Below are 54,748 nucleotides of genomic sequence, written 5' to 3'. Positions count from 1 at the left end.
CTGACCACCAAGGCTCCCTATGAATGCGCGGCAATTTCTCGAACGCATCCTACCGTCCACGGGCGTGATCTTCACGGCCACGCCGGTGACGCATGGGTGGAACAACATGAGCCACGCGTCGATCGACGCGGCCGTGGCGCGCATCAACGACCTGACGTTCCGCCAGGAAGCCGCGTACTTCGCTGTCGCGACCTACGCCAAGGACAAATACTGGGACGAGCATTTCAAGAACCCCGACGGCTCGTTCGGCAAGTGGCGCACCCGCACCCAGTCGAACGCTCAGTTCGTGAAGTCGTTCTTCCTCGACCTGGACGTCGACGCCGCGGACCCGCTCAAGTTCGCCTCCAAGGATCAGGCGCTCGCCGAGCTGCGCGCGTTCGTGCTGCAGGTCGGCCTGCCCCAGCCGATGGTCATCGACAGCGGCGGCGGGATTCATGCGTACTGGCCGCTCGCGCGCGAGGTGGCCACGGCGGACTGGCGGCCGGTCGCTGACCAGTTCAAGAACATCTGCGTGCGCGAGAAGTTCCGCGTGGACCGCTCGGTTCCGGCCGACCAGGCGCGCGTGCTGCGCGCGTTCGGCAGCTTCAACGTGCGCCGCGGCGCGGCCGTCAAGATGCTGTCCGATGCGCCGGCCGTCGCCTTCGACGACTTCGCACGCAGCGTGGCCCAGTACAGCGCTCAGCACGGCGTGAGCGCGCCGGCGCATGCGCCGATCGCCGGAGACGGCAGCGGCAACGGGATGTGGGACGGGGCGGACAACCTCGGCGCGACGAACGACCCGCTGCACTTCGACCGCATCGTGTTCCACTGCGCGCAGCTGCAGGCGCAGGTCGCCGCGCGCGGCCGCGACGTCGGCGAACAGCTCTGGCGCGCGGCGCTGGGCATCGTCAAATTCTGCGAGCCGGCCGAGCCGGCTTGGCGCGCTGTGTCGGACGGCCACCCCGAGTTCAGTGTGCAGGCGACGCGGCACAAGCTGGACAACTGGCGCGCCGGGCCGACGGCCTGTGCGCACTTCCACCAGCACAACCCCAGCGTGTGCGAGAGCTGCCCGCACTGGGAAAAGATCACGTCGCCCGCGCAGCTCGGCCGCATGGTGGTCGAGGCGCCCGCCCCCGTCGTGACCGTAGTCCCCGACGTCGGCGCGGCGCCGGTGCAGATCAAGCTGCCCGACCCGCCCGCACCTTACAAACGGCGCTCGACCGGTGCGATCGTGTTCGAGACGGAGAACCAGGATGGCGCGCCGACATTCACCGAAGTCTCGCCGTACGACCTGTACCCACTGTCGATCGGCCGGCAGAACGGCCTGGACAACGAGGTGGATGAAACGAGCCGCTGGCGTGCACACCTGCCGCTGGAGCCCGGCAAGCCGGCCACGGCTTGCGATTTCTCGGTGCCGAGCGGGCTCTTTGCTGACTCGCGCGCTCTGGCGAGGCTGCTGTTTTCTCAGGGGATTATCTTGAAGGACGATCAACCGAAGCTGACCCAACGGTACATGAGCGCGTACCTGCAGAAGCTCGCCGGTGAGCAGGGACGCGAGCGCATCTACGAACGCCTAGGCTGGCACGGTGACCGCAGTACGTTCGTGCTCGGGCAGCGTGCAGTTCACGCAGACGGATCGACGACTCAGCATGACGTGGGTGCCAATATTACGCAGGTGACAAAGGGCGGGCTGAATCAGGCCGGCACGCTCGATGGCTGGAAACATGCGATGCAGTTCTACGCGCGCGCCGGCTATGAGGCACACCGGTTCTTCATCTACTGCGCGCTGGGCGCCCCACTGCTCCACATGAGCGGGCATAAGGGTGTCGTTATCTCGGCGGTCGGCGAATCGGGCCGCGGCAAGACGACCTGCCTGCAAGCCTGCAGTTCTATCTGGGGAGCGCCTGATGCGCTCGTCGTGAACGGAAACGCCAGCGGGTCAACGATTAACGGACTGTACGGCCAACTCGGCACGATCAATTCTATGCCGTTCCTCTGGGACGATATCACCGAGCGCGACCCGGACGAGGTTCGCAAATTCCTCCTGAACCTACCGCAAGGCGAAGGAAAGCAGCGGTTGCGGCAGGACGGCACAATGTCCAAAGTCAAAGACCGTTGGGAAACGATCGTGCTGGCGTCGACCAACATCGACGAGGTTTCTCGTTTGACCGCTACCGGCAAGGACTCCGATCCGCACCTGATGCGCCACCTTGGTGTCGAGTTCACGCTGCCGGACGCGGGCACTCAGGCCAAGACCGAGGCTGACAATTTCATCCGTGCGCTCGCCGAGCATCACGGCCATGTCGGCGGCACGTACATGCAGGCGGTGTGCCAGCGTTACGCCAGCATCCATAAAGGATGCGCCGCCAACACGCAGAAGATCGACCAGATGCTCAGTTCGACGAATGCCGCCGCCGAACGCTACTGGACGGCGGCCGTTGCGTCCGCCTATACCGGCGCACAGATTGCTTGGGCGCTGCAGCTCATCCCGTTCGATCCGACCGCCGATTTGCCGTGGATGATCGACCTGATCAGGAAGCAGCGCGACGCGATCCAGGGCACCCGATTGACACCGGTCGAGCAGCTTGTGGAGTTCCTGAACGCCAACTTGCGCGGCACGATCGCTGTATCGTCACCGCATGCGTCAAACCTTGCCAACGTGGTGATGACCCCATACGACAAGCTGATCATCCACCGCGACTTGGACACAAAGGTCATTTACGTAGCAGCGCGCGCCGCCGACGAATACTTCGCGGCCCGCAACCTGTCGGCGCGGGCGCTGAAGTCGAAACTGAAAGCGGCCGGCATCATCTTGCCCGGCGATCGATTCTGCCTCGGCGCAGGCACGACGCATTCCATCGGCCAGTCTCAATGCTGGAAAATCGACGCCGCGAAACTCGATGGTCTAGCGGCTCCGCAGATGGCGCCCGCGCCGGCGGCAAGCAACGTTGTACCCATCACTGGGGGAAAGGCCGCATGAGCCGCTCCTACAACGTCCGCTGCAGCCGGGAGAAGTGCAAGCTGCGCTATGTGTTCGCCAAGCACCCGGACGACTACAAGGTGCCGCGCAAGTGCGTCGGGTGCGAAGGCACGCGGTTCCGCATCATCCCCAACATGGCGGCCGACCGGGGCAAGCACACGCTCTGCACGTGCGGCGGCTACCAGTGGGGCGACGACCGCACGGCGAGCCGGCCACCGCACCGCATGGGCTCGCCTGCCTGCTGGTACCGCGCATCGGGTGAACTGCGCGAGCCCGGCGACGCCGATTTTTCCGACCCAAATTATCAGGATTCCGAAGTATTGGAGACGGCATCATGAACAAGCCAAGTGCAATCCTCGCGGCCTTCGCCGCCAAGCTGCGCGAGCTGCGCAAGGAAAAGGGCTGGACGATCGAGCAGTTCGCCGAGCGCGTGGGGTCGACCGCCAGTCAGATCTCGCGGTACGAGCGTGGCGAGATGACCCCCAACTTCCTGACGATCGTGCGGCTCGCCGACAGCCTCGACGTGACGCTGGACGAGATGTGCTGCATGGAACTCGCGCGGGGCGAATCATGATCCAGCTCTCGTTTTCCGGATGGCACCCTCGCCCGCGCAATCCGTTCGGTGCGCGAGCATGCCGCGCGAAGCGTGCGCTCATCCTGAGCGGCAACCTTGACGCTCTACCGGCCAGTTGGCGCGGTCGAAACTGGATCATCCAGCGCATCGTAGCAACCCCGCCGTGGGCCAATATGCGCGAGATTCGTGCCGTCTACGACGAGGCCGCGCGCCTCACGTTCGAAACCGGTATCGAGCACAACGTTGACCACATCGTGCCACTCAATCACCCGCGCGTCTGCGGGCTGCACGTCGCCGCCAACCTGCGCGCCATTCCAGCCGTGCCGAACTTTGCGAAGGGCAATGACTTCTGTCCGGACCAGCTCGAACTTTTCTAACGTCCTCGGGGAACCCACATGCGCCCGCTTCAACAATCCATCGTCAAGATGATGACCGCCACGCCTGATCGCCACTTCACGATCGAGGACATCCGTCACCAGATCGGGCACTCGCGCGTGAAGATCCGATGCGCACTGACGTCGCTGATGCACGACGGGCACGTCAAGCCCGGCACGCCGATCGGCTACAATCGACTAAACAAGACGTACTGTCTCGCGGGGGCAGCATGAAACCCATATACCTCGACCTGCCCGGCGTGGCCGCGGCACTCTCCCTGTCGGAATCGACGGTCAAGAAACTTGTTCGCGAGAATAAGTTACCGCCGCCGCGCGAGCTGTCCGGCAGGCGCGTGGCGTGGCTCGTGCGCGAGCTGGAGGAATGGGCTGAGGGGCGGCCCGTGTCGGCGATGCTGCCGCCCCCGTCGGGGGCTTAGGCTTTACCGTCCCGCGGGATCGGTTCGAGCGTCACGCTCATGAACTTCTCGATTTCCGGCTGGCCGGCCGCGATCAAATTCAGCATCGCGGCGCCAAGGCGCCGCGCGAACTCGTCGTCAATCTGGTAATCGAATTCTTCCAGCATGATCGGCATTTCGAGCACGTCCTTCAGCTGCGGGGCGAGCTTGTTCGGATCGGCAGCCTTGACGCTGAGGCGCTGTTGTCCCTCGTCGTACTGGACCACTACGGCATACGGCGAATGTACCGTCATACAACCACCCTACAGCGATTCGGGCGGATCAACGGGTGTCCAGTCCATCGGCTCCTTGGTGGTGATCTGCAGGCGCGGGCGAAGTTCCGGATAACCTGACGCGAGGATCAGGAACGTCATTCCGCCTAGCAACCGCGCATGCTCGTCAGTGATCGGCGCCTCCGGATCTTCCGGCTCGATCTCATGCTGGAGAGCCCGGTCAACTGCGCCTTGTATCCTGTCCCGCAACACCACGCACGTCTTGAAGGTTTGGGTGTCTTCGTCGTAATACGTAACCACCGCTCGATCTTTTATGCTCATTTATCAGTACCCTCGGCAAGTTTGATAGTTCGCGAACGCATCTGCAGCACACTTTGAGTAGTAGGCCGAGCTTTTCCCCAGCATCGCGCTTTTCACGGCACACATTTCCATATCCATCATGTACTGCGCGTGGCACTCGCCTTCCATCTCTTCACTGACACGCCCGGCGAGATCCATCGCGTCACCCAGCGGCGAGCCATCGAGCGAGAACGGCGCCGCATCACCGAGCGGCGTGCTGTCGACAAGGCTGGATGCAGCGCCTGCGACGCTACTGCCCGCGCCGCCGACCACGCTTTCCAGATAGCTTATCAGTTCGCCGGCAGACACATCGCTCGGCGTGGCCCAGCTCGGGAGCGCCTTCTCGGCCGGCGGCGCCGCCACACCGGGCACACTGGCCATGCGGCTTGCGAGTGGGAACGGCCGCGCCGATGGCTGGCCGCCGGCGCTTCCACCGCCACCACTGGCTTTGCGCTCGATCGCGACCGTCACGCGGCCGTCCTCGATCGCAGAGCGCATCGCGTCGAGCGCTGCACCCGGCAACGCGGACAAACCCAGCTGCCGGAGATACGTCGAGGCGTTCGAAGTCAGCCCTTCGTACTTTGGCCAGTGCAGCAACAGCTCCGACACGTCGCTGCGTTGCGCGGCCGACAGGCTCGCGGTGGACCCGCTCGCGCGAGTCAGCGTCGCGCGTTTCCCAGATCCCAATTCAATAGTCACTGAAGCCATCGGTATCGCTCCCGTCGGCAGCCCACGTGCCAATGTTCTTATGAAAGCGATACTCTACCGCACCAGTGACTCCAGGTGATCAGCAAGCCGTGTGAGCCACACGCGCTTCTCGGCGTCGTAAGTATGGCGGTTGTAAATCCCTTCGACGCCCGGCAGCAGATGCCCCACGATCGCCTCACCCACCTCTCTGGGGCATCCCAGCGCCGCCAGTTGCGTGCGCGCCGTGCGGCGTAGGTCGTGCGGTGCCCAGTGCGTGACAGGGAGCTGTTCGGTTGCCGGCTTACGGTTTGCATATGGCTGGCGCTCCCACACCGCCTGCTGAACATCCCGTTGTTCGACGTGTGGCAGTTCAGCCTCCGGGTCTAAATTAGGGAACAGGTGGCCATCGCCATACAATTTCTTGCGGGCACGAACAATTGCCTCTGCTCTGCCGATCAGTGGTACCCGATGATCAGTAGCGCCGGATCGGCGCCGATTCTTTGTTTTCTCCTTCGGGATCGTCCACCACAACCCGTCTGCCTCTTCCGTGACCGCTCGTCCTTCGATGGCGACCAGCTCCGCACCGCGCAGGGCCGTCCACAGGTACAGTACGAGAACATCACGAATGGCTGCATCGAAGTTCGATACCCAGCCCAACAAGATCGGTATCTCGGTGTTGCTGAGCACCCGCTTGGCGACGACGCGCTTGCCGGCTACGGTACGCCCGACACTCTGAAGTTTCCCCTTCATTACCATCCGCCACCAGTTCGGCGTCGTATCCGGAAGCCGACCAGCGTCCAAGGCGTAATCCCATGCAGCGCCCAGATCGGCGCGCAGCGCGGCAGCATTGCGCGGCGCGTTGGCGCTTTCTTGCAGCAGATCGAATACCTGCTTGCGCGTAATCGACGCGGCTGGAAGATCGGCGATCGCGGCCGTCTTGCCCAGCAACCGCCTGGATATGGAAGCCGCGTTCTTTGCTGCTCGCCTAGGCTCCACATAGCCGCCGATGTAATCCATGCACAATTGCTTGACCGTATATGCGGCTGGAGCCGCGGTCTTTTGCCTGCTAGCTCGCTTGGTCAGTTGGTGGTCGAAGCCGGTGCCGCGCTGCGTACGAGCTGATTCCCACGCAGCGATTGCGGCCGCGTACGACATGGTCGGCCAGCTGCCAAGTTTGACCTGGCGCATCAGCCCATCTACCGGCGACTTGTAACGGTAGATCCAAGACCGGCGACTAGCTGTCGCCTTCAACCTAAGCCCAGGAAACTCATCGAATGTCAGGTGGGCACCCGGTGACATCTGCTTTACAGCGCGAGCGTCGAATCGCATACCACCTCCCGGCGTAACTCTGAAATAAAGCTACGCCTGTGAGGCGACTTTGCCAATAGCTAGATGACCGTCAATACCATTCGCATTCCTAACTATTATTCCTAAAAACCTTGCCAGTAAAGGCGCGCAGCGACATCACTATATTTTTCGGGGGTTTGCGGGCTGCTGGCGTAGAATTATGCGTAATTTCGTCCACGCAACACACGATGGAAAACGCATTCAACGAACGTGGCGTCATGGTCACGCGCAACGGCCTGTCGGCCGCCGGGCAGGTATTCGCCCTGCGTGACATCCGCCGCGTCGACGTCGTCAAGATTCCGAAGAACCGTCTCGTGCCGTCGCTGATCTCGCTGATCGGCGCGGCCATCGCCGTCGCCGGCGGCATCGGCGCATCGAGCGCCGCGCTGGTGGTCGGCGTGATGCTCGCCGTCGTCGGCTATCTCGCCTGGGCCACGCAGGACATCACGTATCGCCTGATGGTCGAGATGCCCGACGGCAAGCGCGAAGCGCTGTCGAGCGTCGACGCCGAGTTCGTCGAACGCGTCGCGCAGGTCGTGCGCGACGCGCAGGCCATCACCGCCGGCGGCTGATTTCGCCTGCATCCGTGCCCGTGGCGTTTCGCGCGGGCTGCAAGAGCGCGGCGCGTGTCGGCTCGTGAAGCCTTCGCGTCGAATCACGGCCGCCCGCCGTCACGCACGCACCTCGCCTCCATTGCGCACGCCGACCGCCTAGTATGGAAAGAGCGGCCCGCCGCCGCATCGTCCGAGGAGGTCGGCATGAACGTCCAATCGCTGTCCGGCATGCTTCGCGCGCAGGAACTGCTGCTCGTGTCGATGATCCGCGCGCTTCCCCTTGACGAGCGCCGTGCGCTCGTCGACCTCTACACCGAACAGATCGCGTTCGCCGAACAGGCCGGTATCGAAAGCCACAGCGATCGCGCGACACACGATGCGTTCATCGCGCATGCGCGCAATCTGCTGATTCGCATCGAAGCGCTGGCGTAGGCCCCGTTTCTCCCGAATTTCCGCCCCCGGCTCGCGCAAGCCGTGCATGCGAGCGCTTACTCGCATGGGCCGCTTTGCGCCCTTGTATTGATAATAATTCTCATTTACACTGGTAAAGTTGTCAGTTGCCTTTCACATCGCCGTTTGCCGCATGCCGCGCGCAAACGGGCCAGCCAGGTGAACGCGTCACCCAGCCAGCCTTCGGGCTCGTTATCGTCAATGGGAGACCACCTGTGCATTGCTATACGCTGGCGCGGCGGCCGATCTGTGCCGCGCTGTTCGGCGCGTTCGGCCTGTCCGTCGCCACGGCTCACGCCGAATCGTCGCCGCAAGGCGCCACCCCGCCTGCTGCCGTCCTGACCGCCGCGTCCACGCGCGGCGATGCGGCGCTGCTCGACCCCGTCACCGTCACGGCCACTCGCACCGCCACCGCGGCGAGCCGCACGGCGGCGTCCGTGTCGGTGATCACCGACGACGATCTCGAGGAGCAGCAGGCCACCAACATCAAGGACGCGCTGCGCTACGAGCCCGGCATCACGGTGCGCCGCACCGCGTACCGGCCCGGCACCGCCGCGCTCGGCGGCGGCCGCGACGGCGATTCGAGCATCAACATCCGCGGCCTCGAAGGCAATCGCGTGCTGCTGATGGAAGACGGCATCCGCCTGCCGAACGCGTTCTCGTTCGGGCCGCTCGAAGCGGGTCGCGGCGACTACGCCGATCTCGACACGCTCAAGCGCATCGAGATCCTGCGCGGGCCGGCGTCGGCGCTCTATGGAAGCGACGGCCTGACCGGCGCGGTGAACTTCATCACGAAGGATCCGCGCGACCTGCTGTCGATCTACGACAAACCCCATTACTTCTCGTTCCGGCCGAGCTACGACTCGGCCGACCGCAGCATCGGCGCGACCGTGTCGGCCGCGGGCGGCAACGATCGCATCCAGGGGATGATCATCGCCGACGGACGGCGCGGCCACGAGGTCGACACGCGCGGCGGCAACAACTCGGCGAGCACGCTGCGCACGACGTCGAACCCGCAGGACGTCTATTCGGAATCGCTGCTCGGCAAGCTCGTGCTGACGCCGACCACGCGCGACACGATCAAGCTCACCGCGGAAACGGTGCAGCGGCGCGTGAGCACCGACGTGCTCTCCGCGATCAATCCGCCGACGACGCTCGGCCTCACGACGAACGACCGGCTCGAGCGCAACCGCTTCAGCGCCGACTACGACTTCCGCGACGACACGTTCCGCTGGTTCCAGACCGCGCACGTGCAGTTCTACTACCAGGACGCGAAGCAGGACCAGTACGCGTTCGAGACACGCGGCGCGCCGCTGAAATCGCGCTCGCGCGACAACCAGTACAAGGAACGCACGTTCGGCGGCGCCGCGTTCGCCGAAAGCGGCTTCGCGACCGGCCCGCTCGCGCACAAGCTGCTGTACGGCGTGGACGGCAGCCTGTCGCGCGTGACGAACATGCGCGACGGCACGGTGCCGGGCGTCGGCGAAGCGTTCCCGAACAAGGCCTTCCCCGACACCGACTACACGCTGTTCGGCGCATTCGTGCAGGACCAGATCGGCTACGGCCGCCTGCTCGTCACGCCGGGCCTGCGCTTCGACACGTACCGGCTGAGCCCGACCGGAAACGATCCGCTGTTCACCGGCAAGGCCGTGTCGACGAGCGCGAACGAACTGTCGCCGCGCGTCGCCGTGCTCTACGAGATCACGCCCGCGCTCATTCCGTACGTGCAGTACGCGCACGGCTTCCGCGCGCCGACTCCCGACCAGGTGAACAGCAGCTTCTCGAATCCGGTGTACGGCTACACGTCGATCGGCAATCCGGACCTGAAGCCCGAAACCAGCGACACGTTCGAAGCCGGCCTGCGCGGCAAGGCCGGCACCGGCTACGGCGTCGTGCGCTACAGCGCCGCTGCGTTCACCGGCCGCTACCGCAACTTCATCTCGCGCACGACGATCGCCGGCAGCGGCCGGCCGGTCGACCCGTTCGTGTTCCAGTACGTGAACTTCGCCGACGCGCGCATCCACGGCCTCGAAGGCCGCGCCGAATGGGTGATGCCGAACGGCATCACGCTGAAGACGGCGATGGCGTTCACGAAAGGTTCGACGCAGAACGACGGCGCGGCCAGCCAGCCGCTCGACACCGTGAACCCGTTCTCGGCCGTGTTCGGCGTGCGGTACGAGCCGAGCGAGCGCTGGTTCGTGCAGACCGACCTGCTGTTCCAGGCCGCCAAACGCGACAAGGACATCGACAAGTCCGACTGTTCGAACAAGGCGTGCTTCACGCCGCCGTCGTCGTTCGTCGTCGACCTGCGCGGCGGCTACCGCTTCAACAAGCACGTGAGCGCGACGATCGGCATCCGCAACCTGTTCGACCGCAAATACTGGAACTGGTCGGACGTGCGCGGCATCGCGGCCGATTCGCAGGTGCTCGACGCGTATTCGTCGCCCGGCCGCACGGTCGCCGTCAGCATGAAAGTGGATTTCTGATGCGCGTTGCCCGCGCTGCCACCCCAACCGTTACTTGAAGGAGTCCGACATGATGCAATCCGCCCTTCCCGGTCAATCGGCCACGCCGGCCCGCGCGGCCGCCGCACTGCGCGACGCGTTCATCAAGCTCAAGACGGAGCGGCAGCTGCGCAACCGCGACGTCGCGCAGGCGCTCGGCGTCAGCGAAGGCGAGGCGCTCGCCGCGTTCGTCGGCGAGCACGTCGTGCGGCTCGAAGCGCGCTTTCCGGCGATGTTCGAGGAAATGCCGCGCCTCGGCTGCGTGATGGCGCTGACGCGCAACGACACGGCCGTCCACGAAAAAGACGGCGAGTACGCGCAGATGAGCCACGATGGCCCCGTCGGCCTCGCGCTCGGCGACATCGACCTGCGCATCTTCTATCGTCACTGGGTGTCGGCGTTCGCGGTGCGCGACGAGACCGCGCACGGCCCGCTGAAGAGCCTGCAGTTCTTCGATGCACAAGGCCATGCGATCCACAAGGTCTACCTGCGCGCGCACAGCGATCACGCCGCATACGACGCGTTCGTCGAACGCTGGCGCGCGCCGTCGCAGGAAGCCGGCCTCGACGTCGCGCCCGCCGCGCCGAAAACGCCCGAGCGCGCGGACAGCGAGATCGACGTCGCGGGCTTTCGCGCCGCGTGGGACGCGATGACCGACACGCACCAGTTCTTCGGCATCACGCAGCGCTTCGGCGTAAGCCGCATGCAGGCGCTGCGCCTCGCCGACCCGCAATACGCGTATCCGGTCGAAACCGCGCATGCGTTGCGCCATGTGCTCGAACGGGCAGCCCAAAGCGGCCAGCCGATCATGGTGTTCGTCGGCAACGCGGGGATGATCCAGATCCATACGGGGCCCGTCGCGAACGTGCGCGAGGTCGGCGCGTGGATCAACGTCCTCGATCCGGGCTTCAACCTGCACGTGCGCGAAGACCTGCTCGCCGCCGCATGGGTCGTGAAGAAGCCGACGAGCGACGGCATCGTCACGTCGCTCGAACTGTTCGACCGGCAGGGCGACCACGTCGCGCTGCTGTTCGGCGAGCGCAAGCCGGGAAAGGTCGAACGCGACGACTGGCGCGCGCTCGTCGCGACGCTGCCGCCGGCCGCACGCGGGGACGCGCGGTGAGCGCGCGGCCATTCGATCCGCGCCGCCGCGCGGTGCTGGCGAGCGCGGCGGCCGGCGCGCTCGCGGGCGCGCTGCCCGGTAGCGTGCTCGCACAAGTTGCGCCGGCCGCACCGAAGCGCGTGATCGTGATCGGCGGCGCGCTCGCGGAGACCGCATTCGCGCTCGGCGGCGCCGAGACGCCGCGTTACCGGCTCGTCGGCGCCGACACGACCTGCACGTATCCCGACGCCGCGAAGCGCCTGCCGAAGGTCGGCTACCAGCGCGCGCTGTCGGCCGAAGGGCTGCTGTCGCTGCGGCCCGATCTCGTGCTGGCATCGGCGGAAGCCGGTCCGCCGACGGCGATCGCGCAGGTGAAAGGCGCCGGCGTCCCGGTCAGGACGTTCGACGAGCGCCACGACGTCGAATCGGTGCGCGCGAAGATCACCGGCGTCGCGCAGGCGCTCAACGTGCGCGATGCGGGCGCCGCGCTGCTGCGGCGTTTCGATCGCGACTGGCAGGCTGCACGCGACGCAGTCGCCGCGCGCGTACCCGGCGGCGCGCAGCCGCCGCGCGTGCTGTTCGTGCTGAACCATACCGGCACCCAGGCGCTCGTCGCCGGCCAGCGCACGGCCGCCGACGCGATGATCCGCTATGCGGGCGCGCGCAACGCGATGCAAGGCTTCGATCACTACAAGCCGCTGACGACCGAGGCGCTCGCGGCCGCCGCCCCCGACGTCGTGCTGATCTCCGACGAAGGGCTGGCGGCCGTCGGCGGTCACGCCGCGCTGCTCGCGACACCCGGCTTCGGCGCGACGCCGGCCGGCCGCGCGCGGCGCGTCGTATCGCTCGACGCGCTGTTCCTGCTCGGCTTCGGCCCGCGCCTGCCGCTCGCCGTCACGACCCTGCATCGACGTCTGTCGGATGCGCTCGCCTGATCCCGGATCGACACGATGCCCGCTCACGCTTCGCCCTTCGACGCGCCATCGCCCGCCTCGCGCACCGGCGCCGGCGCCGCGCGCGTCGGCACGTCGCGCCGCTTCGCGCCGTTCGTCCTGGCCGCGCTCGCCGTTCTGGTGGGCGCGATGTCCGTCGTCGCGCTGTGCGTCGGCGCGTACCGCATTCCGCTGGCGGAAGCCTGGGCCGCGCTGAGCGGCGACCCGGCCGCGCAACAGGCGCGCGCCGTGCTGCTCGACATCCGCGCACCGCGCGTCGCGCTCGCGCTGCTGGTCGGCGGCGGCTTCGGCGCGACCGGCGCCGCGATGCAGGCGCTGTTCCGCAATCCGCTCGCCGATCCGGGCCTCGTCGGCGTGTCGAGCGGCGCCGCGCTCGGCGCGACCACGCTGATCGTGCTCGGCCCCGCGCTCTTCGCCGCACACGCGAGCGCAGCCGCGCTGCCGGGCGCCGCGTTCGCGGGCGGCCTCGCGGTCGCGATGCTCGTCTACCGGCTCGCCGCATCGCGCGGCCGGCTTGCGCTGCCGCTGCTGCTGCTCGCGGGAATCGCGATCAATGCGCTGGCCGGCTCAGCGATCGGGCTGCTCACGTTCGTGGCCGACGACGCGCAGCTGCGTTCGCTGACCTTCTGGAGCCTCGGCAGCCTCGGCGGCGCGCAATGGTCGACGCTGGCGGCCGTCGCGCCGTGCGTCGCGATCGGCTGCGTGCTGCTCGTGCGTGAACGCGATGCACTGAACGCGCTGCAGCTCGGCGAAACCGAAGCGCTGCATCTCGGCGTGCCCGTGCAGCAACTGAAGCGACGCGTGCTCGTCGCGGTCGCGCTCGCGATCGGCGCGCTCGTGTCGTGCGCGGGCATCATCGGTTTCATCGGGCTCGTCGCGCCCCATTGCGTGCGCCTCGCGTGCGGCCCCGACCAGCGCATCGTGCTGCCCGGCGCCGCATTGCTCGGCGCGTTGCTGACGCTCGCGGCCGATCTGGCCGCGCGCACGGTCGCCGCGCCCGCCGATATTCCGCTCGGCGTGCTGACCGCGCTGCTCGGCGCGCCGTTCTTCCTCGCGCTGCTGTGGAAAAACCGCGGCGCGCTCGGCGGGTAATCCCTTTTTCACGACGACCATGCTGACTGCCCACCACCTCGACGTCGCCCGCCGGCACGACACGATCCTGCACGACCTGTCGCTGTCGATCGAACCCGGCCGCGTGACCGCGCTGCTCGGCCGCAACGGCGCGGGCAAGAGCACGCTGCTGAAGACTTTCGCCGGCGAACTGACCGGCAACGTCGCGCCGAACGGCGTGCGCGTGACGGGCGACGTCACGCTGAACGGCGAACCGCTCGCGCGCATCGACGCACCGCGGCTCGCATGCCTGCGCGCGGTGCTGCCGCAGGCCGCGCAGCCAGCCTTCCCGTTCAGCGTCGACGAAATCGTGCTGCTCGGCCGCTATCCGCATGCGCGGCGCAGCGGCGCCACGTCGCACCGCGATCGCGACATCGCCTGGCGCGCGCTCGAACGTGCGGGCGCCGAAGCGCTCGTCGGCCGCGACGTCACGACGCTGTCGGGCGGCGAGCTCGCGCGCGTGCAGTTCGCCCGCGTCCTCGCGCAGCTGTGGCCGGACCACGACGCAGCGGAATCCGGCCCACGTTACTTGCTGCTCGACGAGCCGACCGCCGCGCTCGATCTCGCGCACCAGCACCGGCTGCTCGATACCGTTCGCGCCGTCGCGCGCGAATGGCAGCTCGGCGTGCTCGCGATCGTCCACGATCCGAACCTCGCCGCGCGGCATGCGGATACGATCGCGATGCTCGCCGACGGCACGATCGTCGCGCATGGCGCCCCGCGCGACGTGATGACGCCTGCCCATATCGCGCGGTGCTATGGCTTCGCGGTGAAGATGGTGGAAACCGGCGACGGGACGCCGCCGGTGATGGTGCCCGCGTAGCGCAGGTGTGTATTGCAAGATCGTCGTGCCGCTCGATGTCGCGTGCTGCCCTCGTTGGCGGCCTTCACGAACGCCCGCCGTACTCAATGCTCGACATCCGCCGCGCCGAAGCTCCGCATCTTCCAGCCCAGCCGCACGGCGAGCATCCGCATCGCGAAGCCGACCGCCAGCGCGATCGCCGTCGCAAAGCCCGCGTCGATGCCGAGATGCTGCATCCCGACATACAGCGCGCCCGTGACGAACGCGACGCTCGCATACAGTTCCTCGCGCAGGATCAGCGGCATCTCGTTGCAAAGCAAATCGCGCAGCATCCCGCCGCACACGCCCGTGATCGCGCCGGCCAGCACGACGATGATCGGCGCCGTGCCGGTCGACGCGCCGATGTCGCAGCCGATGATCGTGAACGCCGCGAGGCCGATCGCATCGACGGTGACGAACAGCGTCTTCATCCGCACGACGTGCCGCGCCGCCCACGATGCGACGGTCGCCGCGACGAGCGTGATCACCAGGTATTCGGGATGCGCGATCCAGCCGAGCGGATAGTGGCCGAGCAGCACGTCGCGCACGGTGCCGCCGCCGAGCGCCGTCACCGCGCCGACGAGCGCGAGGCCGAAGCGGTCCATCCCGCGGCGCATGCCCATCAGCGCCCCCGACATCGCTTCCGCGACGATCGCGATCAGATAGAGCGTATGCATGGCGCGCGTCAGTCGTCGGTCCGGAACAGGTCGAGCACGCGTTCGCGCTCGGCCGCATCGACGGCGGCGGGCATCGGCTCGCCGGGCCTGCCGTTGTCGGCAGGCGCGTCCGACGCGTCCCGCACCGCCGCGCCGCCGCATGCAAAGCGGCTGCGGATATACGGCGGCACGTCGGCCGTACACGTGCCGCGCGTGTATTCGGCGTACACGAAATCGCCGTCGACGAGCGCGACGTCCTGCGGCGGCGTCGCATCGACCGGCGTGCGCCCGTCGACGGCCGTCTTCATGTAGTCGAGCCAGACCGGCAACGCCAGCGTCGCGCCGGTCGCGCGCCCCATCGGGCGCGGCGTGTCGTAGCCGAGCCACGCGACCGCGACGATGCCCGACGAGTAGCCGGCGAACCACACGTCCTTCGACCCGTTCGACGTGCCCGTCTTGCCCGCCGCGTCGTCACGCCGCAGCGCGAGCGCCCCGCGTGCGGTGCCGGCCCGCACGACGTCGCGCAGCATGCTGTCCATCACGAACGCATTGCGCGCCGACACGACCCGCTCGCCCGCCGGCACGGTCGCCTCGTACATCGCGCCGCCGTGACGCTGCTTCACCGACAGGATCAGGCGCGGCTCCATCCGCGTCCCGCCGTTCGCGAACACGCTGTATGCGCTCGCGAGTTCGAGCGGCGTCACCGCGCCCGCGCCGAGCGCGAGCGGCAGCGATGCCGGATTGCGCTGCGCGTCGAAGCCGAAATGCACCGCGTGCTGCTGCACGTAGCGCGCATCGGTGGCCTGCATCAGGCTGACCGCGACCAGATTCTTCGAGCGCACGAGCCCGCGCCGCACCGGGATGAAGCCTTCATAGCGATTGCCGAAATTACGCGGACGCCACGGCCGTGCGCCGGTTTCCGCGTGCGTGAGCGTGCGCTGCGTATCGTCGACGAGCACGCCGGGGAAGTAGCCCTTCTCCAGCGCCGCCGAATAGACGAACGGCTTGAAGCTCGACCCCGGCTGGCGATACGCCTGCAGCGCGTGGTCGAACACGTTGCGATTGAAATCCGCGCCGCCGACCAGCGCGAGCATGTCGCCGGTGGCCGCATCGAGCGACACGAGCGCGCCTTCGAGCCCGTTGCGCGCGTCGCGCTTCGCGCGCGGCTGCCGGCTCAGCGTGCGCTCGAGCGCGGCTTCGGCCGCGCGCTGGTCGCGCATCGAGATCGTCGTCGTCACGTCTAGGCCGAGCGTGTACGCGTCGTCATGAAACCGCTCGACCATCATTCGGCGCGCACGCTCGGCGACGTACGGCGCCGCGACGATCCCGGGCGGCGGCGTGGTCGCCAGCGCGACCGGCGCGTCGACGGCCGCGCGATACGTCGCCTCATCGATCTGACCGAGCGCGTGCATCCGGCCGAGCACGTAATTGCGCCGCGCGGTCGCGCGCGCCGGATTGACGACCGGGTTGAACGCGGACGGCGCCTTCGGCAACCCGGCGAGCACGGCCGCCTCGCCCGCGCTCAGCGCGTCGAGCGGCTTGCCGAAGTACACGTGCGCGGCGGCCGCGAAGCCGTACGCGCGTTCGCCCAGATAGATCTCGTTCATGTACAACTCGAGCAGCTTGTCCTTGCTGTATTCGCGTTCGAGCTTGGCCGCCATCAGGATCTCGGCGAGCTTGCGGCTCAGCACCTTGTCGCGCGTCAGGTAGAAGTTGCGCGCGACCTGCATCGTGATCGTGCTGCCGCCCTGCCCCGGCTGCCCGGTGACGACGTTCGCGAACGTCGCGCGCGCGAGGCCGCCGACATCGACCGGGCCGTGTTCGTAGAACTTCGCGTCCTCGGCCGCAAGCAGCGCGTGCCGCATCAGTGGCGGGATGCGTTCGAGCGGCACGAACTCGCGCCGCTCGACGCCGTATTCGGCCAGCAGGTCGCCGTCGCGCGAGAAGATCCGCAGCGGCAGCGCGGGACGATAGACAGCCAGGTGCTCGACGGACGGCAACTGCGTCCAGATGCGATCGATCGTCCATGCGCCGATGCCCGCGCATGCGAGCGTCAGGCCGAGCAGCGCGCCCGCGAGCGTGCGCCATACACGGCGGCGGCGCGGTGGTGCGGATGGCGGCGTGGACGGCGGCGGCGGCGGATTGGCGGTGTGGTCGGTCATGTCGGGCTCCTTCGTCAGTGCCGCGACGGCCGGCGCGCGAGCGGCGCCGATCGGTCACGAAAGGCGCGCATTGTCGAAGGGATCACGCGAAACCGGAACATTCTTTAGCCAAAGTTTGGCTGGCTAAATTTTATTTAGGAAAGTGCTTTGGGGCTCGCTCACACCGTGCATGCGGGTCTGCGGCATGTCGTCGCGACCGAGCGCGCCGGGCGCGTGAACCGGTTCGCTTGTACCATCGTCGGATGTTCGATCGATACCTCGACCTGTGGGGCCTCGTTCCCGACGGCGGCCCGATCCTGACCGCGAGCGGCGGCCTGCTGCCGGTCGTCTGGCACGCGCGGCCCGCGATGCTGAAGGTCGCGACGTGCGACGAAGAACGGCGCGGCAATGCACTGATGGCCTGGTGGAACGGGCAAGGCGCCGCGCAGGTGTGGCGACACGACGGCGACGCGATCCTGCTTGAACGCGCGCAGCCGGCGCCGTCGCTGGCCGCGTTGTCGGCAGCGGGCCACGATGACGACACGATGCGCATCGCCTGCGACGTCGTCGCGCGGCTGCATGCGCATCGTGCGCCGCAGGTGCCTACGGTTGTGCCGCTGCACGACTGGTTCTACGCGTTGCTGTCGAACGATGCAGACAACGACGCGCTGCGGCGCTCGGCAGCGATCGCACGCCAGTTACTGGCGGGGCCATCCGTCGACGAAGTCGTGCTGCACGGCGACATTCATCACGACAACATCCTGCATTTCGGCGATCGCGGCTGGCGCGCGATCGACCCGAAAGGACTACGCGGCGAGCACACGTTCGATTACGCGAACCTGTTCTGTAATCCTATGCATGACATTGCGGTCGATCCGGTGCATTTCGAGCGGCGCGTTGTGCTCGTGGCAGATGCGGCGCGGCTCGACCGGCGGCGGTTGCTGCAATGGATACTCGCGTGGTCGGGGCTATCGGCCGTGTGGTTGATCGAAGATGAACTGCCGCCCGATACGCGGCTGCAGGTCGCGAGGCTTGCGGCGGGTGCGCTCGGGTTGTAGCGATACGCATCGACCATGAAAACAGCCCATCACGGATTTCCGCGGGAAAGCGGCGAAGACCACCGGTATTCGGCCAGTTTCAGACACTCGACCATAACGACTAGATCACCGACAATCTTCAGTACCCGCTTGCCTTTGGTCAATATCGATGAAAGTTTCGAGAGATTTCGGAATCGTTGTCAGGCGGGCTGCAGCGGCCCGCGGGCTGATGCCTGACGCGCTACGGTTTGCCTTTTCTTCTTCGTCCGCATATCCATGACTTTTACGCCTCATGATATGCCCCGCCCACGAAATGACGGATAGGTCCGAGTGGAGCTGGAAAACGTCGTGCAATGCAACCTCAAAAACGACGCTTATGTCCTGTACCGCGCTTCGTCGAGATCCTCGATCAGTGTTGGTCCTGTCGGGTGCCAATCCAATCGCGCCTGTGTCCACGCGCTCGAAGCGGGCATATCCAGCCCGACGAACATCCCCATCCATCCGAAATGCGCTGCGGCTTCCGTCGGGGCGATCGAAATAACTGGCAACTCAAGGCCTCGACCCAGCGCCTCGGCGATTTCGCGACTGCTGATGCCCTCCTCGCCGACAGCGTGATAACGCGCGCCCCGTTCGCGCGCCTCCAGTGCGAGCCGGTAGAGACGCGCGACGTCGGATAGGTGGCCGGCCGCCCAGCGGTTGCTTCCGTCACCGACGTAGGCAACTACACCTTTTTCACGAGCCACGTCGATAAGCGGCCCAATGAGGCCCTGCTTGAACGGATTGTGAACTTGCGGCAGTCGTACCACCGACACGTTGATGCCCTGTTGTAGCAGAGTCTGCCCCGTCAGTTCGGAGACAATGCGCGGATTGGGATGGCTGGCATTGAAGACGTCTTCGGTCGCGGGTTCGCCGTGCTGGCCGCCGCCCATTCCGGTCCCCGACGTGATGATCAGCGGTCGATCGGAACCCGCGAGTGCGGCGCCGAGTGCGGTAATCGCGCGCCTGTCCTTTTCGCAATTCTCGGCGAACCGGGTGAAATCGTGGTCGAACGCCAGGTGAATAACGCCGTCTGCCTTTGCGGCGCCGCTGCGCAGGCTTTCCGGCTCCTCGAGCGTGCCGCGATGCGGCTCGGCGCCCGCGTCGATGAGTGCTCGCACTCCCGCGTCCGAGCGCGTCAAACCAATCACCTGATGACCGGCCCGAATGAGTTCGGGAACGAGCGCCGAACCGATAAAGCCCGTCGCACCTGTCAGGAAAATACGCATGGTGAAGCCTCCTTGGTCGTCAGGTGTCCACTATCCGATCATTTGTTATCCCGTTAAAGTAGTGACCTCATCATAGTAAAGCGACTAACAGGTTCACTATGTCAGTCAATACGCCCAGGTCGCTTGGAGATTTTCTGAGAAGCCGCCGGACGCGCCTTGACCCCGCGAGCTTTGGATTTACCGGGCGCAGGCGAACGCCTGGACTACGCCGTGAAGAGGTGGCCCAGCGCGCCAATATCAGCCCGACGTGGTACACATGGCTCGAACAGGGGCGTGGCGGTGCGCCTTCTGCGGAGGTGCTGGACCGGATCTCCAGTGCCCTGATGCTGACGCCTGCCGAGCGCGAGCATCTTTTCATGCTGGGGCTTGGGCGGCCGCCCGAGGTCCGCTATAACCCTGTCAACACTGTCAATCCTCGGTTGCAGCGGCTGCTCGATTCGTTGGACGCCAGCCCGGCGATCATCAAGACCGCTACCTGGGACGTCGTTGCCTGGAACCGTGCCGCCGCGGTGGTGCTGACTGATTACGGGACCTTGCCGTCCGGTCAGCGCAATATTCTCCAATTCCTGTTCCGCAATCCCGCCGTCCGCGAGAAGCAGCACGATTGGGAAAGCATCGCCCGTGTCGTGGTAGGCGCGTTCAGAGCAGATGTGGCTCGCGCGGGTCTCGCGTCCGAGGTCGGCGAGCTGGTTGCCGAATTGCGCGATCTTAGCGCGGAGTTTGACGCGCTGTGGCGGGACAACGAGGTACTTGACCAGAGCGAAGGAGACAGCGTCAAGCGACTTCAGCATCCCACGCTGGGCACGGTCGAACTGGAGTACTCGGCACTTTCCGTTGACGGTCGGCCAGACCTGGGCTTGATCATCTATACGCCGCTCGACAGTGAAGTCGCCGAGCGAATCAGGGCGCTTGCCGCACTACATCAGCGCGATGCTGTGGCCGAAGATGCGTCGCAAGAGGACGTACGAGCTGGATGACGTCGGCGACCGTTCAGGGTCGACGCCAGCCATCGCCTTCCCGCGCCAGCGCATCGTTCGATGCGCGTCCCAGACGGGGCCGCACCGATAGACGCAAGCGCTGAATCCCGGGCTCGCTCGAAACAGCGGACGTCTGATCGTGGAGTAGTATTCCCGCATGTCCAGGTGATTGCCCGGCCTCTACGGCGCACAGCCGCCCTGTCTACGTGTAGTGGCGTCGGCCGTGGCGACGGCATTGATGGAAACGCATCATGTCAACCGAGTGGAAGCACCGCGTCAGACTGTTTGTTCAGCGTTTCTGGCAGCCGACCAGTGCGTGCATGACCTGCATGCCGGGGAGCTGGGGAAACATCACGAGCGTGGCGCACTGGACTATCGCATTTCATACCGGTCTGCTTACCGGCCTTCTGGCTGTACTCCTGACTTTCACGCCCGTCTCGAAACTCTACGCGCATCGATACGGCAATGCGCTGGTCGTTGGCGTGCTGACGACGTTGGGCGATGCCTACTCGCACACGAGTCATTACCGTATCCCCTATGTCGAGCACATCGTGACGGGTGCGATTTCAGGTCTCCTGGCGCTGGCGGCCTCCTACCTCTTCGAAGACCGCGCGCGACGCCTTCGGGCGGTGTGGGTTCGGATTGTCGGATAGCTTATCCGCTGACTTTCTAACCCACGACGCAGCCGAAAAAAACCCGCCGGTTTGCACCGGCGGGCCTTCGTATCCGACTTGCGCCACGTTTCAGCGCGCCGGGTTCAGCGTCAGATTCATGTGACGGTTCACATCCTTGTACAGCAGATAACGGAAGCGCCCCGGGCCGCCCGAATAGCACGCCTGCGGGCAGAACGCGCGCAACCACATGAAATCGCCGGCTTCCACCTCGACCCAGTCCTGGTTCAGGCGATAAACGGCCTTGCCTTCGAGCACGTACAGGCCGTGCTCCATCACGTGCGTTTCAGCGAACGGAATCACGCCGCCCGGCTCGAACGTCACGATGTTCACGTGCATGTCGTGACGCATGTCGCTCATGTCGACGAAGCGCGTCGTCACCCATGCGCCGTTGGTGCCCGGCATCGGGATCGGCTCGACGTCCTGCTCGTTGGTCACGAACGCTTCCGGCAGCGGAATGCCGTCGACGGCCTGATAGTGCTTGCGCACCCAGTGAAAACGCACCGCGGCATCGCTGACGTTGTGCAACGTCCAGTCCGCGCCCGGCGGAATGAACGCATAGCCGCCCGGCTTCAGCGTGTGCTGCTTGCCTTGCAGCGTCAGTTCGGCTTCACCTTCGACGACGAACAGCACGGCTTCGGCGTTCTTGTCCTGCTCGGGCTTGTCGCTGCCGCCGCCCGGATTCACTTCGACGATGTACTGCGAGAAGGTTTCCGCGAAACCCGACAGCGGGCGGGCGATCACCCACAGGCGCGTGTGAGTCCAGAACGGCAGCCAGCTCGTGACGATGTCGCGCATCACACCCTTCGGGATCACCGCGTACGCCTCGGTGAACATCGCGCGATCGGTCAGCAGATCCGTCTGCGGCGGGTGGCCGCCATGCGGCGCGTAATACGTTGTCTTAGACATATTGCATCCAGGCAATGGGTTGGTCCGGCCCCGGGCGCTAACGGCATCGGGCGGTTCGCATGCGCGTGGGGCACACATGCGGCGGCGGGACATCGTTGCCGGGGTGGCTTGAAAGCGCGTGCGCCTTCGGTCGGTCGGCCAGGCTTCGCGTCGGGTCCGTCCGGTTCAGCGGACACGGCGGCCCGGGTTGTCGGACTGCCGGCCGCGCCGCTGCGCTCTCGATCATGCTGCGAGGCGCGGACAGCGGCACGGTTCGACTCCATACGCGAGCATCGCCGACGATAGCGAAGTCGATCCCGATCGACCAATTAAATGTTGCGATGACATCCATTCGATTTCGCACTACCCGTCGGCACCCGCGATGCGCGGTGGGGAAGCGTTGCGGGGCGGGCCGACCATCAGGGAAATCCTGACCGTTGCGATGTTCGTGCAATGCGTCCGTGCACGGCAACGCAGCGTGCAAGCGCCGCTCTCGATACAGCAGCCCGCTACGCGAGCCGAAGGCGGTTGCTACGTGCGCGGCAGCGGATCGCTGCGGCAGGATTGCGGGAGACAGTCAGGTCAGCTTGGAACAAGCCGACGTGCCGAAGGAAAAGCAGATGTGATTCGGCCAACCCTGTCCGGACGCATTCGGACACGGCAGACGATGTCGTCGAGAAACGGAAAAACGGCGGGAGGAGAATGACCGGCCCGTCGATCAGGCACATGGCTGCGGCTGATGAAGCCGGAGGAGAATCGCCGGTCTGGCCGGCGAAGCGGCCCGGCAGGGCGCCGGGCTGAAGCTCGCGTCGGGATGCCGACGCCGTCGGCGCGCCGGTGCGCGAGTCGCGCACCGTGCCGCGCCAGCGGCGATCAGTCCCAGTCGCGGTGGTGACGATGCTTGCGGTGACGGTAGCCGCGGTCGCCATGATCGCGATCGTACGAACTGCGCGACATGTTGCCGCCGAGTGCCGCGCCGGCGCCGCCGCCGACCGCCGCGCCCAGCAGGCCGCCCGTACGGCCGCCCATCGCGTTGCCTGCCGCGGTACCTGCGCCGCCGCCGAGGGCGCCGCCGATGATCGCGCCGGTGCGCTCGCGACGGTTCGACGTCACCGCGCCGCCGGCGCCGCCGCCGATCGCGCCGCCGATGACGGAGCCGGTGCTGCCGCCGACCGCGCCGCCGACCGCTGCGCCGGCAACCCCGCCGAGCGCGCCGCCGAGCGCATTGTTCAAGTCACCGGCTACTGCCGGCAGTGCAGTCGCGCCGGTCAGCACGGCGACGACGAGAGCGGGGGCGATTTTCTTCCACATTCCCGTATTCTTCCTTGTTCGCAATTCTGGTTATCGAGGTCCGCTCGGTACGACGATCTGAATCGATCGACGTCGGGCCAGGCATTGTGCCGAACCGCGGACCAATTCATTTCAATGAGCTTGCGGCGAAGAATAGCACCGGTCCCACATTCGTGCCGTGGACATTCTGGTAACAAGTTGTTTACGAATCACGCATGTCGAACGCGTACTGGAAATCGCTCGAAACCCTTGTCGGTATTGACGAACGCAAGGGTTCGGCCCCGTACCGGGACAGGCGCCTCATGCAGGCGATCGCACGTTTGAGACACACGTGGCAACACATCTGCACACGCCGTAAGCGGCATCCGAACGACGGGCGTCCAAAAGACGACGGGGTCAGTACACGCCGGGCAGCAATCGCCACGTCCGCGCGCAATACGCGTCGTATTCGGCACCGAATTGCGAACGCAGCAATGCCTCCTCTGAGCGGATCCGCGCGATGAGCGGCACCAGCGTCAGCACGACCAGCAGCACGCCGACGCCCGAGCGGAACACCAACGCCCAGCCGAGCGAATTGACGAGCAGGCCGAGATAGCTCGGATTGCGGATGCGGCTGTAGATGCCGCCCGTCACGAGCGTATGGCCCGGCTGGATCGCGACAAGCCCGCTGAAGCGCTTGCCGAGCACGAACACGGGCCAGATCCGCAGCACGCCGCCCGCGAGGTACAGCACGACGCCGATCCAGCGCACGGTGTCGCCGCCGAAGGTCCAGACGTCGAGCCGGTCGGTCAGCGCGGGCAGGTACGCGAGCAGGAAGCCGCTCACCGCGAACGCCGCGAGCACCCAGCGGTTGTCGCGGTTCTCGCGCTCGCCGCTGCTCAGGTTGCCCTCGGTGAACAGCACGGCGGCGGCCATCGCGAACGTCGCGACGGCGATGACGATGAACGGTGGATGCGAGAAGAAGGCAGCGAACCCGCCGCTGCCGAGCACGGCGAGCCCGAGATAGACGAGCGTGGCGACGCCCGACAGGACGACGACCTTGGGGGTAATTGTCATGATGACGGCCTCGCGGGGATGCGCTTTCCTGTGAAGTATAGGAACTGCGCACACCGGGTGCCGTGCGCCGCCGTCATGCGGCGCGCACGTTCACGCGCATCGTCCGGCTAACGGTAGCCGACCGGCCGGTACAGCCGGTACAGCCGAGGCGGGCGCCGGGTGCCGGATCAGCGGATGCGGAAGTGGCCGCCGATTCCGATGCTGACGGGCGGCGCGTAGTACGCGGGCGCATAACCGTAGCCATAGCCGTAGTAGGCCGGCGCGGGCGCGTAGCCGTACGGCGGCGCGACGTAGCAGCCGGACAGGCCGCCGATCAGGGCAAGCGTGATGAGAAGTCTGGACATGGCTCGGTTCCCGGCGCGAAAGACGAATGGCACCGCGCGAAGGCCGTGCCGCCGCGACGGGCAGCGGCCGGCACGAAGAGGCGATCCGCCCTTCCTGTCGCTCGATGAAACAATGCGCGGAGTCTAGCGCCGGGCCTGGCCGGCCGAGTTTCCCGGGCGGTTACACGTGTTACCTCGTGTGACCGCTGAAACAGGCTTTGGCGGCGCGGCGGCTGGCCGGTGGACGGCCGCCGCACCCGGTGCGTCAGGGGCTGTTACACGAAGCGGGCGCGAATGCGCTGCGCGAGCGCTTCGAGCGTCGCCGCGTCGGCGATGTCGCGCGCATGCATCCGCAACTCCGCGCCTTCCCAGCGCGGAATCACGTGGAAATGCACGTGCGGGACCGTCTGGCCAGCGGCCGCGCCGTTGAACTGACCGATGAACACGCCGTCCGGCTCGAGCGCCGCGCGCACCGCCGCCGCGACGCGCTGCGTCATGCGGATGCCGGCCGCGGCCGCCTCGCCGGACAATTCGAAAATCTGCGCGGCCGGCTCCTTCGGAATCACGAGCACGTGACCGTCGGCCTGCGGCATCAGATCCATGATCGCGAGCGTCGCGTCGTCTTCGGCGACCTTCACGCACGGCAGTTCGCCGCGCAGGATTTTGGCGAACGGGTTGTTGTTGTCGTAGGACATGGCGTTTTCCGATCTCGGTTGGACAGAGGGACTGGCAGAGCAATCCCGGACGATTATCGGCCGATGGCCCGCCCGATATCAACTCGCCCAACGCGCGACGCGTGCCGAACCGTCGCGCGCGCGGCAGCGCGAACGCATGCGGCCGCCATCGCGCGTCACGCGGTCGCGATTGCAACGCCTCGCCCGAACCTGCGACACTGCCGGATCGTTGCCGACCGGCACGCCATCGAGGACGCTCGCGCATGACGATCCCCCTCAAGAAGCTGATTTTGCGCGGTGTCGCGCTCGCGCTCGTTGGCGCGATCGGCTACACGGGCTACATGCTGTCCCGGCTCGCGCCGATCGCGACCGGTTATGCGGCCAAGGCGCTGTGTTCCGGCGTGTTCGTGTCGGGCCGCCCGGCCGCGTCCGTGATCGACGTCGACATCATGGCCGGCGTCCATCCGCTTCTGAAACTGGTGCGCCCGTCGATCGACCCCGACCATCATCGCGCGGTGGCGACCTTCGCCGGCTTCGCCGAACGCGAAGCCGACTTCCGGCCGGGACTCGGCTGCACGCTCGCGCTCGGATCCCCGACTGGGGCGGCGGCAGCGACCTTGCCCGCCGCGTTGCCGGCCCTCCCCGACCTGCCGCCCGCGCCACCCTCATCAGCCGCACCGGCCACGCCGCCCGCCGGCATCGACGCCCACAAGCTGCAGACCGCGCTCGACCGCGCGTTCGACGAACCCGATCCGGCGCGGCCTCGGCGCACGCGCGCGGTAGTCGTGATGTGGCGCGGCCAGGTGATCGCCGAACGCTATGCGCCCGGCTTCACGGCCGACACGCCGCTGCCCGGCTGGTCGATGACGAAGACCGTCACGGCCGCGCTGGTCGGCACGCTCGTCGCGCGGCACAAGCTGTCGCCGGACGCGTCGGCGCTACTGCCCGAATGGCGCGGCAGCGGCGATCCTCGCGCGGCCATCACGCTCGACGAGTTGCTGCGGATGACGAGTGGCCTGCAATTCAACGAGGACTACGACGACCCGCTGTCCGACGTCGCGGTGATGCTGTTCACGCAGCCCGATACCGCGCGGTTCGCGTCGGCGAAGCCGCTGGCCGCGACGCCCGGCGCGCAGTGGTCCTACTCGAGCGGCACGAGCGCGATCGTCGCGCGCGTGATGCGCGAAGCACTGGGCGGCCGCGACGACGACTACCTCGCGTTTCCGCGCCGTGCGCTGTTCGCGCCGCTCGGGATGCGCAGCGCGGTGTTCGAGCCCGATGCGTCCGGCACGCTCGTCAGCGCGTCGTACATGTATGCGAGCGCACGCGACTGGGCGCGCTTCGGGCAGCTTCTGCTTCAGGATGGCGTGTGGAACGGGCAGCGGCTGCTGCCGGAAGGCTGGGTGCGCTACCTGACGCGCGCGACGCCGCAGTCGTCGCGGCAGGAATTCGGCGCGCAGCTGTGGGTCAAGGTGCCGGAGCCGTTCAACGATCGCGATCCGCACGCGCGGGCGATGCCGGCCGACGCGTTTCACGCAGTCGGCCATGAAGGCCAGTTCGTGAGCGTGGTGCCGAGCCGTCAATTGGTGGTCGTGCGGCTCGGGCTGTCGCGGCCGGAAGCCGCGTGGAATCACGAGGCCTTTCTCGCGCGCGTGCTCGACGCGGTGCCCGCGCCCGGTGCGTGACGACGGGCGATTACCCGCCGGGCGCGTGAAGCGGCGGCAGTGACGCCGCCGCTTCACGCGCTATCCGCGCTGCATTACGGATTCGCGCTGCCCGCGTACTGCTTGAAACCCTCGCGCGTCGCGAGACGTTCGATATAGCGCGACACCGCCGGCAGGTCCGGATGCTCGAACGGCGTGCCGAACCAGCGGTTCACCGACAGGCCGATCGGAATGTCCGCGAGCGTGAACGTGTTGCCCGCCACGTACGCACCGGTCTTTTCGAGCTGCGCATTCAGCACCTGCATGTGCTTCGTCCAGCCCGCGATCGACAGCGCGATGCCGTCCGGATCCTGGTGATCGGGCGATTTGCGCACGAGACCGAGGAATGCGCCGACCCACGAGCGGTTCAGGTCCGAGCCCTGCCAGTCGATCCACTGGTCGACCCGCGCACGCGCCTGCGGCTCGGCCGGATACAGCGCATCGCCGCCGTAGCGGTTCGCGAGGTAGCGGATGATCGTGTTCGATTCCCAGAGCACGAAATCGTCGTCCTTGATGACGGGCACGAGCGCGTTCGGATTCAGCGCGAGATAGGCCGGTTCGTGGGTCGTGCGAAAGCCCGCGCCCCAGTCTTCCTGATCGAACGGCAGGTTCAGTTCGGTGCACAGCCACAGCACCTTGCGGACGTTGATGGACGGAATCTTGCCGAGGACGTGCAGCATGCAGTCTCCTTGTGGGGTCGGGTGCGGAGCGTTCGGGGCGCGCGGCACGCTCCGAATGCGTTCACGCCGAATTTATACACGACCGCGCGGGAAACGGCAGGCCGTGGGCGCGAAATCGGTGTGCGGCCGATTCGTCAGGTCGCGCAGCGCGTGCTCGGCCGTCGGGAAGCGGAACATGAATCCGTCCTGATGCAGCCGTGCCGGCAGCACGCGCTGCCCGTCCAGCAGCAGTTCGGCCATCTCGCCCATCGCGGCGCGCAGCGGCGCGGCCGGCACGTGCAGCCACGCGGGGCGGCGCAGCACCTTCGTCACGACCTGCACGAACGCGCGCTGGGTCAGCGGCACCGGTGCGACCGCGTTGTAGACGCCGCGCATGCCTGCATGCGACATCGCGCGTGCGACGACGCGCAGCACGTCGTCGCGGTGAATCCAGCTCATCACCTGCGCGCCATCGCCCAATCGACCGCCCAGCCCGAAGTAATGCGGCAGCAGCATCGGGCGCAACGCCCCGCCGGGGCCGAACACGATGCCCAGCCGCAGCACCACCGCGCGCACGCCGTGGCGTTCGAGCGGCTGTGCGGCCGCCTCCCACTGCCGGCACAGCGCCGACATGAAGCCCGCGCCTGCGCTGCTGCCCTCGTCGAGCCGTTCGTCGCCCGGCCGCGCGCCGTAGTAGCCGATCGCGGACGCCTGGATCCACGTGCGAGGCTTGACCTCGGCGGTCTCGACCCAACGCATCAGCGCCTGCGTGACGCCGACGCGGCTGGCGAGCAGCAGCGCCTGCCTGCGCTTGCTCCAGCGCGCGCCCAGCACGGGCGCCCCGGCAAGATTGACGACCGTGTCGAAGCGCTCGTGCGGCTGCAACTGGCCGGCGGACGTCACGCTGCGCACGCGGCCTTGAAACAGGTAGGCCGCGCGCAGCGGATCGCGCGCCAGCAACGTGACCGTATGTCCCACATCGAGCAACTGGTTCACGAGCGTTTCGCCGATGAAGCCGGTCCCGCCGGTGACGAGCACGTTGCCCGGCCGCTGCCCCGCAAACGGGTTGGCGGCCGGCGCACGTTGCGCGATGCGGCACGCGGCGATCCCGTCGCGCAGGCCCGACACCGTCACGCCGACGGCGAACAGGCCGAGCAGCCAGCCGCGCCAGCCGAGGTCGATCGCGCGCAGCGCAGTCGGCTCGTGCATCCACACGGACAGTTGCATCGCGAGCATCCCGAACAACGCGCCGCCGTTGACGGCCAGCAGCGTATGCAGCACGCGCTCGGTCGCCGGCAGCTTGCGGCTTTGGTCCTCGACGACGAAATCCCACAACGTCAGCCCCACCTCGACGAGCACGACCGTCGCGAGGACGGCGACCCATGCGCCGTGAAACGCGACGTTCGCGATCGATGCGAACACGAGACCGTACAAAACGGATCGCACCGCATGAATCGCGAGTTCGAGCCGCGCACGCGGGCGGTGCGGCAGGTCCTGCGTCAGTTCGTGGTGGTAAAGCGTATCGAATGCGCCTATCGCGCCCTGCACGATCAGCAGATCGAGTGCCCAGTCGAAAGCAGGCAACGTGTTCATGCGGTATCCCTCCTCCACAACCAGACCAGCGGCGGCACCATCGCGACGAGTGCAGCGATGTCGACCGCCACGTGGCCCCACACCTGCGCCTGCCACGACAACAACATGTCCTGCGGCGCCCAGATCGACAGACCGGCCAGCAGTCAGCCCCACACTTCCCGTTTCCGCAACCGGTTGCCTAGATGGACGAGCGCGAGCATCCAGACCGACGCGCACTGCACCGTCGCGGCGATCAGCGACAGCCACCAGACCTGCTGGGCGCGCGCGGCTACGGGTGCGGTTCCCGTCCAGAAATGCCACTCGATGTCGCGGTGATACGTGTCGAGCGAGGATGCGCCTGCGATCCACGGAATGGCCGCGCCGACGAGCAGGTGCACGATCGCCGCTGCATACATCCAGCGCACGACGATGCGCCGCGACGTGTCGTGCGCCGGGCGGTTCGCTGCCGCGCTTTCGGCATCCCCACCGATGCCGCATGCGCCCCCTTCGCAGCAGGTTTCCGCTCGATACCCGAGCCAGTGCGATACGGCATGCCGATTGCGTGCCAGGCGGCGATACAGCGGCGCGAACACGGCACGCATCGCCGGCACGCGAAGCAGCCAGACGATCCTGTCGCGCCCGAGCAGCGTATAGGCAGCGAGAATGCTGTCGATGCCGGTCAGCATGCGTCCGTCGGGCAGACGCGCATGCAGTTCGCGATTCAGCGCGGGCAAGTCGACGCCCAGCGGCGCCGGATCGAACCCCGGCTTGGCGATATCGACGAACGCCAGCCGGTGTCGTGCGTCGCGGGCGCCGAGACGCCGGATTTCCGCAACGCATAACGGACATCGCCCGTCGAAGTAGAGAACCAATTCACTTGATTCCATGCTTTGCACTCCTTCTTGTTATCGCAAGCATCATGAACCGATCGATCGACTGCCTTCACGCGCGCGCCGCCGCTCTCGCGCGACGGCGACGGGCTCACATCGGCTTGACCACCATCAGGAAGTAGACGGTCAGCATCGCGAAGAACGCCGGATAACCGAGCAGTTCCCAGCGCTTTGCATAGCGCCAGTAGCGCTCCGGCAACGCGGCGTCGCCGTTCGCGTGCGCGAGCGTCGCCATCGATGCAAGTTCGAGCTGCAGCCACACGACCGGCAACCAGCACGCACCGGCGACCGCGTACAGCCCAATCGACGCGAGCAGCCACGGTGTATGCCACGGCCAACCGGCCGTGTGCGCGAGCCAAAGGCCGGACGCCGGCTGGAAGATCACGGCCGGCGTCGTGAACCACCAGTCGGCGCGCACCACGAGCCGCGACACGGCCGCGATCGCGGGCACCGACCGCGTGCGGTTCGCGAAGAACAGGTAGAACGCCGTGCCGAACCCCGTGCCGACCAGCAGCACCGAGGACAGGATGTGAAGCGCCTTGATGACGAGATAGGTATTCATGTGCGTTCTTCTTCTGAAAACAGGATCAACAGGATGGCGAGAATCGGCACGTTCTTGAGCACGGGGCCGAACGGTTCGGCCAGCAGGCCCGGCATCGTGACCGCGATGACCGCCGAATACGCGACGATCAGCGCCGCTTGCGCAGCCCACAGGCGCCGCGACGGCGCGGCGATGGTCGCGATGCCGAACGCGAAATCCAGCGCGCTGGCCGCGTAAAGCGCAATCAGTGCGGGCAGGCCCGTCAGGTGTGCGGGCGCCAGCAGCGCGAGGCTCGCGTGCAGCGGATGGATGAATGCGCTGGCGATCGCCGTCCAGATCCATACGATCGCGAGCGCGCCCTGCAACAACGGACGCCGCCACATCGCGAGCGCATCGCCGCGCAGCGCGGCGGCGTCCGCACCGATGAAGCTGCCGATACCGCGCGGCGGCCGGCCCAGCACGGCGGCGGTGGCCGCCGGATCGCCGGTGTTCCCGCCGCGCAGCATCGTCCACGTGTCGCGCGTCAGCATCGCCCCCGGCAACGCGCCGAGCAGCGTGGCCGCCGCGCCGACCAGCGGGCCCGGCAGCGTCACGCGGGCCGCCGGCGAAAACCCGAGCGCGGCGCGGTAGCCGGCCAGCATCTCGCGGTATTCGACTTCGTCGCGGCCGACCACGTCGATCACCCGGCTGCCCGCCGCCGGCGCATCGCCTGCTTGCACGACGAGCCGCGCAACGACTTCGGCGAGATCGTCGACATGCACCGGGCGCAGCCGCTGACGGCCGCCAGCCGGCAACATCTGCACGGGGAGTGACGCGAGCGTCCGGAAAAACCGCGCGGACGCGCCGGCCGCCCCGTAGACGAGCGCGGGGCGCACGATGCGGAAATCGATCGGCAGCGTCTGCAGGAAACGGTCGGCCGCAAGCTTGCTCGCGAAGTACCGCGTATCGCCGCGCTCGACCCCGAGCGCCGAGATCTGGATCACGCGCCGCACGCCGGCACGACAGCACGCGGTAAAGAGCGCGCACGGCGCGGCGCCATGCACGACGTCGAGCGTCGCGCCGCGCCGATCGGCCAGCATGCCGACCGCGTTGATCACCACGTCGACGCCCTTCAGCCGCGCCAGCCACGCGTGCGGATCGACGTCCCGCGCGAAGTCGATCGCGACGTCGTGCGGGCCGGCCGCGTGTCGCACGCCGCGCAGCACACGATGCCCGCCGGCTTCGAGTTGCGCGCACAGCGCCCGCCCGATGAAGCCGTTCGCGCCGCACACGAGCACGGTCATGCCGCGTGCGCCGGTGCGCTCGGGCGGGCAGGCCGACGGCAAGGCTGCGTTCATTTTCATCCTCTACTTACAGTTATTTCTGTACAGACAGAAATAACAATCCCGAAAAAAGCGGGCCTGTTGCCCGCACGTCCATCGCCGCTTACTTCGACGGCTTACGCCTGACCGTCTGGCTGATCTTCGCACCGATGCCGAGCGCCTTCATCAGCGTATCGGGCTTGAGCCGCAGCATCTCGTCCGACCACGTCGTGAGCGTCTCGACGAACTGCAGCGTGTCGCGGATACGCTGTTCGGTCTCGCGGCTCTCGTTCGCGATCTCCGGGTTCGTCAGGCAATCGCGCAGCACCGTGAGCGTCGGCTCGATCTCGCGCTGCCGCCGCCCCTCGACGATCAGCTTGAACAGTTCCCAGATGTCGGTGGACGTCTCGAAGTGGTCGCGGCGATCGCCCAGCACGTGCACCACCTTCGCGAGCCGCCACGCCTGCAGTTCCTTCAGGCTCGTGCTGACGTTGGAGCGCGCGACGTTGAGCGTCTCGGCGATTTCGTCCGCCGCCACCGGCCGGCCGGCCAGGTAAAGCAGCGCGTGAATCTGCGAGACGGTGCGGTTGACGCCCCACCGCGAGCCCATTTCGCCCCAATGGAGAATGAATCGTTCGGCAATCGGTGTGAGTTCCATGTCGAGGAATTTATTCATTTCAGTTATTTCTGTCAAGAGAGAAATAACCGGACGATCCGGCACCTTCCGGCCGCGCCCGCCCGCGATCGGCCGCTTCCTTTACAATGCGCGGGATTTTTCCGATTTCAGGCCGTCCCCGCCTTTCTGATAGACAGAGGTTTCCATGATCATCAAACCGCGCGTGCGTGGCTTCATCTGCGTGACGACTCATCCCGTCGGCTGCGAAGCCAACGTCAAGGAACAGATCGACTACGTGACTTCGCACGGCCCGATCGCCAATGGCCCGAAAAAGGTGCTCGTGATCGGCGCGTCGACCGGCTACGGCCTCGCCGCCCGGATCTCGGCCGCATTCGGCTCGGGCGCGGACACGCTCGGCGTGTTCTTCGAGCGCGCCGGCAGCGAAACGAAGCCGGGCACGGCCGGCTGGTACAACAGCGCCGCGTTCGAGAAATTCGCCGCGGAAAAAGGCCTTTATGCGCGCAGCATCAACGGCGACGCATTCTCCGACAAGGTCAAGCAGGTCACGATCGACACCATCAAGCAGGATCTCGGCAAGGTCGACCTGGTGGTCTACAGCCTCGCGGCGCCGCGCCGCACGCACCCGAAGACGGGCGAAACCATCAGCTCGACGCTCAAGCCGGTCGGCAAGGCCGTCACGTTCCGCGGCCTCGACACCGACAAGGAAGTGATCCGCGAAGTGTCGCTCGAACCGGCGACGCAGGAAGAGATCGACGGCACCGTCGCGGTGATGGGCGGCGAGGACTGGCAGATGTGGATCGACGCGCTGGCCGAAGCCGGCGTGCTGGCCGACGGCGCGAAGACCACCGCGTTCACGTACCTCGGCGAGCAGATCACGCACGACATCTACTGGAACGGCTCGATCGGCGAAGCGAAGAAGGATCTCGACAAGAAGGTGCTGTCGATCCGCGACAAGCTCGCCGCGCACGGCGGCGACGCCCGCGTGTCGGTGCTGAAGGCTGTCGTCACGCAGGCCAGCTCGGCGATCCCGATGATGCCGCTGTACCTGTCGCTGCTGTTCAAGGTGATGAAGGAAACCGGCACGCACGAAGGCTGCATCGAGCAGGTGTACGGGCTCCTGAAGGACAGCCTGTACGGCGCGACGCCGCACGTCGACGACGAAGGCCGCCTGCGCGCGGACTACAAGGAGCTCGATCCGCAAGTACAGGGCAAGGTCGTCGCGATGTGGGACAAGGTGACGAACGAGAACCTGTACGAGATGACCGACTTCGCCGGCTACAAGACCGAGTTCCTGCGGCTGTTCGGCTTCGAGATCGCCGGCGTCGACTACGACGCGGACGTGAACCCGGACGTGAAGATCCCGGGCATCATCGACACCACGGTCTGACGGCGCGGCCCGCCGCCGCACTCGCGGCGGGTTCGCATTGCCGGCGGCGTCAATGCAGCGCCGGTTCTTCCAGATAGCCGCCCGACGACAGCGTGGCTTTCACCTGCCGCGTGAATTCGTCGGTCGACACTTCCTCCGCCCCCGCTTCGATGGCGTCGTACGCCTGGCGCACGACGTCGGCCGGCGTGGCTTTCGGCACGTCGAGACCGGCCGTCAGATCGGTATCGATGAAGCCGGCATGCAGCCCGACGACCTGCGTACGCTGCTCGCGCAGCGAATGGCGCAGCCCGTTGGTCAGCGCCCAGGCGGCCGATTTCGAGACACCATAGCCCGACAGGATCGGCGGGTTCATCCAGCTCGCGACCGACAGGATGTTCAGGATCGCGCCGCCGCCGTGAGCCGCGAGGGTACCCGCAAATGCCCGCGACATCGCCAGCATCCCGAACATGTTCGTCTCCAGATGAGCGCGTAATGCGTCGACCGCGCCGTCGTCGGTCAGGCTACCGAGCCGCGCGATGCCGGCGTTGTTGATCAGCAGCGTGACGTCGCGCGCCGCGTCGGCCGCCGCGGCGACCGACGCCGGATCCGTCACGTCGAGCTTCACGGGCACGACGCCCGGCAGCGTCACGCTGGCCGGATCGCGCGCCGCCGCATAGACCTTCCGCGCGCCACGTTCGAGCGCCTGCCTCGCGAACTCGAGGCCAAGCCCGCGGTTCGCGCCCGTGATGAAAACGACTGCACCTTCGATCTTCATGATCGTTCCTTTCCGAGATTCCATCCCGTGCGCGCCGGTTCGCCGTACGCGTCGAGATCCAATGAAAAAACCGCGCTGCCGACGCGGGCTGAACCGTTGCACCGCCGGTGCCGGACGGCAGGCAGTCCCGCCGCCCGCGCCGCCGCGCACCGAAGACCTGATCCACGTCGATCCGTGCGGCGCCGGTTGCTTCGCTTCGTCCGCGAAGTCGGCTACACTTGAATCTCAATGTCGATCACCATCGTCTTGGAGATGCATGGTGCCAGCGGGATGCCGGCACGTCAATGGTGATCGCCATTGTGTTTTTCAATCGGCGCAATTGCCGGAATGAGGGAGGGATCGATGGGCGTATCCAGACAGCAGGCTGCCGAGAATCGCAGCACGATCGTCGCGGCTGCGGAGCGGCTGTTCCGCGTGCGCGGCGTCGATGCGGTGGGCTTGACGGAACTGATGAAGGAAGCCGGCTTCACGCAGGGCGGCTTCTACAACCACTTCAAGTCGAAAGACGCGCTGGTCGCCGAAGTCATGGAAAAGGCGATGGCCGACCGCGCGGATTCGCCGAACGCCGGCAGTCTCGACGCGCAGCTGGCGGCCTATCTGTCGCCCGCGCATCGCGACGACGTCGAGGCCGGGTGTCCGCTATCCGGCTTCGCGGGCGACGCGCCCCGGCTGACCGATACGGCGCGCGCATGCTACGCGCACGGGCTCGCCGCGTATCTCGATCGACTGGAACGGATGGTGGCGACCGACGGCGCCACGCCGGAGCAGACGCGCCGCGACGCGCTTGCGGTCTTCAGCCAGATGGTCGGTGCGCTCGTGCTGTCTCGCGCGATCGCAGGCAGCGATCCCGCGCTGGCCGACGAGATTCTGGACGCGGGGCGGGACGCGCTGATCGGCCGACGCGGCGATCCGGTGGCGTCGGCGTAACGGTGTAACGGCGCGCCCTTCGACGCGGCGGCGCCGTCCTCGCGCGCTATTCGATTGCCCGCGCGGCATCCCACAGCGGCTGCGTGCCGCGCGCCGCATTCCACGCGGCAAACTGCGTGCGCCACGATTCGAACGGCTGCGCGAGCGGATGGCGCGGATCGTCGCTGAGCGCATACGCCATTCCTTCGATCAGCCAGCGCGGCTTGGTCAGGACGGCGAGGTTGCCGAGCACTTCGGCCTGGCGGTGATGGATCAGCTCGTGCGCGAGAAAGTAGGTCTGCCAGCCGCGCGGTGCGATCACCACGCCGAAATCGCCGAGCGTCAGCGCCGCGCGCGTGCCGAGGCCGAACGCATCGGCGCACGTGCGCGTCGCGCAGAACACGACGCGCGGTGCCGCGCGAAACGCGCCGACGGCAGCCGCCGCGCGTGCGTAGCCGTCGCGATAGAGTTGCTGCGCGTCGCCGAGCTTCGCGACATCGTCCGTGCAGATGTCGGCGCTCGGGCACGACACGCCGGGAACCAGCGCGGGCGCGACGACGCGCAGCGGCTTGACGAGCGCGTACGCGGCAATCGGCAGCGCGACGAGCAGGCCCGTGAGGGCGAAAGCGACATGGGAGCGTTTCATCGAGGCGGCGGTTCGACGGATTCCGTCACGCGAGTTGTTTGTGGAAATACGTCGTCGCGCAGAGCGCGCCGTCGGGCATCAGCGCATAGTTCGGCACGACGCCGACGCGTTGCCAGCCGGCCCGCTCGTACAGCCGCTCGGCGTCGCCGCCCGTCACCGTGTCGAGCACGAGCACGGTCTTGCCGGCGTCGCGCGCGGCCGCGTCGGCCGCCGCCATCAGCCGCGCGGCGACGCCCTGCCGGCGCGCGTGCCGCGACACGAGCATCTTCGCGACGTCCGCGCGATGCGGCTGGTTCTCGGGCTGCACGGTCACGACCTGCACGGTGCCGACGATCCGGCCGGACGTATCCTCGGCGACGAGCAGGATGCGCTCGCCGTTCGCCACGCCCTCGGCCACGCGCGTCCAGAATGCGACGGCGGTCGGCCGCTCGATCGGCAACATGAAGCTGACGGATGCGCCGCCTTCGACGCAATCGATCAGCACGTCGGCCAGCGCATCGACACAGGCCATCGCTTCGCTCGCGCCGACGCGGCGCACGGTAACAGGTTCGGTCATGCCATCTCCGGGAGTCGGATGGGCCGCATGCACGGGTTCGGCACGGGCCGGAATCGGAACGAACGCCGGCCGGGTATCTAGGCTCGCGCGACGGCGGCAGGCGTGCGGCAACGCGACGCCCGATCGGCGCGTGTTACCGCCCCATCATCGTACGCGACGGAAATTTTCGTTGCATCGGTTTCGACATCGTCTACACTTAGCCAAATGGATAACATTCAGCCCGGCATCAGCGACGTGTTCCATGCCCTCGCCGATCCGACGCGCTGCGCGATCGTCAGCGCGCTCGGCCAGGGCGAGCGGACCGTCTCCGCGCTGGCCGCGCCGTTCGACATGGCGCTGCCGTCGTTCATGAAGCATGTCGCCGTGCTCGAGCGCAGCGGCCTCGTGGCGACCCGGAAAACCGGCCGCTCGCGCACCTGCGCGCTGGTCGGCAGCCGGCTGACCGAGGCCGAGGCATGGCTCGCCGCGCAGCGCGCGCAGTGGGAAGCGCGATCCGATCGTCTCGTCGAATTCGTCGAACGCCGTCACCAGGAGGAGCAAGATGTCAGCAAGCCGCGTCGAACCCGCTGAAGCCAACGATCTCGTCATCACGCGTACGTTGCGCGCGCCGCGCCATGCGCTGTGGCGCGCATGGACCGACCCCGAACTGCTGAAGGAATGGTGGTGCCCGAAGCCGTGGACCACCGAGGTACGCGCGTTCGACCTGCGGCCGGGCGGCGCTTTCCATACGTTCATGCGCGGCCCCGACGGCGGCACGAGCGACAACCCCGGCTGCTTCCTCGAAATCGTGCCGGAATCGCGCATCGCGTTCACGTCGATGCTCGCGGGCGGCTGGCGGCCGCAGGCGCCGTGGCTGGGCTTCACGGCGATCGTCACGATGGCCGACGACGACGCGGGCAGCCGCTACGAGGCGCGCGTGATGCATCCCGACGCCGCGACGCGCGAGCGCCACGAAGCGCTCGGTTTTTTCGAGGGCTGGAACACCTGCATCACGCAGCTCGACGCCTTCGCCGCCACCCTGCGCTGAACGCCGCTTCGCGTGCGGTCATTGCATGCCGCCGCGCCCGCGCCTAGGATTCCTGAAGGAAGCACGACGACACGCCGAGCACCGGCGTGCACCGTCGCGCGCGCTTCGCGGGAGGCAACATGTTGCATACGCACACGCATTCGACCCGGGTCAGCCGGCACCTGAACGCTCCGCGCGGGCGCGTCTATCGCGCGCTGCTCGACCCGCACGCCGTCGAACAGTGGAAGGTGCCCGACGGCATGACCTGCCGCGTGCATGCTTACGATGCACGCGAAGGCGGCGCGCTGCGCGTATCGCTGAGCTACGACGCGCCGTCGGCCGGCACCGGCAAGACCACCGCGCACACCGACACCTATCACGGCCGCTTCGTCACGCTGGTGCCGGACCAGCAGATCGTCGAGATCGATGTATTCGAAACCGACGACCCGATGCTGCGCGGCGCGATGACGATCACGATCACGCTGTCCGACGAAGCGGGCGGCACGCGCGTGGACGCCGTGCATGACGGCGTCCCGCCCGGCGTGCCGGTCGCCGACAACGAGACCGGCTGGCGGATGGCGCTGGCGCGGCTCGCGGCGCTGGTGGAAGCCGGATGACGCCGCGCAAGCGCGTCAACCGAGCCGGTACACCCGCGTAACCGTGCCGCGGAACAGCGCGTCGCGCTCGCCCGCGCCGGCCTGCGCGGTCAGTCGCTTGAACGCGTTCCAGCCGTTCACGAACGCATACGACCCCTTGTCGACCGGGAAATTGCTCTCGAACATGCAGCGCCCGGGGCCGAATGCGTCGATGCAGGTCATCATCCACGGCTTCCATGCGTCGGCAAGCTGCGCCGAAGACGGCGGCTTCGCGCCTTTCTCGAAATCGAACCCGTTGATGCGCATCCCGAGGCCGCCGACCTTCACGTATACGTTCGGCAATTGCGCGAGCGTGCGCATCGACGCCGACCAGCGCGCGAATACCTCTGCCCGCTTGTCCGCATAGCTGGCAATCCGCACGACGCCACCGCAGTGGTTGACGATGATCCGCGTGTCGGGGTTCGCTTTCGCGAGATCGAACAATTCGGGCAACTGCGGAAAGAACAGCCACGCGTCGTACGACAGCCCGAGCGGCGCAAGTTGCGCGACGCCGGCCCGGTACGCGGGATCGAGCAGCAGCCCGCGCGGCACCGCCGACAGCGGATTGGCGAGCGTCGGATCGGCATCCCACGTCGTCAGGTGCCGAATGCCGCGAAACCGCCCGCGGCCGGCTTCGAGATGCGCTTCCAGCACGTCGCGCACGCGCGCGCCGAGCCGCAGGTCCGCGTGACCGACGATGCCTTTCGCGACGGCCACGGGGCCGTTCTGCAGCGGCTCGGTCACGCCGGCGACATAGGCCGTTTCGCCCACCGGCTTCAGTTCCACCGGGCCTGAATCGCGATAGCGCGTCTGCGCCTGCATGTAGACGGACGCCTGGATGTTGTGGCCCGAGCGCGCATCCTGCAGATAGTCGTCGAGCATGTAGATCCAGCCCGGCCGCTCATAGAAGTGATGATGCGCGTCGACGATCGGCAGGTCGGGCTCGAGCGCGGGTTCGAGCGCCGACGCGAGCCAGTCGGGGCGGACCGCGAGGTAGTTGCTTTGCGTCATCCGGGAAGCTCCGTCATGGGCCGGCGTGTCGGCGAACGCGGGCAGCGCGAGCGATGCGGCGGTCGCACCGATCAACCGGCGCCGTTTGATCGAAAAGGTCATGTCATTCGCTCCGGTCGAACGCGTACAGCGACAGCGTGAGCAGTGTCGTGACCGCCAGGACGATCGCGAGGCCGAGCATCCCGGCCGTGAACGTGCCGAAACCGTCCTTCAGGTAGCCGACGAGATAGGGGCCCGCGAATCCGCCGAGCGCGCCGATCGAATTGATCAGCGCCAGCCCGCCGGCCGCGGCCTGGCCGGACAGGAAGCGCGACGGCAGCGTGTAGAAGATCGTGCGGCCGGCAATCGTGCCGATCAGCGCGAGCGTGATGCCGACGAGCGCCGGGCCGAGGGTCAGGAAATGCGTCGACACGCCGAGCGCCACCGCGCCGATGAACAATCCGATCGCCAGGTTCGCGATCGGGCCGCCGCGACGGTCCACCCGTTTCGCCCACCCCAGCAGCGCGACCGTCGCGAAGAAGTACGGCACTGCGGACAACCAGCCCGTCTGCATCGTCGACATCCCGTGCGCCTTCAGCATTTGCGGCAGCCAGATGCCGATTCCGTACGAGCCCATCGTGAAGCCGAACGAAATCAGCGCAAGCACGTACACGCGCACGTCGCGCAGCGCCACGCCGAAGCGCTTCTTGCGGCCGGCGGCGCCATCGCGCTCGAACGCGCGTTGCAGCGCGGCACGCTCGTCGTCCGACAGCCATGTCGCATGCTCCGGGGAATCGGACAACAGCTTCAGTACGAGGAAACCGAGCGCGCACGCAGGCAGCCCTTCGACGATGAACATCCACTTCCAGCCGGCGAGCCCGAGCACGCCGTCGAGCTGCAGCAGCCAGGTCGAGAGCGGGCCGCCGACCAGCGACGACAGCGGCGTCGACACGGTGAACCACGCCAGCACGCGCGTGCGATAGCTCGCGGGAAACCACACGGCGAGGAAGAAGATCACACCGGGAAAGAATCCGGCTTCCCCGATGCCGAGCAGCAGCCGGATCGCGTAGAAGCTGGTCGGCCCGGTCGCGAGCGCGGTCGCGGCCGCCATCAGCCCCCACGTGATCATGATGCGGGCGAGCCAGCGGCGCGCACCGAAGCGGTACAGCGCGAGATTGCTCGGCACTTCGAACACGCAATAGCCGGCAAACATGATCCCCGCGCCCCAGCCGAACTGCGTCGCGGTCAGCCCGAGATCGCGGTTCATCGTGAGCGCCGCGAATCCGACGCTCGTGCGATCCAGATAGTTGAAGAAATACGCGAGCGCGAGCAGCGGGATGAAGCGCCACGCGGCCTTGCGCACGGCGCGTTGCTCGATCGCCGCGTCGGTCTCGCGATCGGCGGCCAGCGCCGGGGAAGCGGATGTCATGGTTGTCTCCGTGGATGCGGCGATCCTCCCCGCGCGGTGCGCGGCCGGGACGCCTTTGTTCGTTCGATGAATCGCGGCCGCGCTACGCGCTCGCCACTTCGTTCGCCGAAGGCGCGCCGCCCGGCCCGTCGCCGTGCGCGGCGGCGTCCGCGCCGTACCGCCCCGCGACGACGCCGGCATCGATCAGCGCACGCGCATCGTCCGGCGTGTAGCCGAGTTCGCCGAGCAGCGCGCACGTGTCCTGGCCGAGCGCGGGCGGCGCCGAGCGCAGCCGCAGGCGCTCGCCTGCGAGCGTCAGCGGCAACAGCGCCGTGCGCGTGTCGACCGGCCGGCCGGCGCTGCTCGCGTCGGCCGGCAGCGTCACGGCTTCGAGGCCGCCCGTGGCAAGCAGATGCGGATCGTCGAACAGGTCCTGCGGCTTCGTGATCGGTGCGTACGGCAGGCCGGTCGACTCGAAGATCGCGCCGATCTCCGCGGCCGAGTACGGCGCAAGCCGCGAACGCAGTTCGGGCAGCAGCCATTCGCGCGCCTGGACGCGCAGGTTGTTGGTCGCGAGGCGCGGATCCTCCTTCAGCGCAGTCAGGCCGAACGCGTCGCAGAACAGCACCCACTGCGTGTCCGACACGACCGCAAGAAAAATCTGTTCGTCGTCCTTGACGGAGAACACGTCGTAGACGGCCCACGCGGAAATCCGGCTCGGCATCGGCGACGCGGCCTGCCCCGTCACCGCGAACTGCATCATGTGCTGCGCGACGAGGAACACGTTGTTCTCGAACAGCGCGCTCTGCACCTGCTGGCCGCGCCCCGTGCGCTCGCGCTGCGCGAGCGCGGCCATCGCACCGATCGCGCCGAACATGCCGCCCATGATGTCGTTCACGCTCGCGCCCGCGCGCAGCGGTCGCCCTTCCGGGCCCGTCATGTAGGCCAGGCCGCCCATCATCTGCACGACCTCGTCGAGCGCGGTGCGATGCTCGTACGGCCCCGGCAGGAAACCCTTGTGCGACACGTACACGAGGCGCGGATTGAGCGCGTCCAGCGCCGGATAGCCGAGACCGAGCCGGTCCATCGTGCCGCTCTTGAAGTTCTCGCTGAAGACGTCCGCCGTCGCGACGAGCCGCAGCACGATCTCCAGCCCGCGCGGATCCTTCACGTCGACCGCGAGGCTTTTCTTGTTGCGGTTGAACATCCCGAAGAAGCCCGCGCCGGAGCCGCGCAGCGCCCGCGTGCCGTCGCCCGCGATCGGCTCGATCTTGATCACTTCCGCGCCGAGGTCCGCGAGCAGCATGCCGCACGTCGGGCCCATCACCATGTGCGTCATCTCGATCACGCGCACGCCCGCATACGGCAGCGCGGAGGCCGATTGCCGATCGTTCATCGTGCGGCTCCCGGCAGACATCCTTCCGGTTGCACGGCGGACGGAGCGCGGCCATCCGCATAGCGGAACCCCTTCGGCAACCCCGCGTCGGACACGTGGCCGTATAGCGCCTCGGACGGCAGCGCCGCATGCAGGATCGCGCGCGCGGCGAGCAGCGCGTCGACGTCGACGCCCGTGTCGTATCCCATCGCTTCGAGCAGGAACACGAGATCCTCGGTGACGATGTTGCCGGTCGCGCCCGGCGCGTACGGGCAGCCGCCAAGGCCGCCCTGGCTGGCGTCGATCGTCGTCACGCCAGCATCGAGCGCCGCAACGACGTTCGCGAGCCCCTGGCCGCGCGTGTTGTGGAAATGCGCGCCGCCGGCCTTGTCGCCGACTTCGCGCCGCAGGCGCGTGAACAGCCGGCGCACCTGTACGGGGTTCGCATAACCGCTGGTATCGGACAGGCCGATCTCGTCGACACCGCATTCAGCCATCGCCACCGCCATCGCGATCGTCTCGTCATCGCTGACGGCGCCCGCAATCGTGCAACCGAACGCAACCGACACCCCCGCCTCGATCTGCACTGACGGAAACCGTGCGTCGCGCAGCGCGACGATCGCGCGCACCTCGTCGATCATCTGCGCGGGCGTCTTGCGAATGTTCGCCAGCGAGTGCGCTTCCGTCACCGAGACCGGCAGCGTCAGCTTGTGCACGCCCGCGTCGAATGCGCCCTCGGCGCCGCGCAGGTTCGGCGCGAGCGCGGCGACGTGCAGCCCGGGAATCGCCAGCGCGTGCGCCACGACTTCACGTACGTCGGCCATCTGCGGCAACAGTCTGGCCGGCACGAACGACCCGACCTCGATCTCGCGCAGGCCGGCCGCGGCCAGCGCGGTGATCCAGCGCAGCTTGCCGGCCGTCGGCATCACGGCCTCGATGCTCTGCAGCCCGTCGCGCGGCCCGACCTCGCTGACCAGCACCTTCGGATGTTCGGAACCCTTCATTCGACGCCTCATCGTTCTATCTGAAAGAATATCGTTCTGTTTGACAGAACTTTAGGCGCGCGTTGAAGATGCGGTAAGCGGGGTATACCCGTGAAATTGCGTTTTTCTGGAACTTGAGTTCTGCCAGATAGAACGATATAGTCGATCGACCGTTATCCGAAGGAAGCACGTAGTGCCGACGAATCCAGCAAATCAGGCCGGCGACGCATCCGATCCGGCGACCGAAGAAGCGTCCAGCGGCGTCGCGGTGCTCGACCGCGCGTTCGCGATCCTCCGGGCGTTCGGCCAGACCGACGACCGGCTGTCGCTCGCCGAATTGTCGCGCCGCACCGGGCTATACAAGAGCACGATCCTGCGCCTGCTCGCCGCGCTCGAGCATGGCGGATTCATGCGCAAGCTCGATGACGGCCAGTACGCGATCGGGCACGAGCCGTTGCGGCTCGCGGCGTTGTACCAGCGTTCGTTCCGCGTCGGCCCGGTGGTCGAGCCGCTACTCGAGACGCTGAGCCGCGAACTCGGGGAAACGGCATCGTTCTATGTGCGCCAGGGCGACGTGCGCTCCGTGCTCTATCGCGTCGAGCCCGCGCGGGCGGTGCGCGTATCGATCCGCGTCGGCGAGGAGTTTCCGGTCGCACAGGGCGCATCGGGGAAGGTGCTACTGGCCTTCACCGACACGCAGGACGCCCGCTGGAACGACGTGCGCGAACAGCTGTGGGCCGCGTCGTACGGCGAGCGCGATCCGGAGACGGCATCGGCGTCCGTGCCCGTGTTCGGCGCGGCCGGCGAATGCGTCGGTGCGCTGACGGTGTCGGGCCCGAAATCGCGGCTCGCCGCCGCGCCGGCGATGACGGCGGCGCTCGCGATGCTGCTGCCGCTCGCGCAGAAGGCGACCGTCGCACTCGGCGGCACGGGCGCGCGCTACGACGCCGCCGCCGTGCGCGACAGCCTCGCGCGGCTCGCGTCGTCAGCGGACGACCCCGCCCAGTCGTAGGGAGCCGGTTGCATCCGGCAGGCGACACGGCAGCGCGAAAGGCAGCCGCATGCGACACTGGCCGCCGATGCACGCAGCGCGCCGTCCGCAGGCGACGCACCGCGCGTGCAACCGTCAACCGGCCCCGCACGAGGAGACACCCGCGATGAACGCCGCGCGTACCGCCACCTGGTATTTCGATTTCGTTTCGCCGTTCGCCTACCTGCAGCAGGAACAGTTCGACCGGTTGCCGCCCGCCGCCGCGTTCGAGCCGCGGCCGATCGTGCTCGGCGCGCTGCTCGCCCACTGGGGCCAGAAAGCGCCGGCGGAGATCGCGGCCAAACGCGTGTTCACCTATCGGCATGCGCAATATCGCGCGGACAAGCTCGGCATCGCGTTCCGGATGCCGCCCGCGCACCCGTTCAATCCGATCAAGCCGCTGCGCCTCGCGATCGCGATGGGCAGTTCGCCGGACGCGATCCGGCGGATCTTCCGGCACATCTGGCGCGACGGCCAGGACGTATCGACGCCGGCAGGCTTCGCCGCACTGTGCGAAGCCGTCGGCTTTCCGGAAGGCGTGACGGCCGTCGAGGCCCAGCCAGTCAAGGATGCATTGCGCGCGAACACGGATCGCGCGATCGCCGACGGCGTGTTCGGCGTGCCGACCTTCGCACTCGACGGCGACCTGTTCTGGGGCGAGGACGCGACCGACATGTTCGTGGACTGCGCGACGTCGCGCGCGTGGCTCGACTCGCCCGAAGTACGCCGCATCAGCGCGCTGCCCGAAGGGATCCGGCGCGGCTGACGGCGAGCCGCCACCGGGCGCCGCGGGTTTCAGCCGTCGCGCCCTTCGACGAGCGCCGGCACGGCCTCGCGCATCATCGCGGCGAACCGCACGAGCCGCGACGGATAGAACTGCGCATGCGGATAAGTCAGGTAGACGGGCAGCGGCGCGGCCTGCCAGTCGGGCGCGAGGTGCACGAGATCGCCGCGCGCGAGATCGTCGGCCAGCATCCACGACGATCCGACGCACGCGCCGACGCCCAGCAGCGCCGCGCTGCGCAGCGCATACAGGTTCGCGGTCGTGATGCGCGGGCGGATCGCGATGCGCCGCGTGTCGCCGGTGGCCGCATGCGTGAGCGCGAGCTCGGTACGGTAGTACGTGCGCAACGCGAGCCACGGCAGCGCGGCAAGCGCGTCCGGATCGGCCGGCACGTCGGCGCCGTTCAGCACCGACGGCGCGGCGACCACGAAGCGCGGCACCTTCGTCAGCCGGATCGCGACCACGCCCGGATCGGTGGGCTCGCCGACCTGGATCGCGCAATCGATGCCGCTGCCGACGAAATCACGCACCTCGTCCTGCAGCAGCCACTCGACCGACACGCGCGGATAGTCGCGCAGGAACTGCACGAGCGGCGCCACGAAACGCTGCTGCCCGAACGCGTGCGGCACCGCGACGCGCAGCAGCCCGTCCGGCTCCTCCTGCGCGCCACGCAAATCGGCCTCGAACGCCGCCCAGCTCGCCAGCAGCTCCTTCGCCCGCTTGAAGCAACGCTCGCCGTCGACGGTTAGCCGCATCGTATGGGTCGTGCGTTGCAGCAGCCGCATGCCGAGCGAACTTTCCAGCGCCTGCAGCCGCCGGCTGACGGTCGGCTGCGTCGTATGCAACTGCACGGCGGCCGCCGACAGGCTGCCGGCCTCGACTATGCGCACGAAGGTTTCCATCAGCTCGAAACGATAGCCGGCGCCGTCCACCGGCACCGTCTGAATGCGCCGAGACCCGCCAGCAGCGGGAGAGGGGGAAGATTTTTCGGTCATGCGTGTAGCGTATAACAAATCTGCGCCTGCCGGCACTACCGTCGCCGCCCGCGTACCGCCACACTCGCGTCCATCCCATTCTTCAACCGAGGATGTACGCGATGTCCACCCCGACCCGTCTCGACGCCACGCCCCGCGTGGCGCATGCCCCGGCCCATCCGGCCGCCCATTCGATGCCCGATCGCCGGCTCGTGCTGCTGCTCGCGGCCGCCGCCGGCCTCGGCGTTGCCCCGCTCTACTACGCGCAGCCGATGCTCGGCGCGCTCGCGCCCGATCTCGGCGCATCGGCGCGAGCGATCGGCTTCGTGCCGACGCTCACGCAGCTCGGCTATGCGCTCGGCATCCTGCTGCTCGCGCCGCTCGGCGACCGCTTCGACCGACGCCGCGTGATCGTGACCAAGGCCGCCGCGCTGGTCGTCGCGCTGCTGCTGGCCGCCGTCGCGCCGTCGCTCGGGCTGCTGCTCGCGGCGAGCTTCGCGATCGGCCTCGCGGCGACGATGGCGCAGGACGTCGTACCGGCCGCCGCGACGCTCGCCCACGACGCGCATCGCGGCCGCATCGTCGGCACGGTGATGACGGGGTTGCTGCTCGGCATCCTGCTGTCGCGCGTCGTGGCCGGACTCGTCGCCGAGACGGCCGGCTGGCGCGCGATGTTCGCGCTCGCGGCCGTCAGCGTCGCCGCGATCGGCGCCGTGGCCGCACGCGGGTTGCCGCGCTTCGAGCCGACCACGCGGCTGCCGTATCGCGCGCTGATCGGCTCGCTCGGCGCGCTGTGGCGCGACCATTCGGCACTGCGCCGCGCCGCCCTCGCGCAGGGGCTGCTGGCCATCGGTTTCAGCGCGTTCTGGTCGACGCTCGCGGTGATGCTGCACGGTGCGCCGTTCCACCTCGGCAGCGCGGCCGCCGGTGCGTTCGGCCTCGCGGGCGCCGCGGGCGCGCTGGCCGCCCCGATCGCCGGGCGGCTCGCCGACCACCACGGCCCCGAGCGTGTCACGCGGATCGGTATCGGCATCGCGACGGCGTCGTTCGCGTCGATGGCCGCTGCGCCGCTGATGTCGCCGCATGCGCAGCTCGTCCTGCTCGCGCTGGCGACGATCGGCTTCGATCTCGGCGTGCAGGCCACGCTGATCGCGCACCAGTCGATCGTCTACCGGATCGATCCCGCGTCGCGCAGCCGCCTCAACGCAGTGCTGTTCGTCGGCATGTTCATCGGGATGGCGGCCGGCGCCGCGCTCGGCAGTTTGTTGCTCGCGCAACTGGGCTGGAACGCGGTGACCGCGCTGGCCGTCGCGACGTCGCTGGCCGCGCTCGCCGTGCGGGTGTGGCGCAACTGAAGACGGGCATCGCGTCACGCCGGCGGGCAAGCCCACGAGGCTTGCCCGTTTTTTTATTTTTGATCGGCGCGCGCATGACGCTGCGCCGCCCGGCAGATTCGCACCGTTCCAGCGCGGCAATCATTCATCCGGCGCAAGGTCCGCAACGGCCTGTCGAATTGTCCAGTTCACCCAAATATTTTTCCGGCGCACGTGCGCGCCCGCACGCAAACGTCGGATGATTCGACCCTGCCGCACGGGACGGCGCGCTCCCATCCGGCCCCACCATGCAGCTCCGGTTTATCAGGGGATTCCCGGTATTTTTTCGTATTTTCTTCGAAATAACGGGTGACATACTTGCCCCCGTTGCGCTCCGTGCGAGCGCGCTTTCCGATCCAGCCGGCCGCTCGTCATGCGCTGCGCGTCCGCCCGGGTCGCACAGGACATGAACGATTTCGACACCACGATCCAGATCTTCCTCACCCACGTGACGTTCGGCCCGTTGATGAATCACGCGATCCGCGTGATCGCGGGCCTCTACACGTTCAAGGGCTTCGTGCTCATTCCCGTGCTGTGCTGGCTGTGGTTCCAGCCGGTCCCGCACCGCGAACGGCAACGCGAGCTGGTCGTCGCCACCGTCGCGAGCGGGATCATCGCGTTGGCCATCGGCCGCGTGCTTGCCCAGGTGCTGCCGTTTCGCGTGCGGCCGATCTACAACCCCGACCTGCACCTGCACTTTCCGTCGGCCGGACTGCGCGCGGCGACGCTGCAGACATGGAGTTCGTTTCCGAGCGATCACGCGATGCTGTGGATGGCGATCGCGACCGGCATCTTCATCATCGCGCGCCGCGTCGGCATCGTCGCGCTGCTGTATTCGATCGTGTTCATCTGCCTGCCGCGCGCGTATCTCGGCTTTCACTATCCGACCGACCTGATCGCGGGCGCGGCGATCGGCATCGCGATCGCCTGGCTGCTGACGCGCGACGCGATCCGGTCGCGATTCGCGCCGCCGGTGCTGGAGATGATCCGGCGCTTCCCCGCGCCGGCCTATACGCTCGCGTTCCTGCTGTGCTTCGAGTTGATCACGCAGTTCGACGAACTGCTGACGCTCGCGCAGTCGGCCACGCGCACGATGTGACGGGCACCTTCGCGATGCTGCCGCTGCTGTCGTTCCGTCGCCCCGGCGCGCGCTGCCGGCCATGCGCGGCCGCGGCCCGCCGTGCGACGGCCGCGCCCGTCAGTCGCGATCGGGCGCGCCGAGCGGAAAGAACGCACGATACGGCCGTGCCTCGTCCACCGCGCGCGCAAACGACGGCCGCGCGAGCAGACGCTTGCGGTACGCGATCACGTTCGCGAACGCCGGGTCGATCCGGTGCGTCCAGTCCGCGTAGAACAGGAACGGCGCCGCGCCGCAATCGGCGAGGCTGAAACGGTCGCCGGCCGCCCATTCGCGATCGGCCATCGTCTTGTCGAGCCACGCATACGACGTGTCGAGCATCGTGCGCGCGTCCGCCACTCCACGCGCATCGCGTTCGGCTTCCGGCCGCAGCGCATCGAACACGACCTTCTGCTGCGGCGTCGCCACGTAGTTGTCGAAGAAGCGGTCCATCGTCCGCGCCTCGAGCGCGGCGCGCGGATCGTCGGGCAGCAGGCGCACGGGGCCGGGATGGTTCAGGCCGAGATACTCGATGATGATCGACGCCTCGATCACCGTACGACCCGCGTCGACGAGCACCGGGAAGCGCTTCAGCGGCCACAGCGCGGTCAGTTCCTGCATCGGCTTCGGATCGTCGTGCGCGAGCACGCGATAGTCGAACGGCGTGCCGTTCTCGTACAGCGCGGTCAGTACTTTCTGGCAGTAGGACGAAAAGGGATGGGCGTAAAGCGTCGGCATCATTGACAGGTCTCCCGGGGTTTCGGCGCCGCGTCGTGCAGCGCCACATGATCGGATACCTGGACGACGCACGGCGCCCGGCCGTTTCGACATCGATCCGGAATTTTTTTGGAAGACTGCCTGGGCCGCTACGACCGGCCATCCGTCACGACACGCCCTTCGGCACGCCAGCGCAGCATTCCGCCGCCGAGATTCGCGACCGCGTCGAAGCCGGCCTTCTTCAGGATCACCGTCGCCTGCGCGGAGCGCCCGCCGGCCCGGCACACGGTCACGACCGGCCGCTCGCGCGCGATCTCGCCGATGCGCGCGGCCAGTTCGCCGAGCGGGATCGGCGTCGCGCCGGGCAGATGGCCGAGCGGGCCTGCGAATTCGTCCGGTTCGCGCACGTCGACGACCTGCACGGCCGGCAGATGATCCTCGAGCCATTGCGGATCGATTTCCCAGAAACCGGCGAACGTATAGACGAGGGGTGCCCAGTCGGCAGCCGCCTGCGCATCGGGCGCGTTCGCGGCGACGCCGCACTGGAGGTTCGCCGGCACCGCGACGTCGATCTGGCGCGGATGCGCGAGCCCGAGGTTGCGCATGTAGCCGGCGAAATCGTCTTCGCTGAGATCGCCGCCGAGGCGCGGGTTGAAGCGCCGCTCCTCGCCGACGCTCGTCACCGTGAGCCCGCGATAGTCGTGGGCCGGATACAGCAGGCACGCGGCCGGCAGCGTGAAGAGCCGGCCGTGCACCGCGCGATACAGCGCGCGCGGGTCGCCCTGCTGGAAGTCGGTGCGGCCGGTGCCGCGGATCAGCAGGCAATCGCCGGTGAACGCCATCGATTCGTCGTCGAGCACGAGGCTGATGCATCCGCTCGTGTGGCCGGGCGTCGCACGTACGGTCAGGTAGCGCGAGCCGAACGCGCAGCGGTCGCCGTCGTTCAGGTAGCGGTCGGCGCCCTGCGCGCCGCTCGCGGCCGAGATCGCGATCGCGCTGCCCGTGTGCTGCTTCAGGAGCCACGCGCCCGTCACGTGATCGGCATGCACGTGCGTGTCGACGGTCGCGACGAGCCGCAGCCCGAGTTCGTCGAGCAGCGCCACGTCGCGGCGCATCTGCTCGAACACGGGATCGATCAGCAGCGCCTCGCGCGATGCGCCGTCGGCGAGCAGATACGTGTACGTCGACGATTGCGGGTCGAAAAGTTGCCGGAAGATCATTGCTCTGTTGCTCCGTCGTCGTCTGGTTCTTCAGTGAGGTGTAGTCGGATCGGCATGCTGCATATCGCAGCCGGGCGCCGGCGTCGGCATGACGACATCGCCACCGCGCGAGCGGCATCGCACCCGCCGCGTTTCGCCCATTCATACAGCGTAGATCAAAATGCCCGCGCCGCCGGCATCACTCCGCGCGGCAACCGATTCCGACGACGAATCGCGCACGCTGGGACGATGCGCCGCGCCGGGACGGCCGCGCACGCTGCCTTACACTACGGCCTGTTCACGTCTCCGATCACAGGAATGCCCCGACATGTCGATGACGATCGATCCGAAGCAGGCCGCCGCGCTGCTGGCCGTCGCCGACACCGGCAGCTTCGAGCAGGCGGCCGTGCGCCTGCACGTGACCGCGTCCGCCGTCACGCAACGGGTCCGCGCGCTGGAGGCGAGCCTCGGCACGCCGCTCGTGCTGCGCACGCGGCCGTGCCGCCCGACGGTGGCCGGGCAGCGGGTGCTGCAACACCTGCGCCGCGTCGCGCTGCTGCAGGCCGACCTGCAGAGCACGCTCGCGACCGAGCGCGCATCGCCGATCTCCGTGACGATCGCGCTGAACGCCGACAGTCTCGGCACGTGGTTCCTGCCCGCGCTGACGTCCGTGCTCGCGGGCGAGCGGATCCTGTTCGAACTGATCGTCGAGGATCAGGATCACACGTTCGCGCTGCTCGAAAGCGGGATGGCGGTCGGCTGCGTGACGACCGAGCCCAAGCCGATGCGCGGCTGCATCGCGACGCCGCTCGGCACGATGCGCTACCGGCTGCTCGCGGCCGCCACGTTCGCGGTGCGCTGGTTTCCGCGCGGGCTGAACCGCACGAGCGCCCGCCGCGCACCCGTCGTCGCGTATTCGCGGCGCGACACGCTGCAATCGTCGTTTCTGAAGGAGAAGTTCGGGTTACCCGAGGGCGCGTACCCGTGCCACTACGTGCCCGGCACTCATTCGCACTTCGCCGCGGTGCGGCACGGGCTCGGCTACGCGATGGTGCCGGAGCCGCTGATCGGCACCGCGCCGCTCGACGCGCAGGGGCTCGTCGATCTCGCGCCCGCGCATCCGACCGACGTCACGCTGTACTGGCACGCGTGGACCGTGCAGTCCCCGACGATGGCGTCGCTGTCCGCACGGGTCGTCGAAGCGGCGCGCCGGCTGCTCGCGCCGTTGCCGTAACGCTGGCGGGTGAGCGGGTGAGCGGGTGAGCGGGTGAGCGGGTGAGCGGGTGAGCGGGTGAGCGAGTGATCGACGCTACCGGCGCGGTATGCGTCGCGGCGAGAAAGTCAGCCGCGCCGCCTATACTTTTTCCATCGGCCTCGCGAACGCGCCGCGCGGCCGATCATCCAGGTCCGGCCGTTCCCTTTCATGTGAGGAGAACATCATGTCCCGCCGCTATATCGATTGCCGCGAGTTTCCCAGCGCGATGCACTGCTCGGTCGCAATTTCCGCTGACTCCGACAACGAACTGCTGGAGGCCGCCGTGCAACATGCGGTCTCGGTGCACCAGCACACCGACAGCGCCGAACTGCGCACGCAGCTCAAATCGCTGTTCCGCGACGGCGCGCCACCCGTCGACACGCCGCCGCAAGCGTAATCCGCCGGCACGACGCGGATCGACCGACAGCGCGCCGCGTCACCCCTTCCGTGTGTTGCGTCATGCCAGATCGCGCCGGCCCGGCGCGGGCCGGCGCATTTCGCGTCACGCGCGACGCTGCGCGAAATACGCGCCGACCGCGTCGACGAACGTGTCGATGTCCGCGCGCGACACGTCGCAATGCGTGACGAAGCGCGACGCATACAGCATCTGCGTGAGGATCCCGCGCGCCTTGAGCCACGCCTCGAGCGGCGCGCAATCGGCTTCGGGGAATTGCGCGAACACCATGTTCGTCGCATGCGACAGCACCTTCACCGAGTCGATGCGCGCGAGGCCGGCCGCGAGATGCGCGGCATTCGCGTGATCGTCCGCGAGCCGCTCGACGTTGTGATCGAGCGCATACAGGCACGCCGCCGCGAGAATGCCCGACTGCCGCATCCCGCCGCCCAGCACCTTGCGCCAGCGCTGCGCGCGCTCGATCAGCGCACGGCTGCCGACCAGCACCGAGCCGACCGGCGCACCGAGCCCTTTCGAGAAGCAGATCGACACGGTGTCGAACGGCGCGCACAGCTCGGCGATCGGGCGACCCGATGCGACGGCCGCATTGCAGACGCGCGCGCCGTCGAGGTGCGTGGACAGCCCGCGGCCGCGCGCGAACGCGACGGCTTCCTGCACATAGCCTTCGGGCAAGACCTGGCCGCCGATCGTGTTTTCGAGCGCGAGCAGCCGCGTCCGGGCAAAGTGATTGTCGAGCGGCTTGATCGCCGCGGCGATCTTCGCGAGCGGCAGCGTGCCGTCCGGCGCGTTCTCGATCGGTTGCGGCTGGATGCTGCCGAGCACGGCCGCGCCGCCGCCCTCGTACTTGTAGGTATGCGCGAGCTGGCCGACGATGTACTCGTCGCCGCGCTCGCAATGCGACATCAGCGCGGCCAGGTTGCTCTGCGTGCCGCTCGGGAAGAACAGACCGGCTTCCTTGCCGGCGCGCTCGGCCGCCACCGCCTGCAGGCGCAGGACGGTCGGGTCGTCGCCCCAGACGTCGTCGCCGGTTTCGGCGGCCATCATTGCAGCCAGCATCGCCTGGCCTGGACGTGTCACGGTATCGCTGCGTAAATCGATCATCGCTGTGCCCTGAGTAAACGCGAGCCGGAACCGATGCGCCCGGCCCTGCCGAAACGAGACTGAGAGTGTACGCAATTCGCGCGGCGGCTGCCGCCCGCCGCCGCGCGCCCGGTTCCGCACGCGCGACGTCGTTCCGATGATGCGACGCGCCATATTGACGCACGTGCGTCAGACCGCCACGCCGCGGCCACACGCGCCGCGAGCGGTCTTCTTGATACGAATCAACGATTTAACCCGAATTGGCGCGCGACGGGCTGGACATCTGCGACGAGTTGGCGCATTTCGCGGTGCAACATCGCGACCCATACTCCAGCCAACCCCGCTGCCTGTCTGCCGGGGTCCGCCGGCACCCGCCGGCGGGTATCGTCAGCCTCGGTCATCTGGTATGGACACCGCACTTTCGGCCCTCGATCTGGCCCGCCTGCAATTCGCGTTCACCGTCTCCTTTCACATCGTCTTTCCGGCGCTGAGCATCGGCCTCGCCAGCTTCATCGCCGTGCTCGAATATCGCTGGCTGAAGACCGGCAAGCAGTACTACAAGACGCTCTGCCTGTTCTGGTCGAAGATCTTCGCGGTCGCGTTCGGGATGGGCGTCGTCTCCGGCGTCGTGATGAGCTATCAATTCGGCACCAACTGGTCCGGCTTCTCGAGCTTCGCCGGCGCCGTCACCGGCCCGCTGCTGATGTACGAGGTCATGACCGCGTTCTTCCTCGAGGCCGGCTTCCTCGGCATCATGCTGTTCGGCTGGAACCGCGTGAGCCCGCGCGCGCACTTCGGCGCGACGCTGATGGTCGCGATCGGCACGCTGATCTCGACGTTCTGGATTCTCGCGTCGAACAGCTGGATGCAGACGCCGCAAGGCTTCGAGATCGTCGATGGCCGCGTCGTGCCGACCGACTGGTTCGCGATCATCTTCAACCCGTCGTTCCCGTACCGCCTGTTCCACATGGCGATCGCCGCGTTCATCGTCGCCGCGCTGGTGGTGGCCGCGACAGGCGCGTGGCACCTGCTGAAGGGCCGCCGCGACAAGGGCGTGAAGAAGATGTTCTCGATGGCGCTGTGGCTGCTGCTGGTGCTCGCGCCGCTGCAAGCCGTGATCGGCGATCAGCACGGCATCAACACGCTGAAGCACCAGCCGGCGAAGATCGCCGCGATCGAAGGGCTGTGGGAAACCGAAAAGGGCGGCACGCCGCTCAACCTGTTCGGCATCCCGGACATGAAGGCGGAGACGACCCGCTACGCGGTGAAGGTGCCGCACCTCGGCAGCCTGATCCTCACGCACAGCTGGGACGGCGAGATCCGCGGGCTGAAGGACTTCCCGCCGCAAGACCGCCCGAATTCGACGGTCGTGTTCTGGAGCTTCCGGATCATGGT

The 54,748-nt window shown here is 67.7% G+C and carries 57 protein-coding genes and 1 pseudogene (1 of these 58 only partly in view); 29 read left to right on the top strand and 29 right to left on the bottom strand.

Annotated features, from left to right (window positions below; genetic code table 11):
* The first annotated feature begins 19 nt into the window (after positions 1 to 19).
* From C4B30_RS13940 to C4B30_RS13915, 6 genes are read left to right on the top strand one after another with little or no spacing between them, the layout of a single operon-like run.
* Positions 20 to 2,959 (top strand): DUF927 domain-containing protein, encoded by a 2,940-nt coding sequence (locus C4B30_RS13940; RefSeq protein ID WP_105132620.1) that lies wholly within the window; start codon positions 20 to 22, stop codon positions 2,957 to 2,959.
* Positions 2,956 to 3,297 carry a hypothetical protein gene (locus tag C4B30_RS13935; RefSeq protein WP_105132619.1) on the top strand — a complete coding sequence of 114 codons (342 nt, stop codon included), beginning with the start codon at positions 2,956 to 2,958 and terminating at the stop codon, positions 3,295 to 3,297. Before C4B30_RS13940 ends, C4B30_RS13935 begins: the two co-directional genes overlap by 4 nt.
* Entirely contained in the window at positions 3,294 to 3,533 is a 240-nt protein-coding gene (locus tag C4B30_RS13930; RefSeq protein WP_105132618.1) for a helix-turn-helix domain-containing protein, read from the top strand. Before C4B30_RS13935 ends, C4B30_RS13930 begins: the two co-directional genes overlap by 4 nt.
* Positions 3,530 to 3,910 (top strand): hypothetical protein, encoded by a 381-nt coding sequence (locus C4B30_RS35290; protein ID WP_158683458.1) that lies wholly within the window; start codon positions 3,530 to 3,532, stop codon positions 3,908 to 3,910. The genes C4B30_RS13930 and C4B30_RS35290 overlap by 4 nt, the downstream gene beginning before the upstream one ends.
* Before the next feature lie 18 nt (positions 3,911 to 3,928).
* Positions 3,929 to 4,141: a hypothetical protein gene (locus tag C4B30_RS13920; protein ID WP_105132616.1), complete on the top strand. Its 213-nt coding sequence runs from the start codon at positions 3,929 to 3,931 to the stop codon at positions 4,139 to 4,141.
* The gene (locus C4B30_RS13915; RefSeq protein ID WP_325047941.1) at positions 4,039 to 4,344 is read left to right on the top strand and encodes a helix-turn-helix transcriptional regulator; all 306 of its coding nucleotides are present in this window, start codon (positions 4,039 to 4,041) and stop codon (positions 4,342 to 4,344) included. Before C4B30_RS13920 ends, C4B30_RS13915 begins: the two co-directional genes overlap by 103 nt.
* On the opposite strand, the gene C4B30_RS13910 is transcribed toward C4B30_RS13915, so the two are convergent.
* Genes C4B30_RS13910 through C4B30_RS13895 form a run of 4 tightly spaced genes read right to left on the bottom strand, consistent with a single transcriptional unit; the run spans position 4,341 to position 6,950 of the window.
* Positions 4,341 to 4,616 carry a hypothetical protein gene (locus C4B30_RS13910; protein WP_105132614.1) on the bottom strand — a complete coding sequence of 92 codons (276 nt, stop codon included), beginning with the start codon at positions 4,614 to 4,616 and terminating at the stop codon, positions 4,341 to 4,343. The two genes, C4B30_RS13915 and C4B30_RS13910, sit on opposite strands and share 4 nt — an antisense overlap.
* 9 nt (positions 4,617 to 4,625) lie before the next feature.
* Positions 4,626 to 4,916, bottom strand: coding sequence for a hypothetical protein (locus C4B30_RS13905; protein ID WP_105132613.1), 291 nt, complete (start codon positions 4,914 to 4,916; stop codon positions 4,626 to 4,628).
* Positions 4,917 to 4,919: 3 nt separating this feature from the next.
* Positions 4,920 to 5,642: a hypothetical protein gene (locus C4B30_RS13900; protein WP_105132612.1), complete on the bottom strand. Its 723-nt coding sequence runs from the start codon at positions 5,640 to 5,642 to the stop codon at positions 4,920 to 4,922.
* A 54-nt stretch (positions 5,643 to 5,696) separates the two neighbouring features.
* Positions 5,697 to 6,950 carry a tyrosine-type recombinase/integrase gene (locus tag C4B30_RS13895; protein ID WP_105132611.1) on the bottom strand — a complete coding sequence of 418 codons (1,254 nt, stop codon included), beginning with the start codon at positions 6,948 to 6,950 and terminating at the stop codon, positions 5,697 to 5,699.
* A gap of 206 nt (positions 6,951 to 7,156) precedes the next feature.
* On the opposite strand from C4B30_RS13895, the gene C4B30_RS13890 reads away from it, so the two are divergent.
* From C4B30_RS13890 to C4B30_RS13860, 7 genes are all read left to right on the top strand, one after another.
* Entirely contained in the window at positions 7,157 to 7,540 is a 384-nt protein-coding gene (locus C4B30_RS13890; protein ID WP_105132610.1) for a DUF6232 family protein, read from the top strand.
* A 186-nt stretch (positions 7,541 to 7,726) separates the two neighbouring features.
* A complete protein-coding gene (locus tag C4B30_RS13885) occupies positions 7,727 to 7,954 on the top strand; it encodes a hypothetical protein (protein WP_027781608.1) in 228 nt (75 codons plus the stop codon).
* 233 nt (positions 7,955 to 8,187) lie between these two features.
* Positions 8,188 to 10,458 (top strand): TonB-dependent hemoglobin/transferrin/lactoferrin family receptor, encoded by a 2,271-nt coding sequence (locus C4B30_RS13880; protein WP_027781609.1) that lies wholly within the window; start codon positions 8,188 to 8,190, stop codon positions 10,456 to 10,458.
* Positions 10,459 to 10,507: 49 nt separating this feature from the next.
* On the top strand, positions 10,508 to 11,599 hold the full coding sequence (locus tag C4B30_RS13875; protein ID WP_027781610.1) for a hemin-degrading factor: 1,092 nt from the start codon (positions 10,508 to 10,510) through the stop codon (positions 11,597 to 11,599).
* Positions 11,596 to 12,513, top strand: coding sequence for a heme/hemin ABC transporter substrate-binding protein (locus tag C4B30_RS13870; protein WP_027781611.1), 918 nt, complete (start codon positions 11,596 to 11,598; stop codon positions 12,511 to 12,513). Before C4B30_RS13875 ends, C4B30_RS13870 begins: the two co-directional genes overlap by 4 nt.
* A 15-nt stretch (positions 12,514 to 12,528) precedes the next feature.
* Positions 12,529 to 13,623 (top strand): FecCD family ABC transporter permease, encoded by a 1,095-nt coding sequence (locus C4B30_RS13865; protein ID WP_027781612.1) that lies wholly within the window; start codon positions 12,529 to 12,531, stop codon positions 13,621 to 13,623.
* A gap of 19 nt (positions 13,624 to 13,642) precedes the next feature.
* A complete protein-coding gene (locus tag C4B30_RS13860) occupies positions 13,643 to 14,464 on the top strand; it encodes a heme ABC transporter ATP-binding protein (protein WP_027781613.1) in 822 nt (273 codons plus the stop codon).
* Positions 14,465 to 14,547: 83 nt separating this feature from the next.
* On the opposite strand, the gene C4B30_RS13855 is transcribed toward C4B30_RS13860, so the two are convergent.
* Both C4B30_RS13855 and C4B30_RS13850 read right to left on the bottom strand, forming a co-directional pair.
* Positions 14,548 to 15,159, bottom strand: coding sequence for a trimeric intracellular cation channel family protein (locus C4B30_RS13855; RefSeq protein ID WP_027781614.1), 612 nt, complete (start codon positions 15,157 to 15,159; stop codon positions 14,548 to 14,550).
* An 8-nt stretch (positions 15,160 to 15,167) separates the two neighbouring features.
* On the bottom strand, positions 15,168 to 17,300 hold the full coding sequence (locus tag C4B30_RS13850) for a penicillin-binding protein 1A (protein ID WP_027781615.1): 2,133 nt from the start codon (positions 17,298 to 17,300) through the stop codon (positions 15,168 to 15,170).
* 242 nt (positions 17,301 to 17,542) lie between these two features.
* Between C4B30_RS13850 and C4B30_RS13845 the strand changes: the two genes are divergently transcribed.
* Positions 17,543 to 18,337, top strand: a complete 795-nt coding sequence (locus C4B30_RS13845) for an aminoglycoside phosphotransferase family protein (protein ID WP_027781616.1) — start codon at positions 17,543 to 17,545, stop codon at positions 18,335 to 18,337.
* Positions 18,338 to 18,690: 353 nt separating this feature from the next.
* On the opposite strand, the gene C4B30_RS13840 is transcribed toward C4B30_RS13845, so the two are convergent.
* Entirely contained in the window at positions 18,691 to 19,581 is an 891-nt protein-coding gene (locus C4B30_RS13840; RefSeq protein WP_105132609.1) for an SDR family oxidoreductase, read from the bottom strand.
* Positions 19,582 to 19,679: 98 nt separating this feature from the next.
* On the opposite strand from C4B30_RS13840, the gene C4B30_RS13835 reads away from it, so the two are divergent.
* Complete coding sequence (locus tag C4B30_RS13835) at positions 19,680 to 20,558, top strand: helix-turn-helix transcriptional regulator (protein WP_027781618.1); 879 nt, start codon at positions 19,680 to 19,682, stop codon at positions 20,556 to 20,558.
* A 251-nt stretch (positions 20,559 to 20,809) separates the two neighbouring features.
* Positions 20,810 to 21,211, top strand: a complete 402-nt coding sequence (locus C4B30_RS13830) for a hypothetical protein (RefSeq protein ID WP_105132608.1) — start codon at positions 20,810 to 20,812, stop codon at positions 21,209 to 21,211.
* Between the two features lie 90 nt (positions 21,212 to 21,301).
* Here C4B30_RS13830 and C4B30_RS13825 read toward each other — a convergent pair whose 3' ends face one another.
* The 5 genes from C4B30_RS13825 to C4B30_RS13810 form a co-directional block, all read right to left on the bottom strand.
* Positions 21,302 to 22,138: a bifunctional allantoicase/(S)-ureidoglycine aminohydrolase gene (locus C4B30_RS13825; protein ID WP_027781620.1), complete on the bottom strand. Its 837-nt coding sequence runs from the start codon at positions 22,136 to 22,138 to the stop codon at positions 21,302 to 21,304.
* Between the two features lie 852 nt (positions 22,139 to 22,990).
* Complete coding sequence (locus tag C4B30_RS13820) at positions 22,991 to 23,428, bottom strand: hypothetical protein (RefSeq protein ID WP_027781621.1); 438 nt, start codon at positions 23,426 to 23,428, stop codon at positions 22,991 to 22,993.
* A gap of 375 nt (positions 23,429 to 23,803) precedes the next feature.
* On the bottom strand, positions 23,804 to 24,463 hold the full coding sequence (locus C4B30_RS13815; RefSeq protein ID WP_105132607.1) for a methyltransferase family protein: 660 nt from the start codon (positions 24,461 to 24,463) through the stop codon (positions 23,804 to 23,806).
* 167 nt (positions 24,464 to 24,630) lie between these two features.
* Entirely contained in the window at positions 24,631 to 24,807 is a 177-nt protein-coding gene (locus tag C4B30_RS35650) for a hypothetical protein (RefSeq protein WP_175888582.1), read from the bottom strand.
* A gap of 254 nt (positions 24,808 to 25,061) precedes the next feature.
* On the bottom strand, positions 25,062 to 25,481 hold the full coding sequence (locus C4B30_RS13810) for an HIT family protein (protein ID WP_105132606.1): 420 nt from the start codon (positions 25,479 to 25,481) through the stop codon (positions 25,062 to 25,064).
* A 242-nt stretch (positions 25,482 to 25,723) separates the two neighbouring features.
* Here C4B30_RS13810 and C4B30_RS13805 point away from each other — a divergent pair, with 242 nt between their 5' ends.
* Positions 25,724 to 27,145, top strand: coding sequence for a serine hydrolase domain-containing protein (locus C4B30_RS13805; protein WP_105132605.1), 1,422 nt, complete (start codon positions 25,724 to 25,726; stop codon positions 27,143 to 27,145).
* Positions 27,146 to 27,219: 74 nt separating this feature from the next.
* Here the strand turns inward: C4B30_RS13805 and C4B30_RS13800 are convergent, their stop codons facing one another.
* The 6 genes and pseudogenes from C4B30_RS13800 to C4B30_RS13775 form a co-directional block, all read right to left on the bottom strand.
* Positions 27,220 to 27,843, bottom strand: a complete 624-nt coding sequence (locus C4B30_RS13800) for a glutathione S-transferase family protein (RefSeq protein ID WP_105132604.1) — start codon at positions 27,841 to 27,843, stop codon at positions 27,220 to 27,222.
* Positions 27,844 to 27,915: 72 nt separating this feature from the next.
* Entirely contained in the window at positions 27,916 to 29,415 is a 1,500-nt protein-coding gene (locus C4B30_RS13795; RefSeq protein WP_105132603.1) for a TIGR01777 family oxidoreductase, read from the bottom strand.
* A pseudogene (locus C4B30_RS13790) lies at positions 29,412 to 30,281 on the bottom strand (thiol-disulfide oxidoreductase DCC family protein). The gene C4B30_RS13795 and the pseudogene C4B30_RS13790 overlap by 4 nt, the downstream one beginning before the upstream one ends.
* Before the next feature lie 94 nt (positions 30,282 to 30,375).
* On the bottom strand, positions 30,376 to 30,846 hold the full coding sequence (locus C4B30_RS13785; protein WP_105132602.1) for a DUF2269 family protein: 471 nt from the start codon (positions 30,844 to 30,846) through the stop codon (positions 30,376 to 30,378).
* Entirely contained in the window at positions 30,843 to 32,162 is a 1,320-nt protein-coding gene (locus tag C4B30_RS13780) for an SDR family oxidoreductase (RefSeq protein WP_105132659.1), read from the bottom strand. The genes C4B30_RS13785 and C4B30_RS13780 overlap by 4 nt, the downstream gene beginning before the upstream one ends.
* 88 nt (positions 32,163 to 32,250) lie before the next feature.
* Positions 32,251 to 32,784, bottom strand: a complete 534-nt coding sequence (locus tag C4B30_RS13775) for a GbsR/MarR family transcriptional regulator (protein ID WP_006480371.1) — start codon at positions 32,782 to 32,784, stop codon at positions 32,251 to 32,253.
* A 163-nt stretch (positions 32,785 to 32,947) separates the two neighbouring features.
* Between C4B30_RS13775 and fabV the strand changes: the two genes are divergently transcribed.
* The gene (gene fabV, locus C4B30_RS13765; protein ID WP_027781630.1) at positions 32,948 to 34,150 is read left to right on the top strand and encodes an enoyl-ACP reductase FabV; all 1,203 of its coding nucleotides are present in this window, start codon (positions 32,948 to 32,950) and stop codon (positions 34,148 to 34,150) included.
* A gap of 49 nt (positions 34,151 to 34,199) precedes the next feature.
* Here the strand turns inward: fabV and C4B30_RS13760 are convergent, their stop codons facing one another.
* Positions 34,200 to 34,904 carry an SDR family oxidoreductase gene (locus C4B30_RS13760; protein WP_027781631.1) on the bottom strand — a complete coding sequence of 235 codons (705 nt, stop codon included), beginning with the start codon at positions 34,902 to 34,904 and terminating at the stop codon, positions 34,200 to 34,202.
* A 342-nt stretch (positions 34,905 to 35,246) separates the two neighbouring features.
* On the opposite strand from C4B30_RS13760, the gene C4B30_RS13755 reads away from it, so the two are divergent.
* Positions 35,247 to 35,831, top strand: a complete 585-nt coding sequence (locus C4B30_RS13755; protein WP_027781632.1) for a TetR/AcrR family transcriptional regulator — start codon at positions 35,247 to 35,249, stop codon at positions 35,829 to 35,831.
* Positions 35,832 to 35,877: 46 nt separating this feature from the next.
* Here the strand turns inward: C4B30_RS13755 and C4B30_RS13750 are convergent, their stop codons facing one another.
* Together C4B30_RS13750 and C4B30_RS13745 are read right to left on the bottom strand one after the other, a co-directional pair.
* On the bottom strand, positions 35,878 to 36,456 hold the full coding sequence (locus C4B30_RS13750) for a hypothetical protein (RefSeq protein WP_105132600.1): 579 nt from the start codon (positions 36,454 to 36,456) through the stop codon (positions 35,878 to 35,880).
* A gap of 25 nt (positions 36,457 to 36,481) precedes the next feature.
* Positions 36,482 to 37,012: a GNAT family N-acetyltransferase gene (locus C4B30_RS13745; RefSeq protein WP_027781634.1), complete on the bottom strand. Its 531-nt coding sequence runs from the start codon at positions 37,010 to 37,012 to the stop codon at positions 36,482 to 36,484.
* Positions 37,013 to 37,216: 204 nt separating this feature from the next.
* Here C4B30_RS13745 and C4B30_RS13740 point away from each other — a divergent pair, with 204 nt between their 5' ends.
* From C4B30_RS13740 to C4B30_RS13730, 3 genes are all read left to right on the top strand, one after another.
* Positions 37,217 to 37,582, top strand: coding sequence for an ArsR/SmtB family transcription factor (locus tag C4B30_RS13740; protein ID WP_027781635.1), 366 nt, complete (start codon positions 37,217 to 37,219; stop codon positions 37,580 to 37,582).
* Positions 37,554 to 38,039, top strand: a complete 486-nt coding sequence (locus tag C4B30_RS13735; protein ID WP_027781636.1) for an SRPBCC family protein — start codon at positions 37,554 to 37,556, stop codon at positions 38,037 to 38,039. The genes C4B30_RS13740 and C4B30_RS13735 overlap by 29 nt, the downstream gene beginning before the upstream one ends.
* A gap of 119 nt (positions 38,040 to 38,158) precedes the next feature.
* A complete protein-coding gene (locus C4B30_RS13730; RefSeq protein WP_027781637.1) occupies positions 38,159 to 38,635 on the top strand; it encodes an SRPBCC family protein in 477 nt (158 codons plus the stop codon).
* Positions 38,636 to 38,650: 15 nt separating this feature from the next.
* Here C4B30_RS13730 and C4B30_RS13725 read toward each other — a convergent pair whose 3' ends face one another.
* The 4 genes from C4B30_RS13725 to C4B30_RS13710 form a co-directional block, all read right to left on the bottom strand.
* Positions 38,651 to 39,766, bottom strand: a complete 1,116-nt coding sequence (locus tag C4B30_RS13725; RefSeq protein ID WP_027781638.1) for an amidohydrolase family protein — start codon at positions 39,764 to 39,766, stop codon at positions 38,651 to 38,653.
* Position 39,767: 1 nt separating this feature from the next.
* A complete protein-coding gene (locus tag C4B30_RS13720) occupies positions 39,768 to 41,072 on the bottom strand; it encodes an MFS transporter (protein WP_027781639.1) in 1,305 nt (434 codons plus the stop codon).
* Between the two features lie 82 nt (positions 41,073 to 41,154).
* Positions 41,155 to 42,447 (bottom strand): CaiB/BaiF CoA transferase family protein, encoded by a 1,293-nt coding sequence (locus C4B30_RS13715; RefSeq protein ID WP_027781640.1) that lies wholly within the window; start codon positions 42,445 to 42,447, stop codon positions 41,155 to 41,157.
* Positions 42,444 to 43,430, bottom strand: a complete 987-nt coding sequence (locus tag C4B30_RS13710; protein WP_027781641.1) for a hydroxymethylglutaryl-CoA lyase — start codon at positions 43,428 to 43,430, stop codon at positions 42,444 to 42,446. Before C4B30_RS13710 ends, C4B30_RS13715 begins: the two co-directional genes overlap by 4 nt.
* A 172-nt stretch (positions 43,431 to 43,602) precedes the next feature.
* Here C4B30_RS13710 and C4B30_RS13705 point away from each other — a divergent pair, with 172 nt between their 5' ends.
* Together C4B30_RS13705 and C4B30_RS13700 are read left to right on the top strand one after the other, a co-directional pair.
* The gene (locus C4B30_RS13705) at positions 43,603 to 44,421 is read left to right on the top strand and encodes an IclR family transcriptional regulator (protein ID WP_027781642.1); all 819 of its coding nucleotides are present in this window, start codon (positions 43,603 to 43,605) and stop codon (positions 44,419 to 44,421) included.
* 145 nt (positions 44,422 to 44,566) lie between these two features.
* A complete protein-coding gene (locus C4B30_RS13700) occupies positions 44,567 to 45,205 on the top strand; it encodes a 2-hydroxychromene-2-carboxylate isomerase (RefSeq protein ID WP_027781643.1) in 639 nt (212 codons plus the stop codon).
* Between the two features lie 29 nt (positions 45,206 to 45,234).
* On the opposite strand, the gene C4B30_RS13695 is transcribed toward C4B30_RS13700, so the two are convergent.
* The gene (locus C4B30_RS13695) at positions 45,235 to 46,218 is read right to left on the bottom strand and encodes a LysR family transcriptional regulator (RefSeq protein WP_027781644.1); all 984 of its coding nucleotides are present in this window, start codon (positions 46,216 to 46,218) and stop codon (positions 45,235 to 45,237) included.
* 101 nt (positions 46,219 to 46,319) lie between these two features.
* On the opposite strand from C4B30_RS13695, the gene C4B30_RS13690 reads away from it, so the two are divergent.
* The gene (locus C4B30_RS13690) at positions 46,320 to 47,552 is read left to right on the top strand and encodes an MFS transporter (protein WP_027781645.1); all 1,233 of its coding nucleotides are present in this window, start codon (positions 46,320 to 46,322) and stop codon (positions 47,550 to 47,552) included.
* Positions 47,553 to 47,976: 424 nt separating this feature from the next.
* Complete coding sequence (locus tag C4B30_RS13685; RefSeq protein ID WP_027781646.1) at positions 47,977 to 48,669, top strand: phosphatase PAP2 family protein; 693 nt, start codon at positions 47,977 to 47,979, stop codon at positions 48,667 to 48,669.
* 99 nt (positions 48,670 to 48,768) lie between these two features.
* Here the strand turns inward: C4B30_RS13685 and C4B30_RS13680 are convergent, their stop codons facing one another.
* Both C4B30_RS13680 and C4B30_RS13675 read right to left on the bottom strand, forming a co-directional pair.
* Positions 48,769 to 49,428 carry a glutathione S-transferase family protein gene (locus tag C4B30_RS13680; protein ID WP_027781647.1) on the bottom strand — a complete coding sequence of 220 codons (660 nt, stop codon included), beginning with the start codon at positions 49,426 to 49,428 and terminating at the stop codon, positions 48,769 to 48,771.
* Between the two features lie 125 nt (positions 49,429 to 49,553).
* Positions 49,554 to 50,624, bottom strand: a complete 1,071-nt coding sequence (locus tag C4B30_RS13675) for an MBL fold metallo-hydrolase (protein ID WP_027781648.1) — start codon at positions 50,622 to 50,624, stop codon at positions 49,554 to 49,556.
* Positions 50,625 to 50,931: 307 nt separating this feature from the next.
* Here C4B30_RS13675 and C4B30_RS13670 point away from each other — a divergent pair, with 307 nt between their 5' ends.
* Positions 50,932 to 51,837 carry an HTH-type transcriptional regulator ArgP gene (locus C4B30_RS13670; protein WP_027781649.1) on the top strand — a complete coding sequence of 302 codons (906 nt, stop codon included), beginning with the start codon at positions 50,932 to 50,934 and terminating at the stop codon, positions 51,835 to 51,837.
* 205 nt (positions 51,838 to 52,042) lie between these two features.
* Positions 52,043 to 52,255, top strand: a complete 213-nt coding sequence (locus C4B30_RS13665; protein ID WP_027781650.1) for a DUF1059 domain-containing protein — start codon at positions 52,043 to 52,045, stop codon at positions 52,253 to 52,255.
* A gap of 105 nt (positions 52,256 to 52,360) precedes the next feature.
* Here C4B30_RS13665 and ltaE read toward each other — a convergent pair whose 3' ends face one another.
* Positions 52,361 to 53,374 (bottom strand): low-specificity L-threonine aldolase, encoded by a 1,014-nt coding sequence (ltaE, locus tag C4B30_RS13660; RefSeq protein WP_027781651.1) that lies wholly within the window; start codon positions 53,372 to 53,374, stop codon positions 52,361 to 52,363.
* A gap of 385 nt (positions 53,375 to 53,759) precedes the next feature.
* Between ltaE and C4B30_RS13655 the strand changes: the two genes are divergently transcribed.
* Positions 53,760 to 54,748: the 5' portion of a cytochrome ubiquinol oxidase subunit I gene (locus tag C4B30_RS13655; protein WP_027781652.1), read on the top strand. It continues 433 nt past the right edge of the window; 989 of the gene's 1,422 nt are visible here — the first part of the coding sequence; it begins with the start codon at positions 53,760 to 53,762; the stop codon falls past the right edge of the window.

Source organism: Burkholderia sp. BE12 (assembly GCF_002959955.1).
Lineage (GTDB): Bacteria > Pseudomonadota > Gammaproteobacteria > Burkholderiales > Burkholderiaceae > Burkholderia.
Note: the sequence above shows the minus strand (reverse complement) of the source record. Positions and strands in the feature narration are given on the sequence as shown.

Coding starts and splice junctions, on each gene's coding strand:
- C4B30_RS13940 (WP_105132620.1), top strand. CDS start 20: ATGAATGCGCGGCAATTTCTCGAACGCATCCTACCGTCCACGGGCGTG.
- C4B30_RS13935 (WP_105132619.1), top strand. CDS start 2,956: ATGAGCCGCTCCTACAACGTCCGCTGCAGCCGGGAGAAGTGCAAGCTG.
- C4B30_RS13930 (WP_105132618.1), top strand. CDS start 3,294: ATGAACAAGCCAAGTGCAATCCTCGCGGCCTTCGCCGCCAAGCTGCGC.
- C4B30_RS35290 (WP_158683458.1), top strand. CDS start 3,530: ATGATCCAGCTCTCGTTTTCCGGATGGCACCCTCGCCCGCGCAATCCG.
- C4B30_RS13920 (WP_105132616.1), top strand. CDS start 3,929: ATGCGCCCGCTTCAACAATCCATCGTCAAGATGATGACCGCCACGCCT.
- C4B30_RS13915 (WP_325047941.1), top strand. CDS start 4,039: ATGCGCACTGACGTCGCTGATGCACGACGGGCACGTCAAGCCCGGCAC.
- C4B30_RS13910 (WP_105132614.1), bottom strand. CDS start 4,616: ATGACGGTACATTCGCCGTATGCCGTAGTGGTCCAGTACGACGAGGGA.
- C4B30_RS13905 (WP_105132613.1), bottom strand. CDS start 4,916: ATGAGCATAAAAGATCGAGCGGTGGTTACGTATTACGACGAAGACACC.
- C4B30_RS13900 (WP_105132612.1), bottom strand. CDS start 5,642: ATGGCTTCAGTGACTATTGAATTGGGATCTGGGAAACGCGCGACGCTG.
- C4B30_RS13895 (WP_105132611.1), bottom strand. CDS start 6,950: ATGCGATTCGACGCTCGCGCTGTAAAGCAGATGTCACCGGGTGCCCAC.
- C4B30_RS13890 (WP_105132610.1), top strand. CDS start 7,157: ATGGAAAACGCATTCAACGAACGTGGCGTCATGGTCACGCGCAACGGC.
- C4B30_RS13885 (WP_027781608.1), top strand. CDS start 7,727: ATGAACGTCCAATCGCTGTCCGGCATGCTTCGCGCGCAGGAACTGCTG.
- C4B30_RS13875 (WP_027781610.1), top strand. CDS start 10,508: ATGATGCAATCCGCCCTTCCCGGTCAATCGGCCACGCCGGCCCGCGCG.
- C4B30_RS13865 (WP_027781612.1), top strand. CDS start 12,529: ATGCCCGCTCACGCTTCGCCCTTCGACGCGCCATCGCCCGCCTCGCGC.
- C4B30_RS13860 (WP_027781613.1), top strand. CDS start 13,643: ATGCTGACTGCCCACCACCTCGACGTCGCCCGCCGGCACGACACGATC.
- C4B30_RS13855 (WP_027781614.1), bottom strand. CDS start 15,159: ATGCATACGCTCTATCTGATCGCGATCGTCGCGGAAGCGATGTCGGGG.
- C4B30_RS13850 (WP_027781615.1), bottom strand. CDS start 17,300: ATGACCGACCACACCGCCAATCCGCCGCCGCCGCCGTCCACGCCGCCA.
- C4B30_RS13845 (WP_027781616.1), top strand. CDS start 17,543: ATGTTCGATCGATACCTCGACCTGTGGGGCCTCGTTCCCGACGGCGGC.
- C4B30_RS13840 (WP_105132609.1), bottom strand. CDS start 19,581: ATGCGTATTTTCCTGACAGGTGCGACGGGCTTTATCGGTTCGGCGCTC.
- C4B30_RS13835 (WP_027781618.1), top strand. CDS start 19,680: ATGTCAGTCAATACGCCCAGGTCGCTTGGAGATTTTCTGAGAAGCCGC.
- C4B30_RS13830 (WP_105132608.1), top strand. CDS start 20,810: ATGTCAACCGAGTGGAAGCACCGCGTCAGACTGTTTGTTCAGCGTTTC.
- C4B30_RS13825 (WP_027781620.1), bottom strand. CDS start 22,138: ATGTCTAAGACAACGTATTACGCGCCGCATGGCGGCCACCCGCCGCAG.
- C4B30_RS13820 (WP_027781621.1), bottom strand. CDS start 23,428: ATGTGGAAGAAAATCGCCCCCGCTCTCGTCGTCGCCGTGCTGACCGGC.
- C4B30_RS13815 (WP_105132607.1), bottom strand. CDS start 24,463: ATGACAATTACCCCCAAGGTCGTCGTCCTGTCGGGCGTCGCCACGCTC.
- C4B30_RS35650 (WP_175888582.1), bottom strand. CDS start 24,807: ATGTCCAGACTTCTCATCACGCTTGCCCTGATCGGCGGCCTGTCCGGC.
- C4B30_RS13810 (WP_105132606.1), bottom strand. CDS start 25,481: ATGTCCTACGACAACAACAACCCGTTCGCCAAAATCCTGCGCGGCGAA.
- C4B30_RS13805 (WP_105132605.1), top strand. CDS start 25,724: ATGACGATCCCCCTCAAGAAGCTGATTTTGCGCGGTGTCGCGCTCGCG.
- C4B30_RS13800 (WP_105132604.1), bottom strand. CDS start 27,843: ATGCTGCACGTCCTCGGCAAGATTCCGTCCATCAACGTCCGCAAGGTG.
- C4B30_RS13795 (WP_105132603.1), bottom strand. CDS start 29,415: ATGAACACGTTGCCTGCTTTCGACTGGGCACTCGATCTGCTGATCGTG.
- C4B30_RS13785 (WP_105132602.1), bottom strand. CDS start 30,846: ATGAATACCTATCTCGTCATCAAGGCGCTTCACATCCTGTCCTCGGTG.
- C4B30_RS13780 (WP_105132659.1), bottom strand. CDS start 32,162: ATGAACGCAGCCTTGCCGTCGGCCTGCCCGCCCGAGCGCACCGGCGCA.
- C4B30_RS13775 (WP_006480371.1), bottom strand. CDS start 32,784: ATGGAACTCACACCGATTGCCGAACGATTCATTCTCCATTGGGGCGAA.
- fabV (WP_027781630.1), top strand. CDS start 32,948: ATGATCATCAAACCGCGCGTGCGTGGCTTCATCTGCGTGACGACTCAT.
- C4B30_RS13760 (WP_027781631.1), bottom strand. CDS start 34,904: ATGAAGATCGAAGGTGCAGTCGTTTTCATCACGGGCGCGAACCGCGGG.
- C4B30_RS13755 (WP_027781632.1), top strand. CDS start 35,247: ATGGGCGTATCCAGACAGCAGGCTGCCGAGAATCGCAGCACGATCGTC.
- C4B30_RS13750 (WP_105132600.1), bottom strand. CDS start 36,456: ATGAAACGCTCCCATGTCGCTTTCGCCCTCACGGGCCTGCTCGTCGCG.
- C4B30_RS13745 (WP_027781634.1), bottom strand. CDS start 37,012: ATGACCGAACCTGTTACCGTGCGCCGCGTCGGCGCGAGCGAAGCGATG.
- C4B30_RS13740 (WP_027781635.1), top strand. CDS start 37,217: ATGGATAACATTCAGCCCGGCATCAGCGACGTGTTCCATGCCCTCGCC.
- C4B30_RS13735 (WP_027781636.1), top strand. CDS start 37,554: ATGTCAGCAAGCCGCGTCGAACCCGCTGAAGCCAACGATCTCGTCATC.
- C4B30_RS13730 (WP_027781637.1), top strand. CDS start 38,159: ATGTTGCATACGCACACGCATTCGACCCGGGTCAGCCGGCACCTGAAC.
- C4B30_RS13725 (WP_027781638.1), bottom strand. CDS start 39,766: ATGACCTTTTCGATCAAACGGCGCCGGTTGATCGGTGCGACCGCCGCA.
- C4B30_RS13720 (WP_027781639.1), bottom strand. CDS start 41,072: ATGACATCCGCTTCCCCGGCGCTGGCCGCCGATCGCGAGACCGACGCG.
- C4B30_RS13715 (WP_027781640.1), bottom strand. CDS start 42,447: ATGAACGATCGGCAATCGGCCTCCGCGCTGCCGTATGCGGGCGTGCGC.
- C4B30_RS13710 (WP_027781641.1), bottom strand. CDS start 43,430: ATGAAGGGTTCCGAACATCCGAAGGTGCTGGTCAGCGAGGTCGGGCCG.
- C4B30_RS13700 (WP_027781643.1), top strand. CDS start 44,567: ATGAACGCCGCGCGTACCGCCACCTGGTATTTCGATTTCGTTTCGCCG.
- C4B30_RS13695 (WP_027781644.1), bottom strand. CDS start 46,218: ATGACCGAAAAATCTTCCCCCTCTCCCGCTGCTGGCGGGTCTCGGCGC.
- C4B30_RS13690 (WP_027781645.1), top strand. CDS start 46,320: ATGTCCACCCCGACCCGTCTCGACGCCACGCCCCGCGTGGCGCATGCC.
- C4B30_RS13685 (WP_027781646.1), top strand. CDS start 47,977: ATGAACGATTTCGACACCACGATCCAGATCTTCCTCACCCACGTGACG.
- C4B30_RS13680 (WP_027781647.1), bottom strand. CDS start 49,428: ATGATGCCGACGCTTTACGCCCATCCCTTTTCGTCCTACTGCCAGAAA.
- C4B30_RS13675 (WP_027781648.1), bottom strand. CDS start 50,624: ATGATCTTCCGGCAACTTTTCGACCCGCAATCGTCGACGTACACGTAT.
- C4B30_RS13670 (WP_027781649.1), top strand. CDS start 50,932: ATGTCGATGACGATCGATCCGAAGCAGGCCGCCGCGCTGCTGGCCGTC.
- C4B30_RS13665 (WP_027781650.1), top strand. CDS start 52,043: ATGTCCCGCCGCTATATCGATTGCCGCGAGTTTCCCAGCGCGATGCAC.
- ltaE (WP_027781651.1), bottom strand. CDS start 53,374: ATGATCGATTTACGCAGCGATACCGTGACACGTCCAGGCCAGGCGATG.